General features: G+C 60.3%; 52 protein-coding genes (2 of these 52 cut by a window edge). 32 read left to right on the top strand and 20 right to left on the bottom strand.

From position 1 onward, the window contains the following. Window positions 1-9: the 5' portion of a M28 family peptidase gene (locus KQI84_11710; protein MCB2155543.1), read on the bottom strand. 1,371 nt of this gene lie to the left of the window's left edge; 9 of the gene's 1,380 nt are visible here — the first part of the coding sequence; the start codon lies at window positions 7-9; its stop codon lies off the left edge, out of view. 140 nt (window positions 10-149) lie between these two features. Here KQI84_11710 and KQI84_11705 point away from each other — a divergent pair, with 140 nt between their 5' ends. Next, window positions 150-551, top strand: a complete 402-nt coding sequence (locus tag KQI84_11705; GenBank protein MCB2155542.1) for a PGPGW domain-containing protein — start codon at window positions 150-152, stop codon at window positions 549-551. A gap of 77 nt (window positions 552-628) precedes the next feature. Next, on the top strand, window positions 629-2,518 hold the full coding sequence (locus KQI84_11700) for a bifunctional homocysteine S-methyltransferase/methylenetetrahydrofolate reductase (protein ID MCB2155541.1): 1,890 nt from the start codon (window positions 629-631) through the stop codon (window positions 2,516-2,518). A 3-nt stretch (window positions 2,519-2,521) separates the two neighbouring features. Here the strand turns inward: KQI84_11700 and KQI84_11695 are convergent, their stop codons facing one another. The 8 genes from KQI84_11695 to KQI84_11660 all read right to left on the bottom strand — a co-directional run bounded on the left by KQI84_11695 (window position 2,522) and on the right by KQI84_11660 (window position 8,187). Then, complete coding sequence (locus tag KQI84_11695; protein MCB2155540.1) at window positions 2,522-3,016, bottom strand: ASCH domain-containing protein; 495 nt, start codon at window positions 3,014-3,016, stop codon at window positions 2,522-2,524. Beyond that, complete coding sequence (locus KQI84_11690; protein ID MCB2155539.1) at window positions 2,914-3,342, bottom strand: YcfL family protein; 429 nt, start codon at window positions 3,340-3,342, stop codon at window positions 2,914-2,916. Before KQI84_11690 ends, KQI84_11695 begins: the two co-directional genes overlap by 103 nt. 5 nt (window positions 3,343-3,347) lie before the next feature. After that, window positions 3,348-4,667: a hypothetical protein gene (locus KQI84_11685; GenBank protein ID MCB2155538.1), complete on the bottom strand. Its 1,320-nt coding sequence runs from the start codon at window positions 4,665-4,667 to the stop codon at window positions 3,348-3,350. Window positions 4,668-4,733: 66 nt separating this feature from the next. After that, window positions 4,734-5,348, bottom strand: coding sequence for a penicillin-binding protein activator LpoB (locus tag KQI84_11680; GenBank protein MCB2155537.1), 615 nt, complete (start codon window positions 5,346-5,348; stop codon window positions 4,734-4,736). A 130-nt stretch (window positions 5,349-5,478) separates the two neighbouring features. Further along, window positions 5,479-6,366, bottom strand: coding sequence for a 4-(cytidine 5'-diphospho)-2-C-methyl-D-erythritol kinase (gene ispE / locus KQI84_11675; GenBank protein ID MCB2155536.1), 888 nt, complete (start codon window positions 6,364-6,366; stop codon window positions 5,479-5,481). After that, entirely contained in the window at window positions 6,363-7,145 is a 783-nt protein-coding gene (locus KQI84_11670; GenBank protein MCB2155535.1) for a glycosyltransferase family 2 protein, read from the bottom strand. Before KQI84_11670 ends, ispE begins: the two co-directional genes overlap by 4 nt. Further along, a complete protein-coding gene (locus KQI84_11665) occupies window positions 7,142-7,324 on the bottom strand; it encodes a hypothetical protein (protein ID MCB2155534.1) in 183 nt (60 codons plus the stop codon). The genes KQI84_11670 and KQI84_11665 overlap by 4 nt, the downstream gene beginning before the upstream one ends. Next, entirely contained in the window at window positions 7,321-8,187 is an 867-nt protein-coding gene (locus tag KQI84_11660; GenBank protein ID MCB2155533.1) for an XdhC/CoxI family protein, read from the bottom strand. Before KQI84_11660 ends, KQI84_11665 begins: the two co-directional genes overlap by 4 nt. 369 nt (window positions 8,188-8,556) lie before the next feature. Between KQI84_11660 and KQI84_11655 the strand changes: the two genes are divergently transcribed. Together KQI84_11655 and KQI84_11650 are read left to right on the top strand one after the other, a co-directional pair. Next, window positions 8,557-9,384 carry a PHP domain-containing protein gene (locus KQI84_11655; protein ID MCB2155532.1) on the top strand — a complete coding sequence of 276 codons (828 nt, stop codon included), beginning with the start codon at window positions 8,557-8,559 and terminating at the stop codon, window positions 9,382-9,384. 21 nt (window positions 9,385-9,405) lie between these two features. Next, window positions 9,406-15,501, top strand: coding sequence for a PAS domain S-box protein (locus tag KQI84_11650; protein ID MCB2155531.1), 6,096 nt, complete (start codon window positions 9,406-9,408; stop codon window positions 15,499-15,501). 3 nt (window positions 15,502-15,504) lie between these two features. Here the strand turns inward: KQI84_11650 and KQI84_11645 are convergent, their stop codons facing one another. Next, complete coding sequence (locus tag KQI84_11645; protein ID MCB2155530.1) at window positions 15,505-16,722, bottom strand: molybdopterin molybdotransferase MoeA; 1,218 nt, start codon at window positions 16,720-16,722, stop codon at window positions 15,505-15,507. Window positions 16,723-16,814: 92 nt separating this feature from the next. Here KQI84_11645 and KQI84_11640 point away from each other — a divergent pair, with 92 nt between their 5' ends. The 3 genes from KQI84_11640 to sppA all read left to right on the top strand — a co-directional run bounded on the left by KQI84_11640 (window position 16,815) and on the right by sppA (window position 21,052). Continuing rightward, entirely contained in the window at window positions 16,815-18,107 is a 1,293-nt protein-coding gene (locus KQI84_11640) for a nicotinamide-nucleotide amidohydrolase family protein (GenBank protein MCB2155529.1), read from the top strand. A gap of 104 nt (window positions 18,108-18,211) precedes the next feature. Then, window positions 18,212-19,123, top strand: coding sequence for a hypothetical protein (locus KQI84_11635; protein MCB2155528.1), 912 nt, complete (start codon window positions 18,212-18,214; stop codon window positions 19,121-19,123). Window positions 19,124-19,255: 132 nt separating this feature from the next. After that, window positions 19,256-21,052: a signal peptide peptidase SppA gene (gene sppA, locus KQI84_11630; GenBank protein MCB2155527.1), complete on the top strand. Its 1,797-nt coding sequence runs from the start codon at window positions 19,256-19,258 to the stop codon at window positions 21,050-21,052. A gap of 105 nt (window positions 21,053-21,157) precedes the next feature. Here the strand turns inward: sppA and KQI84_11625 are convergent, their stop codons facing one another. The 3 genes from KQI84_11625 to KQI84_11615 form a co-directional block, all read right to left on the bottom strand. After that, on the bottom strand, window positions 21,158-21,577 hold the full coding sequence (locus KQI84_11625) for a cytidine deaminase (protein MCB2155526.1): 420 nt from the start codon (window positions 21,575-21,577) through the stop codon (window positions 21,158-21,160). Further along, on the bottom strand, window positions 21,577-22,959 hold the full coding sequence (gene preA / locus KQI84_11620) for an NAD-dependent dihydropyrimidine dehydrogenase subunit PreA (protein ID MCB2155525.1): 1,383 nt from the start codon (window positions 22,957-22,959) through the stop codon (window positions 21,577-21,579). The genes KQI84_11625 and preA overlap by 1 nt, the downstream gene beginning before the upstream one ends. 210 nt (window positions 22,960-23,169) lie before the next feature. Next, on the bottom strand, window positions 23,170-23,556 hold the full coding sequence (locus KQI84_11615) for a VOC family protein (GenBank protein MCB2155524.1): 387 nt from the start codon (window positions 23,554-23,556) through the stop codon (window positions 23,170-23,172). Between the two features lie 434 nt (window positions 23,557-23,990). On the opposite strand from KQI84_11615, the gene KQI84_11610 reads away from it, so the two are divergent. Both KQI84_11610 and KQI84_11605 read left to right on the top strand, forming a co-directional pair. Beyond that, a complete protein-coding gene (locus tag KQI84_11610; protein MCB2155523.1) occupies window positions 23,991-24,371 on the top strand; it encodes a BlaI/MecI/CopY family transcriptional regulator in 381 nt (126 codons plus the stop codon). A 24-nt stretch (window positions 24,372-24,395) separates the two neighbouring features. Then, window positions 24,396-25,958, top strand: coding sequence for a M56 family metallopeptidase (locus KQI84_11605; protein ID MCB2155522.1), 1,563 nt, complete (start codon window positions 24,396-24,398; stop codon window positions 25,956-25,958). Window positions 25,959-25,967: 9 nt separating this feature from the next. Here KQI84_11605 and KQI84_11600 read toward each other — a convergent pair whose 3' ends face one another. After that, entirely contained in the window at window positions 25,968-26,741 is a 774-nt protein-coding gene (locus KQI84_11600; protein ID MCB2155521.1) for a TerC family protein, read from the bottom strand. Between the two features lie 224 nt (window positions 26,742-26,965). Between KQI84_11600 and KQI84_11595 the strand changes: the two genes are divergently transcribed. From KQI84_11595 to KQI84_11575, 5 genes are all read left to right on the top strand, one after another. Then, complete coding sequence (locus KQI84_11595; GenBank protein MCB2155520.1) at window positions 26,966-27,610, top strand: hypothetical protein; 645 nt, start codon at window positions 26,966-26,968, stop codon at window positions 27,608-27,610. Between the two features lie 91 nt (window positions 27,611-27,701). Beyond that, window positions 27,702-28,934, top strand: a complete 1,233-nt coding sequence (locus KQI84_11590) for a hypothetical protein (GenBank protein ID MCB2155519.1) — start codon at window positions 27,702-27,704, stop codon at window positions 28,932-28,934. 46 nt (window positions 28,935-28,980) lie between these two features. Further along, window positions 28,981-29,265 carry a hypothetical protein gene (locus tag KQI84_11585; protein MCB2155518.1) on the top strand — a complete coding sequence of 95 codons (285 nt, stop codon included), beginning with the start codon at window positions 28,981-28,983 and terminating at the stop codon, window positions 29,263-29,265. Further along, a complete protein-coding gene (locus KQI84_11580) occupies window positions 29,265-31,847 on the top strand; it encodes an O-antigen ligase family protein (GenBank protein MCB2155517.1) in 2,583 nt (860 codons plus the stop codon). The genes KQI84_11585 and KQI84_11580 overlap by 1 nt, the downstream gene beginning before the upstream one ends. Further along, window positions 31,844-32,782 carry a homoserine kinase gene (locus KQI84_11575; GenBank protein MCB2155516.1) on the top strand — a complete coding sequence of 313 codons (939 nt, stop codon included), beginning with the start codon at window positions 31,844-31,846 and terminating at the stop codon, window positions 32,780-32,782. Before KQI84_11580 ends, KQI84_11575 begins: the two co-directional genes overlap by 4 nt. Window positions 32,783-32,918: 136 nt before the next feature. On the opposite strand, the gene KQI84_11570 is transcribed toward KQI84_11575, so the two are convergent. The 3 genes from KQI84_11570 to KQI84_11560 all read right to left on the bottom strand — a co-directional run bounded on the left by KQI84_11570 (window position 32,919) and on the right by KQI84_11560 (window position 35,777). Continuing rightward, on the bottom strand, window positions 32,919-33,302 hold the full coding sequence (locus KQI84_11570) for a hypothetical protein (GenBank protein MCB2155515.1): 384 nt from the start codon (window positions 33,300-33,302) through the stop codon (window positions 32,919-32,921). A gap of 172 nt (window positions 33,303-33,474) precedes the next feature. Next, window positions 33,475-34,842 (bottom strand): hypothetical protein, encoded by a 1,368-nt coding sequence (locus tag KQI84_11565; GenBank protein ID MCB2155514.1) that lies wholly within the window; start codon window positions 34,840-34,842, stop codon window positions 33,475-33,477. A 167-nt stretch (window positions 34,843-35,009) separates the two neighbouring features. After that, a complete protein-coding gene (locus KQI84_11560; protein MCB2155513.1) occupies window positions 35,010-35,777 on the bottom strand; it encodes an NERD domain-containing protein in 768 nt (255 codons plus the stop codon). Between the two features lie 161 nt (window positions 35,778-35,938). On the opposite strand from KQI84_11560, the gene KQI84_11555 reads away from it, so the two are divergent. From KQI84_11555 to KQI84_11525, 7 genes are all read left to right on the top strand, one after another. Beyond that, window positions 35,939-37,261, top strand: coding sequence for a KAP family NTPase (locus tag KQI84_11555; GenBank protein ID MCB2155512.1), 1,323 nt, complete (start codon window positions 35,939-35,941; stop codon window positions 37,259-37,261). Beyond that, window positions 37,261-38,448, top strand: coding sequence for a hypothetical protein (locus tag KQI84_11550; protein MCB2155511.1), 1,188 nt, complete (start codon window positions 37,261-37,263; stop codon window positions 38,446-38,448). The genes KQI84_11555 and KQI84_11550 overlap by 1 nt, the downstream gene beginning before the upstream one ends. 124 nt (window positions 38,449-38,572) lie before the next feature. Continuing rightward, window positions 38,573-39,811, top strand: coding sequence for an N-acetylmuramoyl-L-alanine amidase (locus KQI84_11545; protein MCB2155510.1), 1,239 nt, complete (start codon window positions 38,573-38,575; stop codon window positions 39,809-39,811). A 109-nt stretch (window positions 39,812-39,920) separates the two neighbouring features. After that, window positions 39,921-40,883: a hypothetical protein gene (locus KQI84_11540; protein MCB2155509.1), complete on the top strand. Its 963-nt coding sequence runs from the start codon at window positions 39,921-39,923 to the stop codon at window positions 40,881-40,883. A 65-nt stretch (window positions 40,884-40,948) separates the two neighbouring features. Continuing rightward, window positions 40,949-41,947, top strand: coding sequence for a cupin domain-containing protein (locus KQI84_11535; protein ID MCB2155508.1), 999 nt, complete (start codon window positions 40,949-40,951; stop codon window positions 41,945-41,947). Between the two features lie 90 nt (window positions 41,948-42,037). After that, window positions 42,038-42,277 carry an AbrB/MazE/SpoVT family DNA-binding domain-containing protein gene (locus KQI84_11530; GenBank protein ID MCB2155507.1) on the top strand — a complete coding sequence of 80 codons (240 nt, stop codon included), beginning with the start codon at window positions 42,038-42,040 and terminating at the stop codon, window positions 42,275-42,277. Continuing rightward, window positions 42,277-42,672 (top strand): Fic family protein, encoded by a 396-nt coding sequence (locus KQI84_11525; GenBank protein MCB2155506.1) that lies wholly within the window; start codon window positions 42,277-42,279, stop codon window positions 42,670-42,672. Before KQI84_11530 ends, KQI84_11525 begins: the two co-directional genes overlap by 1 nt. A gap of 20 nt (window positions 42,673-42,692) precedes the next feature. On the opposite strand, the gene KQI84_11520 is transcribed toward KQI84_11525, so the two are convergent. From KQI84_11520 to KQI84_11510, 3 genes are all read right to left on the bottom strand, one after another. Then, window positions 42,693-42,956 carry an acylphosphatase gene (locus KQI84_11520; protein MCB2155505.1) on the bottom strand — a complete coding sequence of 88 codons (264 nt, stop codon included), beginning with the start codon at window positions 42,954-42,956 and terminating at the stop codon, window positions 42,693-42,695. 20 nt (window positions 42,957-42,976) lie between these two features. Continuing rightward, the gene (locus tag KQI84_11515; protein MCB2155504.1) at window positions 42,977-44,383 is read right to left on the bottom strand and encodes a sigma-54 dependent transcriptional regulator; all 1,407 of its coding nucleotides are present in this window, start codon (window positions 44,381-44,383) and stop codon (window positions 42,977-42,979) included. A 132-nt stretch (window positions 44,384-44,515) separates the two neighbouring features. Continuing rightward, on the bottom strand, window positions 44,516-46,150 hold the full coding sequence (locus tag KQI84_11510; GenBank protein MCB2155503.1) for a glycosyltransferase family 39 protein: 1,635 nt from the start codon (window positions 46,148-46,150) through the stop codon (window positions 44,516-44,518). A 155-nt stretch (window positions 46,151-46,305) separates the two neighbouring features. Here KQI84_11510 and KQI84_11505 point away from each other — a divergent pair, with 155 nt between their 5' ends. The 11 genes from KQI84_11505 to KQI84_11455 all read left to right on the top strand — a co-directional run. After that, window positions 46,306-47,280 carry a bifunctional riboflavin kinase/FAD synthetase gene (locus tag KQI84_11505; protein MCB2155502.1) on the top strand — a complete coding sequence of 325 codons (975 nt, stop codon included), beginning with the start codon at window positions 46,306-46,308 and terminating at the stop codon, window positions 47,278-47,280. 3 nt (window positions 47,281-47,283) lie between these two features. Next, window positions 47,284-48,807 carry a hypothetical protein gene (locus tag KQI84_11500; GenBank protein ID MCB2155501.1) on the top strand — a complete coding sequence of 508 codons (1,524 nt, stop codon included), beginning with the start codon at window positions 47,284-47,286 and terminating at the stop codon, window positions 48,805-48,807. Further along, the gene (locus tag KQI84_11495; protein MCB2155500.1) at window positions 48,791-51,094 is read left to right on the top strand and encodes a hypothetical protein; all 2,304 of its coding nucleotides are present in this window, start codon (window positions 48,791-48,793) and stop codon (window positions 51,092-51,094) included. Before KQI84_11500 ends, KQI84_11495 begins: the two co-directional genes overlap by 17 nt. Next, window positions 51,091-51,564 carry a hypothetical protein gene (locus KQI84_11490; GenBank protein MCB2155499.1) on the top strand — a complete coding sequence of 158 codons (474 nt, stop codon included), beginning with the start codon at window positions 51,091-51,093 and terminating at the stop codon, window positions 51,562-51,564. Before KQI84_11495 ends, KQI84_11490 begins: the two co-directional genes overlap by 4 nt. Before the next feature lie 26 nt (window positions 51,565-51,590). Further along, window positions 51,591-52,664, top strand: coding sequence for a DUF4279 domain-containing protein (locus KQI84_11485; protein MCB2155498.1), 1,074 nt, complete (start codon window positions 51,591-51,593; stop codon window positions 52,662-52,664). A gap of 122 nt (window positions 52,665-52,786) precedes the next feature. Beyond that, window positions 52,787-54,067, top strand: a complete 1,281-nt coding sequence (locus KQI84_11480; GenBank protein MCB2155497.1) for a hypothetical protein — start codon at window positions 52,787-52,789, stop codon at window positions 54,065-54,067. A gap of 2 nt (window positions 54,068-54,069) precedes the next feature. Next, a complete protein-coding gene (locus KQI84_11475; protein ID MCB2155496.1) occupies window positions 54,070-54,711 on the top strand; it encodes a regulatory protein RecX in 642 nt (213 codons plus the stop codon). Window positions 54,712-54,807: 96 nt separating this feature from the next. Further along, window positions 54,808-55,989 carry a DUF455 family protein gene (locus KQI84_11470; protein MCB2155495.1) on the top strand — a complete coding sequence of 394 codons (1,182 nt, stop codon included), beginning with the start codon at window positions 54,808-54,810 and terminating at the stop codon, window positions 55,987-55,989. A gap of 112 nt (window positions 55,990-56,101) precedes the next feature. Next, window positions 56,102-56,407, top strand: coding sequence for a hypothetical protein (locus KQI84_11465; protein ID MCB2155494.1), 306 nt, complete (start codon window positions 56,102-56,104; stop codon window positions 56,405-56,407). A gap of 1 nt (window position 56,408) precedes the next feature. After that, window positions 56,409-57,386, top strand: coding sequence for a glycosyltransferase family 2 protein (locus KQI84_11460; GenBank protein MCB2155493.1), 978 nt, complete (start codon window positions 56,409-56,411; stop codon window positions 57,384-57,386). Window positions 57,387-57,486: 100 nt separating this feature from the next. Further along, window positions 57,487-57,671, top strand: partial view of a rhodanese-like domain-containing protein gene (locus tag KQI84_11455; GenBank protein MCB2155492.1) — the 5' end (the start) only. It continues 355 nt past the right edge of the window; 185 of the gene's 540 nt are visible here — the first part of the coding sequence; it begins with the start codon at window positions 57,487-57,489; its stop codon lies off the right edge, out of view.

The raw sequence follows: 57,671 nt of genomic DNA, 5'->3' as shown, positions 1-57,671 counted from the left end.
ACGGCGCATGGTGGAATCCTGTTCCGTGGCAGCGAGCTTGGCAACGGCCATTCCACGGCCGCGGCACGATCGTCGCTCCATTGGACAAGCGGGAGGCGAATCGCGTTCCTTCCGCGTCGATTCGTCCCAGGAAACACCCCGGAGTCAGCATGAACGCGACCCATACAGAATCGAGAGGACTGCTGAGCGCGAGCTGGGCGTGGGTTCGGACATGGGGCCGACAGGCGAAGGGCAGCAGCGCGGATCGCGAGGCTCGCCGTCGCGAGCGCCTCCGCCGAGAGATCGCAAACGGCGGCTGGGAAGAATCTCCTACGGCTCGACTGGCGGTGGGCGGTTTCCGGCAAGTCCGTAAACTGATCGTCTTGATCGTCGGGTCGGTCGTTGTGCTGGCTGGACTTGTGATGATCTTCACGCCTGGCCCGGCGATCATCGTGATCCCGGCCGGCATTGCGATCCTGGGAATCGAGTTCGCCTGGGCGCGCCGTCTGCTCCGGCGGGTTCGCGCCAAAATCGAGGACCTTGCGAAGAAGAGACGGGCGAAGAAGAGCTGAATGACAGATTTTGGCGTTGACAACACATCATCATATCATGATACGTGGATTCGATTCCAACGGAAGGGCTGACAGCCATGACCGATTCCCCGTCTCCGATCGAGAAACGTCCAAGCCTGCTCGAGGCTTTGGCTAAGCGCGTCGTGCTGGCCGATGGGCCGATGGGCACGATGATCTACGATCGCGGCGTCTACATCAACACCTCGTTCGAGAGCCTGAATCTCAGCCGAGGGCATTTGGTCAAGAGCATCCACCTGGAGTTCATCCAGGCCGGCGCCGAGTTGCTTGAAACCAACACGTTCAGCGCCCATCGACTGAAGCTGGCCAAGTACGGCATGGCGGACAAGGTGCGGGAGATCAACCTCGCCGGGGTGCAGCTCGCGCAGCAGGCGGCACTGGGCGCTTGCTGGGTGGCGGGCACAGTCGGTCCGCCAGGTGCGGAGTTCGAAGGCAACGCCGACGCCGCGAGCGAGGAGACCTTGCGCAGCGTCTATCGCGAGCAGCTCGAGTACTTGCTCGAAGGCGGCGTCGACGCGTTCTTCATCGAGAGCTTCTCCCACCTGCCGACGCTTGAGCTGGTGGTGACGGAAGCAAAAGAACTGGCTCCCGAGATTCCGGTCGTCGCGCTGGTGTTGATCAATGAGCAGCACGCAACACGCTTCGGCGATGGACCGGAAGCGATCGGCCGCGCGCTGAATTCGATGCCGGCGGATGTTGTCGGCTTCAACGACGGGCCCGGAGCGAATGCGCTGGTGCAAACGTTGGAAGCAGTCCGCCCGTACACGAAGAAGCCGCTGGCGCTGCTGCCCGGAACAGGCATGCCGGTGCGACACGACGATCAGACGCTGCACCTGTCGACGCCGGAGTACTTCATGGAGATTCTGCGGCGCGGCATCCAGCACGGCGCCGTTCTGATCGGCGGTTCCTGCGGAGCGCACCCGAGCCACATTAAGGCGATCAAGTCTTCCATCAAGATGCTGCAACCGGGCGAGGCGGAGAAGACACCTCACATCGAAGTCGGTACAGCCTCGACGAAGGTCGCGAAGAAATGCGCCGAAACTCCCTCTCGCATGGCGGAGAGATTGCGCGCCGGCAAGTTTGTCGTCTCGATCGAAATCGACCCGCCGGTGGGAACCGACGCGACGAGGTCTTTGGAACGCGCGGCTCAGTGCCGCGATGCGGGCGTGGATTGCATCAACATCGCAGACGGTCCGCGGGCGACTGCTCGCATGGGCCCGGTGGATATGGCCGTGCTGCTTGATCGACAGGTCGGCGGGATCGAGCCCATCGCGCACTTCTGCTGCCGCGATCGGAATCTGCTTGGAATGCAGGGCGACTTGATCGGCGCCAACGCGCTGGGGATTCACAACATCCTGATGATCACCGGCGACCCGCCGAAGCTCGGCGATTACCCGTTCGCGACGGCCGTGTACGATGTGGACGCGATCGGTGCGCTGAAGATCGGCGATCGCCTGAACAACGGGATGGACTTGGCGGGCAATCCGCTGAAGGGCGATCCGACAAAGCTCTTCCTCGGTTGCGGCGCCAATCCTGGCGCGATCGACCTGGATCTGGAAATCGATCGACTGAAGCAGAAGATCAATGCCGGCGCCGAGTACATCCTGACGCAACCGGTGTACGAGCAGTCGCTGTTCGAGCGCTTCTACGAACGCGTTGCGGACTTCGGCGTTCCGATCCTGATCGGCATTTTGCCGCTGGCCAGCTATCGCAACGCGGAGTTCCTGCACAAGGAAGTTCCCGGCATGCAGGTGCCCGAGGCGATTCGCGAGCGTATGAAGGCTTGCCCGGACAAAGACACGGCACGCGACACCGGCATCGAGATCGCACGCGAAGCACTCGCGACAGCTCTGCCGCATGTGCAGGGCACGTACATCATGCCGCCGTTCAACCGCGTCGAATCCGCACTCGAAGTGCTCGAAGTCGCCAAGGATCGGATCGAGGCGTAGGCCTTAGGCCTGCACGACTTCCACAAGGCGGAAGTGCGTTGCGGTCAGCGGGAAGTCGTCGGTCAGGTCAAGGTCCGGCCAACAGCGGCGGTGGGCATCGCGGAAATCTTCGGCGCTGGATGTCGCCTCGCCACGCCAGAGTTTCTCCGGAATGTCGCCGAACGGCACGTTGTAGACTTCTGTGATCTCGATTCGGCAGCGCAACTGCGGCTCGGGCCGGTTATCGTAGACCTCCACAATATCCCCAACCGCGTACCCGCCGTCGTCGTATTCGCCGGCGGGTACGTCGAATTCTCGCGCGGGACACACGGTCGCCGTCTTCAGTCCATCCAGGATTTCCTGAAGAAGGTGATCGTCGTATTCATCCCGTCCCCAGAACTGAATGCGCTTCAGCCTCACGGCCGCCGGACCTCGATGGTGTAGCGGGTCGCTTCGGTGCTCTGCGATTCGGCGATGTAGGTCTGAATCTGCTGGGGCGCGAAGAAGAGCGGCTTCCATTCCGTTTCGTCGCCGGTGGACATACCGGTCTTGTCTTTGAAGACGGCGCGGGCTTCGACGTGAAGCGGTTCCTTTGTGGAATTGCGCAGATTTGCACGCACGAGGATCCGCCCGTCGTCGAGCCGCTCCGCGTCGTACATGTCGGCGGCGACCTTGTTGCGCAGGTCGGGGTCGAGAATGTTGACGGGGAACTTGGCGGCGTAGATGGCTTCTTCATCCCAACGCGCCATATCGGGAGCCTTCGAGCGCCCACAGGCGATGGCAAGCACCGCAATGAGCAGCAGCGATGCGATGGCGAAACTCCGTCCCCACTTTTTTGCAGTCATCGAATTCATGGTTCGGTCCTTTCTGGAGCGAGTATCCATTCTTGTTTCTTCTGAGGCGCGACAAGCGTCTGATTGGGCGCCGGGAAAGCGAGCAATACGGTCAATCCTGTTCCGGGATTCGAGAGATCGACGATGGCCGACGCGGGGCCGCTGCCGTATCCGACGGAAACTTTGTGCTCCCCCGCCGGCAACATGGCGGGCCAGGCACCGATCGCATCGGGGAGCGTCGTCCAGGCACGCACGTCGGCGTTTGGTTTCATCAGGTCGGACAGTCCCTGGACGATGATTCCCGCGGCGAGCAGAATCGCGCCGGCCACCGCGGTGTCGTCGTCTCGGTGGCGGAGTCCTTCGTTGAGAACGACGGCGCCGGCGTAGGCGCTCGTCGTCGCGACAGCTTCCGTTCCTTCTTTGAATTGCGCCTGGCGTCCGAGAATTGCATCGAGTTCACGCCCGCCACGGGTCGCGGCCTGATAGAACAGCGAATCCGCAACAACCGGCGCGCCGGCAGGGCGGCCATCGACGGAGATGTCGGGACGCCCGCCTGTTCCCCGACCGGGCAGGAAGGCCAGGAACTCGCCGTAGTTGCCCTCGGCCACTTTCTTCGGCGCGGTTCCGGTCTGAACGAGAACTAGCAGATTGTCCAGAGGCGTGAAGGGCGGAAGGAACTCCCCGACCTGCAGCCGGGACATGGAATCGCCTGATAAATCGTAATACCGATCGCGGAATCCCGCGTACGTTTTCTGCGCGCGGGCAAAGGCTTCCTGTGCGTAGTCGGGACGGCCGAGTCGAACTTCGCAGACACCGATCAGGTAGTCGAAGATCGCCCAGTCGCCGGCGTTCTGTGATTCCTCGGTGAAGGCGTCCTGCAGGATGGCGCTGCGGAAACAGGCGCGCGCGTTATCCCAATCGGCGTCGTTCATGTAGAGGACGCCGCGATAGAAATACGTCATCGAGCGTTCGTAAGGGTCGCCCTTGAAGATTTTCGAATCTTCCTCGAAGAAGAGCGTCCGTGCGCGTTGAGCCTGATCGCTGTCGCCGTAGATGATCTCGATCAGGAGTATCGCTTCGTCGAGTGCGCGTTTGGCCAGGTCGTGATCCCCATTCTTCAACGCCTGAAGAGCGAGTTCATCAAGATTCAGAACCCAGTTCCGTTCGCCCTCCGTTTCGAGCTCAATGAATCGACCCTGATACGTGTCCGGCACAAAGACGCCCTGCATTCCGGGGGGAAGGCCCTGCTGATAACGCACGGCACAGCCAGAGAGGAGCACCAAGGCCAAGGCGCAGCAGGCGAGGAAGCCGGCAAGATGTGTGCGGGGCTGAAGCATGAGGCGTTTTCCTTGGGAATCGTCGTTCAGGCACGACTTGCCGGCAAGGCGCCGGCGCTCCCAGGGTTAGCGATAGATCACGTCGTCGCGGCCTTCCTTCTTCACCTCGAACAGGTCTTCCCACACTTCGATGCCGGACTCGGCGTCGATCAGCTTGAAGGCGTAGACCATGTAGTCCGACTGGCCCTCGCGGCTGGCGGTCGAGAGGCCGTCGACGCGGCCTTTCAGGAAGAAGTCGGCGCCGGCAACAGTACGTGTTTCGCGATCCGGATCAAAGTCGACTTCGCCAGCGCGCTTGGCGTCGCGTTCGGCTTCGATGTCTTCCATCGCGTCGCGCCCGATGAAGTACATTGCTCCATCCGAGTCGCGGTTCAACTGAGCCTTCAGCAGCGTCGTAAAGACCTCCTTGTTGAACGCGTAACGGGTATTGTTGACCATCGGCAACATCGCGATCGTTGGTGCATTCGGAGAATTCTGGATCGCCGACGACTGAAGCAGCGATCGCATCATCAGATCGGCCACGCGCTTGACGTCCTGGCTCTCCGGCCCGAGGGACCGCACTTCGCCAGCTTTCCCGGGGTCCACATCGCGGATTTCAAAAGATTCTTTCGCGCATCCAGCCAGAAGCAGAGGGATTAACAATAAGCTGCTAAGCGCATATTTCACAGTGTTCTTTGCCATGACAAAACCTCGCCCGAGGAATTTGGTGGGCTGAATCAGCCAATCACCTAACGCAGTGCTCCCAAGTAGTCCGACAAACCAGACTCGTCCCCAGTTCCCGAAGATTGTTCGCGCGAGACGGCATTGGCCTTCACGCGTGGAACGTGACGCCCGCCAGCCAAGGCTCGCAGGCCTGCAAAATCTGCGCAGGCAGAGAGTACTCCGACGCTGCCTTCTCGGCCGTCTTCAAATCGGGGAAAATCCCGAAGCACGCGGAACCGGTTCCACTGAGTTGCGACCATTGTGCCCCGAGTTCCTTCAGTTCGTCCAGCGCATTGGCGATCTCAGGATGCCGTTTGCAAAGCGGTGCGAGGAACGTGTTGTGTACATCTGGCAGAAACCGCGTTTCCGGTGCGGCAAGCCAGTTCTTCAACCCGTCGACGTCGCTCTGCAAACCAAGGTCGCCCGGAGTGAGTGACTCGAATGCCTCGCGCGTCGAGATCTTGACCTTGGGGACGACAACGACAATGCCGAACTCGTGACGGAGTGGCAACTCGGCGAGTTCCTCGCCGCGGCTCCAGCCCTCCTGCGTCCCTCCGCGGATGAAGAACGCACAGTCACTGCCGACTTCGGCCGCGATATCGACAAGTCTATGATCCTCGGCGCTGATGCCGGACAGCTCGGCGAATCCGATCAATGCCGCTGCGGCATCGCTGCTGCCGCCGCCCAGGCCGGCCTGCACGGGAACCTTCTTGCGCAGATCGATGCTGACGCGCTGGTCGATGTTCAGTTCGACTCGCGCTCGATCCACGATTCGCAGGACAAGGTTGCTTTCGTCGTGCGGCACGTCTCCGGCAAAAGGACCGGTGACTTTCAACTCGTCGCGCTCGCCATCGATTGTTCGGATCTTGAGTTCATCGCCCCATCTGAGCGCCTGAAACACCGTGGCAAGATCGTGGAACCCATCGGCACGGCGCTTCAGAATATCCAGGTGCAGGTTGATCTTCGCGGGCGCAAACAGCGTCAGATGATCCGTCATTTCTCTCGTTCCTCCATCTGGCGTTTTTCGAGAACGCGGGCGTACTTCAGAAAGACAGAGAAGGCTGCCATCATGCAGATCACAAAGCCGGTCTTGCCATCGCGATAGCCCTTGAACAGAACGAACTGGCGAAAGAAGCGCCACACGGGACGGAGCGCCAGGTGGCGCCAACCGACCTTTGGAGTCTTCCGCGCGCGATCCTCGCCTGCCCATTCCGTATAGCGCACGAACTTCTTCAGGTATTTGTCGAAATCTTCGTACGTGAAGTGGAGGAACTGGCCCTCAAGATTCCCGACGCTCGATGGCTTGCCATCTGGGAAAATGATGTCGGCGTGTACGTGCTTTTCTTCGTACTGGCCGCGGTCGCGACGGAAGAGGCGCAACACATCGTCACGTTGCCAGCCGCAACCGTGGATTTCCTTGCCCATGAAATGGTTCAGCCGATGAATGCGATATCCATCGTGCGGGCCGTCGGCTTCGAGAACGCGTTCAATGTCGCGGCGCAGCTCGGGCGTGACGCGTTCGTCGCTGTCCACAACCAGTATCCACGGGTGACTCATCTGCGGGATCGCCCAGTTCTTCTGCGCGGCCGAGTTGACGTACTCATGCACGAGGACGCGATCGGCTTTCTCCTCGGCGATTTCGCGCGTGCGGTCACTGCTGGCGGCATCGAGGACCACGACGACTTCGTCGGCAAAACGCGATGACGCAATGCAGTCGGCGATGTGGCGTTCTTCGTTTCCGGCAGGGATCAGGACGGAGAGCTTCTGGCGAGTCACTTGGTGTGCTCCAGTTCCGCCGCGGGCGGTGGGCTGGCGGGATGAGGCGAGTTGCGCTCTCGCCACGTTGTGTAGATCAGCATCAGGCAAATCCCCATGGACAAACCCATCAGGAAGACGGCGATCAGACGCAGATCGGACGCCAGCTTCGAGGGCTCATGTTGGGGTTCACCGGTCATTTCTTCGCTTTCGCTGTCTTCTTTGCAGCCTTCTTCGAGGTCGGCAGCCGCTTCGGCGGCTTCGCCGTCACGGGGAATCCTTCGCGCATCATGCGTGCCCGTTCCTGGATGACCTGAGCAATCACGGAGACGGCGATTTCCTCCGGCGTGATCGATCCGATATCCAAACCGGCCGGGCTGTGTACGCGATCGAGGTCCTTCTTCTTGAAGCCATCGGCGGCCAGGTTCTTCTTGATGTTCGCCCACTTCGAGCGACTGCCGATCATTGCGATGAAACACGCTGGCGTCTTGAGAACCTGCCGCAGACAAGCCTCGTCGCCCAGGTGCCCGCGAGTCACGATCACGACAAACGTCTGGGGTGTCAGTTCGATCTTCTCGGCCAGCTTCTCGTAGGGCGCGGCAAGCGTTTCATCCGCGCTGGGGAAGCGATCGGTGTTCGCAAACTGCGGTCGGTCGTCGATCACCGAGATGTGGAAGTCGAGCCCCGTGGCGACGTGCGCGAGGGCCTTCGAGATGTGACCTCCGCCGCAGATGACGAGTCGGAAATCGGGCATAACGGGCTCCACGTAGAGTGAGATTTCGCCGCCGCACAGCATGTCCATCTCTTCGGCGGACTTGGCCTTGATGTCGACGCGGACAACCCGCGGAACGAGGGTCTTCAACACATCGCGAGCTGCGAAAATGACGTCCGCCTCCACGCATCCGCCGCCGATGGTTCCGAATATCTCCATATCGGAGGTCACGAGCATCTTCGTGCCCGGCTTGCGCGGTGTGGACCCCTTGGTCTCGATCACGGAGATGACCGCGATGCGCTTCCCCTGGCGGGTCCATTCGACGATTTTCTCATAGAAACGTTGGTTCATGGGCGTACTCAAACTCCTTCCCCAGACGGGGTTTTGAGGAAAGCACAACGGGCGGCAAGGGACCAAGGGGAGAATGGACAGGATTACAGGATTCACAAGATCCGGTGGAGCCAATTATCAGAGGGTATCCTGACATTTATCGAAGATCTTCAGTTCGCCCTCTGGCCTTGGCATTCAGTTATCTCACGTTTCACAGAACGGCAGACCATCAGTTCTGTCAATGGGACGTGCCGCCAGGGCTGGTGGCTCTGTGAGGTCCGGAAGTGTAGCCCCTGCTAAGTCACCGGGGCCGGGAAAGTCAGGCTTGGCATCTGGCTGGCCGAGTGGGTAACTTCGGGTTTTGCCGATCATCTTGAGGAGTTGCTTACTGTGGGAATTATTGCCGACTTGCATTGTCACTCGACCGCCAGCGATGGAGTGGACCGCCCGGCACGGGTTGTGGAGCGCGCCAAGGCCGCGGGATTGAAGGTATTGGCGCTGACCGATCATGATAGCGTCGATGGCGTTCCGGAGGCCCGTGCAAAGGGCAACGAACTGGGCGTTGAAGTACTGACCGGAGCGGAGTTAACCTGCTACATTGGGAAGCAGGAGCTGAACGTCCTCGCCTATGGAATCGACGAGAATTCGCCCGCGCTGGTCGATCACTGCACCAAGTTCGTGCAGGCCCGGACCGACCGGGCGCGCAAGATCGGCGAGCGTCTCGCGGAGTGCGGCGCCCCTCTGGATATGGACGCGGTCGTGGCATCCTGCGATGGCGGGGTCGTTGGTCGCCCGCATATCGCCAAGGCCCTGGTGGCAGCCGGGCATGTCGAGAGCTACCAGCAGGCGTTTGACCTGTACCTGGCAAATGGCAAGCCGGGCGATGTCCCCAAAATGATGGTGGACCCGCAGTTCATTATCGATGTGATCCATGAGGCGAATGGCCTGGCGGTGCTGGCGCATCCGGGCCTTTGGGATCAGTTTGACATGCTCCCGGACCTGAAGAAGATGGGCATGGACGGCGTCGAGGTCTGGCACAGTTGCCACAGCCAGGCGGACAGTCTGCGGCTGCTGGACATCGCCGACCGGTACGGCCTGATGAAGACGGGCGGCTCCGATTGCCACGGTGCACTGGGCGATCGGAAAGAAATCCTGGGGCAGTGGGGCTTGGATACCAGCGCATGGTTGCGCGTGAAAGAGCGTTTGGACGCCCGCTGACGGGCGGTCTTGGGAGAAACGATGACGTTGAACGGGAATCTTCCCGAAAGGGTTCGCCCCCGAAAGACGATCCTGACTTACACGCTGCTGGGCGTGGGGTTCGGGCTGTGCTTTCCGGTCGGGGCGACGTTGCTGGCGACGCATTTGAACAATGCGTCGTACTCGCTCGGGAGTTTCCTGCAGGTCCAGGCGCGCACGCCGCTACTGTGGCTGATCGATTCGTTGCCGATCGTTCTGGGGTTGGTCTTCGGGGAACTCGGCCGCAGTCATTCGCGCATTCAGGCCCACACCGTTCAACTCGAGGAGCGCGTGCAGGCGCGAACGGCGGAGATCGCCATCAACGAGGCGCGTACTCGCGCGATCGTGGACACGGCCGCGGACGGCATCATTACGTTCGACGAGAGCGGGCAAATTGAATTTTTCAACAACGCAGCGCAGCGGATTTTCGGGTACTCGGGACAGGAAGCCGCCGGCCGTTGCGTGCGCGATCTGATTCCGGGGATTCTGGAGAAGGACAACGATTCCGGCGAAAGCCGCATCAGTGGCGAGATTCGCACGCGTGAGTTTGCATCGGTCGGCGTGAGCCGCCAGGTGGAAGCCGTTCGTGCGGATGGAACGAACTTCCCGATCGAACTCGACGTCAGCGAACTGCGCGTCGGAGACCAGGTGACCTACACCGGCATTTTCCGCGACATCTCCGACCGCAAGCGCGCGGAAGCGATCGAGAAGGCGCTTCTCTCCATTTCGGAAGCCGTCAACCAGACGGAGGACATGCGGGCACTGTACCAGTCGATCCGCGAGTCGCTCGGCACCATCATCGACGTCACGAATTTCTACCTCGCCCTTTCGACCGATGACGAGAACACGTTCCGGTTCCCATATGGTGTGGATGAAAACGATCCGGAGGTCTATAATCCGGAACCGCGCGACATGGAAGGCAGCCTGACGTCGCTGGTGGCATCAAGCGGCCAGGCCTGGCTGCTGACGAAGGGCGAGTACCTGGCGCTGGTGAAGGCCGAGAAGGTCCGCCAGGTTGGAACGGCCCCGGAAAGCTGGCTGGGCGTGCCGCTGATCGTGAAGGGGCGCGTCCTGGGCGTCATGGTCGTTCAGAGCTACTCCGAGAGCATTCACTACACGAATCACGATGTGGAGATCATGTCGTTCGTCTCCGGCGAGATCGGGCGCGCCATCGAGCACAAGCAGTACGAAGATGCGTTGCGCGATAATGAACGCCGCTATCGCCAGATGATCGAAGAAGCGGGCGACATTGTCTACACGACGGATCTGGATGGGAACTTCACCTACGCGAATCCTGCCACCCAGAAGCTGACTGGTTACGAAGAGGAAGACCTGACCGGCCGGCCGTTCAGTACATTGCTGCCAATCGAATGGAAAGCGCGCGTCCGGGAAGCCTATCGGCGGCAGATTCTCGACTGCATGCGCGAAACGACAATGGAGTTCCCGATCCAGACGCGCTCCGGGATTCGAAAGTGGATCGAGCAGCGCGCCACGCTGATGATGGATGGCGACAAGGCAACCGGGTTCCAGTGCATCCTCCGCGATATCACAGAGCGCAAGGAGGCTGAGAACGCGAATCGCGAGCTTGCTCACGCGTTGCAGGCCGCCGCCGATGCCGTTGTGATCACGGGACTGGACGGTGCGATCCACCAGGTGAATCCGGCCTTCACAGCGATCACGGGCTACGAAGCGGAAGAAGCGATCGGCCAGAATCCACGCATCCTGAAGAGCGATCGCACGCCGCAGCAGCTCTATCGCCAGATGTGGGGAACGATCACGCGGGGCGAAATCTGGTGCAATCGCGTGATCAATCGGCGCAAGGACGGGTCGCTGTATCACGCGGCATTGACGATTTCGCCCATCACGGAAGAGAGCGGCGAAGTCGTGGGCTTTGTGGGAATTCAACGCGACATTACGGCCGATATCGAGCGCGAGATGGCGCTGCAGCAGAGTGAGGAGACGTTCCGCTCCCTCAGCGCTTCCTCCCCCATCGGTGTAATCCAGATCAGCGCCGAAGGCCAATGCACCTACACGAACGCGCGTTTCCAGGCAATCAGTGGCCTGACACTCGAGCAGTGCCTGGGCGAGGGTTGGACGCAGACGATCCATCCGGAAGACCGCGACCGAATCCTGTGGTCTTGGAAGGAATTTGTCGACGGCGGCGTCGGACGCTTGACGGAAGAGTGCCGCTTCGTAACCGGCGGTGGTTCAGAGACGCGCTGGGTGATGCTGCGCGCGACACCGATGGTGGCCGAGGATCGCGAGCGGCTTGGTTTTGTCGGAACCGTCGAGGACATCAGCGAGCGCAAGCACCAGGAGCAGTTGCGCGCTGTCCTCTATGAAATCGCGGAGGCTGGCAGCAGCGCAACGGACTTGGCGGAGTTCTTCCGTTCGCTCGACCAATCGCTCAGCAAGATCGTCGACACGTCGAACTTCTTCGTGGCGCTTTGGAATCCTGAAGAAGGAACGATCAGCTTCCCCTACGACCGCGATCAGCCGGAAGTGCAGGAGATGTACTCGCAGGAAGAGCTTGCGAAGACAATGACGGCGCGCGTGCTCCGAACGGGCGAGCCGCTGCTGGTGGATGAAGAAGGAATTCGCGAGCTCATCGATCAGGGCGAAGTGGATCTCGTCGGCCGCATGTCCAAGACGTGGCTGGGCGTGCCGTTGATTTCGAAGGGCAAAGTGATCGGCATGATCTCCGTGCAGAGCTACACGGATAAGGCCCACTACACGGAACACGACCTCGCCGTTGTCAGCTTCGTTTCGACGCAGATCGCGAACGCCATCGAACGCAAACGCGCCGAAGAGGGCGTGCGCATCTATCTGCAGCAGGTCGAGGAAGCGCGCGATCGCATTCAGGAGCAGGCGAAGTCACTCGAGCGCCAGGCGGAAGAACTGGCCGATGCGCGCGATGCCGCTCAGGATGCCTCGCGTGCAAAGGGCGAGTTCCTGGCGAACATGAGCCACGAGATTCGCACGCCCATGAACGGCATCCTTGGCATGACGGGTCTGCTACTTGAAACGAACATGACGTCGGATCAGCGCGAATACGCCCGCATCGTGCGGAACTGCGGTGAGTCGCTGCTGACAATCATCAACGATATCCTCGACTTCTCGAAGATCGAAGCAGGCAAGCTGGAGCTTGAGATCATCGAGTTCGATCTGCGCCAGTGCGTCGAAGAGGTCGGCGATCTGCTGGCCCAGCGCGCCTCGGAGAAGGGCATCGAATTCCACGTCCGCATTCATCCAGACGTACCGCGGCGCTTAATGGGAGACCCGGGACGTCTGCGCCAGATTCTTCTCAACCTCGCCAACAATGGCGTGAAGTTCACCCGCGAGGGCGAAGTCACGATCGCAGTGACGCTGGAGAACGAGGGCGAGCAGGATGTGAAGCTGCACTTCGAGGTGCGCGATACAGGCATCGGAATTCCCGAAGACCGGATGGATCGCCTGTTCCAGTCCTTCTCACAGGTCGATAGCTCGACGACGCGCCAGTTTGGCGGCACCGGTCTTGGACTGGCGATCTCGAAGCAACTGATCGAGGCGATGGGCGGTGATGTGAACGTATCGAGCGTTCCGAGGAAGGGTTCGAAGTTCTTCTTCAACATCGTGTTCGACAAGCCGGCCGAATCGACGGAAGAACAACGCCCCGCGGAACTCCACGATATGCCTGTGCTGATCGTCGACGATCACGCCACCAATCGCCGCATTCTGAACGAGCAACTGACGGCGTGGGGATGTCATTGCGAGGAAGTCAGCAATGGCCCGGCGGCCATCGAAGTACTTCACAACGCAATCTTGAAAGGCACGCCGTTCCGACTGGCCATCCTGGACTACCAGATGCCGGGCATGGACGGCATCATGCTGTCGCGCCAGATTCTTGGCGATCCGCAGATCAAGGACTTGAGGGTCGTCCTGCTGACATCGATCGGGCGCCAGTGGAAGGACGCAGAACTCGCTGCCCGCGGCGTGAATGCTTGTCTGACAAAGCCGATCAAGCAGTCGCACCTGTACGATACGATTCTGAAGGTCCTCGGGATGCGGCGACCCGATCGCGGAGTGGAGCAGCCGCGAGAGAAGACTTCCCGCCCGCCGCGTCGCGACAACGTCCGCGTGTTGCTTGTCGACGACAATCCGGTGAACCAGAAAGTGGCTGCACGAATGCTGGAGAAGGCCGGCTATCGCTGCGATACTGCCGCGAACGGACTCGAAGCCGTCGATGCGCTGGAGAACATTGCCTATCACATCGTCCTGATGGACAGCCAGATGCCCGAGATGGATGGCTTTGAAGCGACGGCGGAGATTCGTCGGCGCGAAGCGGGCCAGCGGCACACGCCGATCATCGCCATGACCGCCGAGGCAATGAAGGGCGATCGCGAACGGTGCCTCGATGCCGGGATGGACGATTACTTGAGCAAACCCATCCAACAGGATACGCTGTTTGCCACGATCGAGAAATACCTGCCTGAGCAGGAGTCGGCCTTGATCGCGAAAGAGGAAGCACCGCCGGCTCATGAGACGAGCCGGGAAGTGGTGGCCATCCAAACAACGGCCGATGGCGATCACGAGTTTGAGGTCGAGTTGATCGATCTGTTCCTGGAGAGCGCACAGCGCCTGGTGGACCAGATCCGCGACGCGATGCGGACGGAGAAAGCGAGCACGCTGCTGCGCGCTGCCCATTCGCTGCGTGGCGCCGCGGGCAACGTGGGAGCAGCAGAGTTGGCGCGATTGCTGGATCAACTGGAAACGAACGTCTCGAACGGACGCTGGAAGCAGGCGACAGAGAGCGAAGAATCCGCGCGTCGCGAATTCGAAGCGGTTAAGGACGGCCTCCACAGCTACCGGCGGGAAATCCGTCCCAATGAAGTGACGGAGTCGGAAGAAGCGCCAATGAAGAAGGCGAGGGAAGCACACTCGGTTCTTGTCGCCGAAGACGATCCGGTTTCGCGTCGCGTTCTGACGAAGTACCTGGACAAGTGGGGCTTCCGAATTCTGATCGCTTCCGATGGCGAGGAAGCGTGGGAGATTCTGCAACGGGAGACAGGCATCACGTTCCTGATCACGGACTGGATGATGCCGAAGATGGACGGCTTGGAATTGTGTCGCCATGCACGCAAGCTGGAGAGCACCACGTACCTTTACATCATTATGTTAACGGCGAAGGCGGAACGCACGGACTTGCTCGAGGGAATGCGCGCCGGCGCGGACGCGTTCGTGACGAAGCCGTTCGACGCGCCGGAGTTGCTTGCCCAGATGAACGTCGGCACGCGCGTGTTCGACTTGGAAGTGGAACTGGCCGAACAGCTTCGCGAAGTCACCAGCGCCCACGCCCGCATCAAGGAAGACTTGGACGCCGCGGCACGTGTGCAGCAATCCCGTCTGCCGAGCGAACCGCCCAAGGCGAAGGGCGTCGAGTTCAAGTGGGTCTTCGATTCATGCTACGAAGTCGCTGGCGATATGTTCAACGTGATCCCGTTGGATGATCGGCACCTGGGGTTGTATATCCTCGATGTTTCAGGGCACGGCGTGCAGGCGGCGCTGCTGTCCATGACGCTCAGCCAGGTGCTGTCCGCAGCAACCGACGAAGACTCGATTGTTCGTCACGAAGGCCCCGAGGGGCGCGTGATCGCGTCGCCGGCAGAAGTGCTGGGGCACTTGAACGAGCGCTTTCCAATCTCGATCAAGATCAGCCAGTTCTTCACGGTGCTTTACGGTATTCTCGATCTGGAAACGCGGACGTTCCGTTATGCGCTCGCCGGTCATCCCGGCCCCATCGTCGTTTCTGACGGTGTGGCGAAGGCGATCGATGACGAAACAGGCCCAGCGATCGGAATTCTGTCTGACGCGGAGTACAAAGAGCAGACGCTGCAGTTGAAGTCTGGCGACAAGGTGCTTCTGTACACCGACGGAGTGAACGAAGCGCAGAATGAACTGCGCCAGGAGTTCGGAATCGAACGCGTGCTGGACGCCTTGAGTGAGAACGCCGATCAGCCGATTACCGATGCCATTCCGATGCTGCACAAGGCGATCAAGGCGCACTGCGGCGACTTCAGTCAGAACGACGACATCACAATCATGGGCTTCGGACTGACCTGAGCCTCACTTCCCAACTGCGATTCGCATCACATCGACCATTTCGCCTGCGCTGACCTTTTCGTCGCCGGGCTCTAACACGATCAGGCAATTCCCATGCGCCGCGTTGGAGAGATTGCCGGACGATTGATGCCCGAGCGGCTCGACTTTCCAGTTCCCATTCACAACGGCGGCCCGCGCGTAGACAAAGAACAACCGCCCGCGATCGCGCGGACAATCGACCAAGAGTTCCATGCGTTCCAGCGGCGTGCAAATCGGTGCGATCCCCATGGCCTGACGGAGGAAGGGCTTCAGGTAGATCTCCGTGTTCGCGCAAACAGAGACGGGATTGCCAGGCATGCCGAAGTACGGTTTTTTCCCGATGGTTGCAACAAGCAGCGGCTTGCCCGGGCGAACGGCCGATCGCCACATCAAGATGTCGGCTTTCATATCGCGCAGGACTTCGTGCACGATGTCGTGCTCGCCGACGGATACTCCGGCAGTCGAAACGATCACATCTCCCCAATCGACTGCTTCTTCGAACATGGCGCGGAACTTCGCAGGTTCATCCGGAGCAATTCCGATGATCCGAGGTTCGCATCCGAAAGCGCGCAACTCCTGCTCCAGGTAGTAGATGTTCACGCCAACAATGTCAGTTTCCCCGAGCTCCGCTCCGTGGTGCTTCACTTCATCGCCGCTTGTCATGATCGCGACGCGCGGATGGCGGAGGACTTCGACTTCCGGGATGTTGTACATCGCCAGGAACGCCAGCGTAGCCGGATCGAGTCGCTTGCCACGGCCAAAGAGGTTCGCGCCTTCCGCAACATCTTCGCCCTGGCGCCGGATGTAGCGCCCCGGCGTCGCGGGCTGGCGAAAGACGACGCGCTCGCCTTTCACATCGACGAGTTCAGTCGGCACAACGCCGTCGGCGCCGTCGGGAATTTGTGCGCCTGTGCTGATGCGGACGGCGGTGCCAGGCTCGATGGGTCCATCGAGCGGATGGCCCGCGGCACTCTCGCCGGCGATCGGCAAGTCCACCGGCGTGTCGGGTGTGGCGCCTTCGATGTCGCTGCAGCGCACCGTGAAGCCGTCCATTGCGGAGTTGGTGTATCGCGGCAGCGGCCACGGCGCTTGCACCGAAGCGGCCATGTGGCGGCCTCCGGCTTCCAGCAGCGCAACGCGCTCCGTCCCGATTTCCCAATCGATGCCCAGGATTTTGCCGAGCGCTTCCTCGTAAGTCAGCATTGCGTTCCTCGTTCTTTATGTTGGCAAGCTCCTTGCCCCAGGTTGCGGTGGAGCGCAACCTCCGTGAGTCAGACTCTCGCAAGGATCCCACCATGAATCGCCAGCCAACGGCCCGTATTCTCAGTACCGGAACGGAAATCACCCAGGGCCTATATGCCGATACAAACGCGATGAACCTGACCCGGCTCTTGTCCGGATTTGGCTTTCGGATTCTTGGGCACGAGGCAGTGCCTGACGATCCTTCGGCAGTCGAGGAGGCGATTCGTTCAACGTTCGGGCGTTGCGATCTGCTGGTGATGACGGGCGGCATCGGTCCGACTGATGATGATCGGAATCGGGAAGTGCTCGCGCGCGTGGCGGGCGAAGAGCTCGTCCGCATCCATCGAGCGGAAGTGATGCTGCGCGAGGTCTTCGAACGTCGCGGCGTGGAAATGCCGGAGCGCAATCTGCGCCAGACATACATTCCCCGAGGTGCGGTTCCATTTCTGAACCACTGGGGAACGGCGACGGCGTTCATGCTTCCCGGCCAGGCCGATCGCCCGATCATCGTCGCGCTTCCGGGTGTTCCTTCGGAATGGCGCGCCATGATGGATCGTTACCTGCCAACGAAGATTCTCCCCGCGTTCCCATCCCGCTCCATAACCGTGCTGCGCACGCTGCATGTCGGGATGCTCCCGGAATCGACCGTCGACCATATGCTGCATGCCCTGTTCGACAGCGATCCGACGGCGGAGTTCACCCTGCTGGCCCGGCCCGGCCACATTCGCGTCCGAATCCTGGCCACGGGTGATGATGAAGCAATCTGTCGCCAGACCGTCGATCGTCTGGCGAAGGAAGCCGTTGCGCTGCTGCCCGAAGGTTCCGTCTTCAGCCAAGACGGCGAGGAAACCACCATCGAAGAGGTCGTGGTGGAGCGATTCGCCGAGGCCGGCAAGACGATCGCCCTGGCAGAATCCTGCACCGGCGGCGGAGTCGCCCAGCGCATCACCGCCGTGCCGAATGCCTCCTCCGTTCTGGTCGAGGGCATCGTCTGCTACAGCAACGACTCGAAGCGCCGCCGCCTGGGGGTACAGGCAGAGACGCTGGAGACCGAGGGAGCCGTCAGCGAGGCCTGCGTGCTGGAAATGGCCGCGGGCGCGCTCCAGGAGTCCAATGCGGACGTCGCCGTTTCGATCAGCGGGATCGCCGGCCCGACCGGCGGAACGGAAGAAAAGCCCGTTGGCACAGTCTGGTTTGGACTGGCGGACCGAAACGGGCGTCGAGAGGCGTTCAAGCGCTGGTTCCCCCGGGGGCGGGCTCGCGTTCGCCAGATGTCCGAGGCACAGGCCCTGAACATGCTTTATCGATGGCTGGAAGGGCTTGATTTGCGAGTGGATGGGAAGTAAGTTCTCAGTTGGCGAGTATTTAGTTAAATCTTGGGAATTTCCTTGCCGTTGTCGTGACAGTCGTTTCCAAACAGCCCCAGACTCCTTGGCGAGTGGAGCGATTCATGCCTTTCCCGGGCGCCAAAAGGATACATCCTGCGCTAGCCATAGCGGCACTGCTGCTCGCAGCAGTCGCGGGCGGACTCGCCTTGGCGCAGGTCCCGGACACTCCGCGCGAGACGGCAGAGGTCATTCGGGCCGCGGCCACGCCGACGCCGACACCGACCGCCAACGCAGGCCCGGTGGCCGGTCCTTCGCCGACGCAGACACCTGTCGCGACGCCGACTCCATTCGATGTGCTCCCCCCGTTCAGCCTCAGCGACTGCTCGGCGCTGATCGGCCAGGGGCTCAACGCGCTCCCGCTCAGCGACGACGACCCGAAGGCCTACAACGACGAGGCGGTTTTTGGGCTGCTCCGGACGATCACAAATTACCTGAAGATGCGCGATGAGATGCATTCCACGCTGGTGAACTACACGTGGAACCAGATCGCGCGCGGACAGGTCTCGGATGGTCTGATCGATAACGAGGAGTTCACCTTTGATAAGGACGACTGCCCGCAGGAGGTCAGTGCGCTGTCTTTTGAGGTACAGCGGGGCGATGCGTATCTGCACTACCTTCGCGTGATCGACTCGGAGGGGCACGAAGTGGCGACGTTCGACCGTCTGCGCCGCAATCCCCGCCTGATTCGGCACAGCCTGCCACGCCGCGAAGTCTTCCACCTGTGGCGTCCGACCTCGATCGGCAAGATCGAACTGGCATACTCGCAGGCCAATCCCGGCCGCGATCGCTCGCCCAAGGTTCTGATTCACGCCGGTCATACGGATGATCCCGAATATGGCAAGTCCGCTATCTTCTTCATCACCCGGGCCGAGCAACGGCTGCGGGCCGAAGAGATTTCGCTGGCCAGGAACGACCTGATCAAGGCCCAGCAGGAAATCCGGAATTATCGCGAGTACCTGCAGCGCGAGGACTGATCAGTCAGTCCGGAAGAAGCGCTTCCCCAAAAACATCTCCCCCGCCAAATGAAGATACGGCCGACTGGTCCGTAGAATTGGCACATGCAGCCGGCGATCCCGACTGCGGATTCGTTTGCCAAGGGAGATACTATGAAAACGAAACTCTTTCTGATGTGGCTGCTGATTCTGGCCGTCGTGCCGGTCTGCGCGGCGGAAGAAGGATCGGCCAGCGAAGAGGAATCGGCGGGCAAAGTGCCGATCATCGTCCTGGATGGCCCGATCACGGAAGTCAGCAATCCACTTGCGCTGTTCGGCGAGCAAAGCACTGTCCTGCGAGACCTCACTGCGACCATCGACAAGGCCGCAGAAGACGACGAAGTGGTCGGCATGATTCTCAAAGTCGGTCGTCCGTCCGTCGGTCTGGCGCAAGTGACCGAGATTCGCGATCACCTGATGAAGTTCCGCGAGAGCGGCAAGCCGCTGATCACATGGTTCGATGCCGCAACGCCGGGCGGATATCTGCTGGCATCGACCGGAACGCAGGTTGTCATGCCGGAAGTCGGCATGCTGATGACGCCGGGCATCTCGATTCAGATGTACTACTTCAAGGACCTGCTGGCGAAGGTTGGTGCCGAGGCGGAGGTGGTGAACTCCGGCAAGTTCAAGACTGCCATGGAGCCCTTCACGCACAACACGATGAGCGAAGGAAATCGCATCCAGTTGGGCGAGATCCTGGACGATATCGCCGAGGCAATCGTCGAGGATGTCGCCGAAGGTCGCGGTATGGATATGGGCGATGTTCGCGATGTGCTGTGGACCGGCCCGCTCGAGAGCCAATGGGCGCTGGACAAAGGTCTGATCACGGATATCGCCTACTACCAGGATTTTCTGGATCAGTACGCGGAAGAGAATGGCATCGAGTACGATGACGAATACCGCGCGAAGCCGAAGAAGGAAAAGGAATCGATCAACCTGTTCACGCTCTTCAGCAACATGAACGCCGACTCCGACAAGAAGTCCGACGGCAAAGAGCGCATCGCTCTGGTCTACGCGCTCGGCGCAATCATCGATGGTCGCGCAGACGAAAATCCCTTCCAGCAGGGCGAGCAGATTGCCAGCGAGGACTTCCTCGATTTGCTCGACGACGTGATGGATGAGGGCGACACGAAGGCGATCGTCCTGCGCGTCGACAGCCCGGGCGGCAGCGCGATTGCAAGCGATCGCATCTGGAATCGCCTGGAACAGATTCAGGCGCAGGGCGTGCCCGTCGTCGTCAGCATGGGCAGCGTGGCGGCCTCCGGCGGGTATTACATTTCCATGGGCGCGGACAAGATCGTGGCCGAGCCCACAACACTGACAGGCAGCATCGGCGTCGTCGGCGGAAAGTTCAGCTTTGGCGGAACGTACGAGAAGATCGGCGTCAGCAAGCAAATGCTCTCCGTCGGCCAGAACGCGACGATCTGGGACGAAGCTGAACCGTGGGATGAGAACGAACGCGAGATTATGAACCACATGATCGACACGACCTACGACACTTTCACACGCAAGGTGGCCGATGGTCGCGGCATGACCCAGGATCGCGTGAAGGAACTTGGCCAGGGCCGCGTTTGGAGTGGCATCGACGCAAAGGACAATGGCCTGATCGATGAACTCGGCGGAACCGAAGAAGCGATCGCGATCGCGCGCGACATGATCGGCAATCCGGACATCAGCATAGTCCAGTACCCCCGCGAGAAGACGTTCTTCGAGTTGCTCGAGGAAGTGATGGGCGGCGATGTCTCGGCCGGCGCAATCGTTCCGAATGCCCTCATGACACCGGACATGGTTCAGACGCTGCAGGCCGTTCTGCCTCCGGAGCAGGTGCAGACGCTGATGGATGCGATGACCCTGATGAAGGACGAGCCGGCGATCCTGACCTGGAACCCAATAAACTTCAATTTCCGCTAAGCCAAAAGACTACCGCGCAAGCGGTGGCGACCTCCCATAAGAGAAGGGCCCGGTATCGCAGCACCGGGCCCTTTTCATTTAACTCTGCTTCTCGCCGAATTGGATCTACGACTTCGCTTTGTCGAGGTCCGATGAGCGGAATGCGCCCGGCAGCAGACCAAGAGCGGTAAAGTCCTTCCGCTCGCCCTTCTTGAGGCCGATGCAGATGACTTCCATGTCGGGATTGAATTCGAGGATGAACTGGCGGCAGGCACCGCACGGCGTCAGTGCATCGTCGGTGTTGCCGACGACGACGAGCGCCACGGGCTTTCCGGCGTCCTCGGCGACGCAACGCGTCAGGGCATTGCGCTCTGCACAGATCGTCAGGCCGTAGCTTGCGTTCTCCACATTGCAGCCCGTGACGATTCGGCCTTTGTCAGTCAGCAGCGCCGCGCCGACCGGGAAGTTCGAATAGGGTGCGTAAGCCCGGGACTGTACGTCCCGGGCCGCTGCGATCAGTTCTTCCGTTTGCTTCGCGTCGATCATTACACGTGCTCCGGCGGCTGGATGGGCTCGATCGTGCCTGCGGCCAGGCGTTCCTGATACTGCGCCCAACTCATCGGCTCCTTGCCCGTGTCGATTTGCTTCATCGTGATGCAGCCTTCAACCGGACACACCAGCGAGCACATGTTGCAGCCCACGCAGGTTTCCTGGTTGATCTGGTACATATTCACGATGCCGTCGGCTCCGGCGCCGGCCATACCGGTGCGGCTGCCGCTCTTGTACACGCGATCGCTGTAGCCGTTGCTGGCAAGGTCCGAGACGGGCTTGTGAGTCTTATTGATGGACTGGTGGCAGCCATCTTCGCAGGCGATGTAGCACAGGCCGCAGTTGATGCACTTCTGCTGATCGATTTCCGCGACGACCTTGTGATTCAGGTTCAGATTCTTCCACTCGCGAATCTTCGAGGAGGACAAGCCGATGAAGTCGTGGGGCGTCTCGAAGCCCTTCTCGCGCATCCAGTTCTTCATACCGCTGGCCAACTGCTCTACGATCCGGAAACCGTAGTGCATCGCCGCTGTCGCGACCTGCACCGTTGTGGCCCCGCACAGCATGTGCTCGACGGCGTCCTGCCACTTCTGGATGCCACCGATGCCGCTGATCAGGTCCGGACAATCGGGATCGGTTGCAATCTGCGAAACCATGTGCAGAGCAATCGGTTTCACAGCCGGGCCGCAATAGCCGCCGTGAGAGCCGAGGCCGTCGACACAGGGCTTCGGCGCGTACGTATCGAGGTCGATGCCCATGATCGAGTTGATCGTGTTGATTAGCGCCACGCCGTCTGCGCCGGCTGCCTTGGCCGCGCGTCCCGGCATGCGAACGTCGGTCACGTTCGGTGTCAGCTTCACAATAACGGGAAGCTGCTTGTTGGCCGCATTGACGACCCATTCGGTGATCATCTGACAGTACTCGGGAACCTGGCCGACAGCCGAGCCCATGCCGCGCTCGCTCATGCCGTGGGGGCACCCGAAGTTAAGCTCGATCCCGTCGGCGCCGGAATCGATTGTGCGCTTCACCATCTCCTGCCACGTCTCTTCCTTCGACTCGACCATGAGCGAAGCAAAGACGACGTGGTTCGGATAGCGCTGCTTGATATCGTAGATTTCCTTGAAATTCACTTCGATCGGCCGATCGCTGATCAGCTCGATGTTATTCAAACCGGCGACCTTGGAACCCATATAGTCCATGGCGCCGTATCGGGAACTCACATTGACGATGGGCTCGCCAATGGTCTTCCAGATCACGCCTCCCCATCCCGCATCGAAAGCCCGTGCCACCTGGTAGGCAGAATTGGTCGGCGGCGCCGAGGCCAGCCAAAACGGATTCGGCGATTTGACGCCGCAAAACTCTACACTCAGATCAGGCATGTTCTACTCCTTCGGGGACTTGTGCAGGATGTGATTTTCATCGCTGAACCAAGCATCCTAGTCAATGGGGCGGGGCGTCTGTCGAGCAAATTTCAAACTGCGAAGTAATTTGATCCGCTCGACGGGAAGTCATGCGATTGATTGCCAAATGAAAAGGCGCCAGTCCCCGCGAAGGAGGACTGGCGCCGGATGGTTGGTCGGGGGCTCCGGTCATCCGAAGCTGAAGAGGCTTTCTTCCTCTACGGGTACGCCGGATCGATAAAGGCAGACCTCGTGGCCGTCCGGATCCTGAATCAGGGCCTCCTGACGGCCTTCCTCGGTTGCACGGGGACGGGCGGAGAATTCCAGGCCAGCCCGTCGCAATCGGCGGCAGTCGTCCTCAAAGTGAGTACACTCGAAGTACAATCGAATGCCATCGGAGAACGGACTGTACATATCCGGCGGCATGTGGCGAAGCGTCAGCGTGGTCTCCAGGTCCAACTGAAGAACCGCGCGGGTTTCGTGCTCCTCGATCACCGCGGCATTCAGAACTTCCTCGTAGAACCGAAGGGATCGGGGCACATCACTGACAAATAGCTCGGCGTGGTTCAGTCTCATGGCAGCCCTCCCGGGACGGGGGTTCCGTCCGATTTGATAAAGCACTTTATTCTCTCGCCATTGGGAATGCAAGCAAAGCCGGTCTCTGATGACGGGAAAAAGCGCTGGAAGTCTGTGAGAGTCGGAAATTGCAGTCGCATCAAATATAGACGGTCGTTGAGTTTTACGCTTGCACAGCGACCTGGAATGAACTAGTCTTCTGGTATAGTAATCAGTTGGGAAATGAGAGTCGAACTTCGGTTCAACGGGCCCCGGGGTTGGGATTGGCATCGGGGCCAAGCCTCACGAAATGTCACACATGCGCGATTTGTTTCAAAATCCGCATGAACTCATTGACGACCCCTCACATGGGTACCCAAGCTATAAACCACTGTATATGTCACCGCATGTACAGGAGAAGAACCGACAAGAGGTCAAGAAAAGGACGAGAGATTATGGGTATTCCAAGATTCGGCCGGGCTCAACTCCGCATCATGGAAGTGCTCTGCTCCGCAGACGGTGAAGTCACCGCCAAGCAGATCACAGAAAAGCTGAACGAAACCGAACCGATTTCGCTTTCGACGGTGCAGACGCTTCTGCGCCGCATGCGGAAGAAAGGCGCCGTTGGCCGGCGCAAGGTCGCAGGCGACTCGAACTACTATTACTTCCCCAAGGAAGAGATCGAGGACACCAAGGTTGGCCTGATGGACATCCTTCGCGGGATGTTCGGTGGCTCGGACGAAGAGCTGGCCTCGTTCCTCATCCAGCGTGGCAAGATCACGGGGGATGGCCTTGACCGCCTGCGCAAGGACCTGGAAGAGCGGAACAAGAAGTAAGCAAGGCCCAAGAAATAAGGGGTGATGATGGCGGCTATGCAGTGGCAAGCAGCATTGCAGGATGTTGCGCAATACGCCACATCGGTTGGGGTGAATCTGTTTCTGGTATCGACGATTCTCCTCGCCACCGGGTTGGCTGCCGCTCGCCTGTGCTCTCGCAAGGGAGCGTTAGTCCAGAATACCATTCTGCGAGTAACGCTCCTTTGCCTATTTTTATCCCCCTTCTTCGTAGTCCTGATCCCATCGATTGGGTTCACTCCCCAGAGTCGAACTGCCCCAGAGACAGAGGTCGTCGAGCCTCCCCCTACGGTCAATGCGGAGAATGTGTCCGTGGACCCTTCGCCGGGATTGAAGCTGACGTGGCCGTTGATCCTCCTGATTTTCTGGCCCGGCGTGGCTGCGTTGCGGTTCCTTTTCCTCTGCTATCAGGGTCTGCTGGATAGCTACCTGCTCCGTCGCGAAGCCAAAGATGTCAGCGACCAGGAGATCCTGGAGGAGTTTCGCCGATCGGCCGCGGCTATCGGAGTCTCGCCACCCAGGCTGGTGGCGACACCAGTCACGACAAGTCCCCTCCATGCTGGTATTCTCCGGAAGGTTGTGCTCCTGCCGCTGGCGAAAGATCGCCCGATCGGCAGTCCCAGCATCTACCTGCACGAGCTTTCCCACGTGAAGCGCGGGGATAACTTCTGGCTCCTGCTGACGCGACTGGCCCGCTCCGTGTTCTGGTTTCAGCCGTTGCTTTGGAAGCCGGGCGTTCTGGTTCCGAACTTCTGGGAACACGTCTCCTTCCCAGCGATGCTGGAGGAGACTTGCGAGAATGCTGCGGACGATCTGCCGCTTTCCACCGGCATCGACCCTTTCGAGTACGCGAACACTCTGGTCGACGTGACCGAGTATCAAATGAACGAGTTGGCGGCGCGCCGGCGCTGGATGGGCATCGCGGATCTGCTGGGGGCAGCAATGGCATCGCCGAGCGAACTCCGCCTGGCCCGCCGGCTGCACCGCGTCACGGAGAAGGGCCGTCGCCTCGCGGCGCCAGCACCGCGGCCACTGGTTGCTCTGATCGTCATTACTGGTCTGATGCTGGGCGTAGCGTCGGCCAATTGGTCGGAGTACCTGGCGGGCGATCCCACTCCCCCACGCCATCTGTGGAGTGGCCGGCGCTACAATGTCGCCAAGATCACGCATTCCGGTGTCGTCACGCCGGAAAGTTCCTGGACATACCTGAGCTTTCGCAACGTCAGCGTCCGTCTTCTGGACGAGCAGCTTCGCATTTCCGGACAGTTCCATATCTACAATGTGAGCAATCCGGAAGGCGAAATCGACCAAGTGCTGCTGGCGATGGGGGACAAGGTCTTGAAGGTCTGCTACGATGGAACCCCGGGCGCACACCCGGGAGTGACGCGCTGGTTCGAGTACGAGATGTCGCTGTCCGAAATGGACGCTGAGACGATCCCGATCAAGCTTGTACGCGTCGCGACACCATCTGCGGAACAGGGTGTGAGACTGTACGAACGGGAAGGCGGCGGTACGGCCTTCACGATCGCAGAACTCCATCGCCGCATCCGATCGCCTTTCGATCGCTGAGCGGTCTTTTTAGTCTATCAATTCCGGTTCGTTGTCCGGCGCAAAAGGCGATGCGCCGTGCAGACGCACGGGCCTTGCCGAGACTTTCCGCAACCGCATGTTCAGCATTTCAACAGCGACCGCAAAGCCCATCGCGAAGTATATGTAGCCCTTCGAAACATGCTGGCCGAATCCCTCCACAACAAGCATCACCCCGATCAGAATCAGGAAGGAGAGCGCAAGCATCTTCATCGTCGGATGCTTCTCGACGAACTGCGACACGGCGTTGGCGTACAGCATCATGACGATCACAGCGATGATGATGGCCGTGATCATGATCTCCACGTGTTTGGCCATGCCGATGGCGGTGATGACCGAGTCGAAGCTGAACACGATATCGAGTGCCATGATCTGAACGAGGATCAGCCCAAAGGATCGGGCTGCCTTCCCTGCGGTGAGATGCTCCTCCGGCGGGCCTTCAAGCTTCTCGTGGATTTCGTGCGTGCTCTTCGCGAGCAGGAAGATGCCGCCTCCGAGGAGAATCAAATCCCTGCCGGAGAAGCCGTGATGGAACAACTCGATGATCGGATCAGTCAGGCGCATGACCCAACTGAGCGCTAAGAGCAGCCCGATTCGTGTGAGCATCGCCAGGCCGAGCCCGAGGCGGGTGGCGCGCTGGCGCTGGCTTTGAGGGAGTTTGGCGACAATAATCGCGATGAAGATGATGTTGTCGATGCCGAGCACGATCTCGAGCGTCGTCAGGGTGAGCAGCGCAATGGCGGCTTCGATCCACTGGTCAGGCATGGGGACAGTCTCCGCGAGGTGTTTGATCCGTGTTCTTCAGGGCATCCCGGTTTCGAGATACCATGGCAAGGGAAAGGGCATCGTGAGGGAGGGCATTCAGCAGCGGGCGCGCCCGTGTCGCATCACTTTCCTTGACACTCGGGGGCCCTGGGCAACCCTTTGGAGAGCGGCGCCGCCGGCTTCCGGAAAGGCGCTCAATCGTCATAGCGACAGGGGTCTTCATCGTGCGCATCGGTCGGTGGCTCTTCATTGGGATTCTGTTGTCGGCGAGTCTTCTTGCCGGCGGCTGCGGGTCCGTGCCCGCACCTACTCACGTGGTGAAGCTGGCCGTTCTGGACGGCGTCATGGCGGAGAACGCCACGGAGACCCGCCAGGAGCTGACCGGCTGGTGGTTGAGCTCCCGCGATCGTTACCAGAATGGCAACGCCGGTATTCAATTGGGCGAGGCCCTGGCGGATGAATTCGAGAAGATTCCCGGCGTTCTGGTCTATCCCCGCACCGATCTCGCCACATACATGGCCCAGAAGGAGCGCACTGTACGCCGCGCCTATCCGGATCTCTCACCTGAAGAGCGCCTTGTTGTCCTCCAGAGTCAGCATCCGCTCGATTACGGCCGGTCCCTGAATGTAGATTACGTGCTGTCCAGCCATGTGGCTCTGGCCCGCACGACGCACCAGAGAACCTTCCACTGGTGGGTCAGCCGGATTCGCTTCGACCTGGACCTCTGGGACGTGGAACAGGGCCAGAAGATCTGGACCTGGCACGGCGAGGACTCCGATTTGTTCGATTCGCAACTGACGGTCATCGAAGAACTGGCCGAAGAGGCGCGCGAAGAAGCCTACGATCGGGACATCTTCCGCCTGTATTGAGCGCCCAGCAAACCCCACCGGCGTTCCAGCGATCAACTATGAGGGGCTGTCCCCCGGCGCCCGGCGCGATTCCCTGGATATTGGATTGTTGATGAGAAAACTGTTGGTTTCACTGGCCTTGGCTGCCTTGGCAACAACGGCGATGCCGCATTCCGCGCTGGCCCAACAGCCGGTCGCCCCAGAGCCTTTGCCGCCGGCTTCGAATCCCGGCGCTCCGGGCGCCACACCAACTCCAGTTGGCCCACGAGTGCTGCCGCTGGGTGATTCCAAGGATATTCTGAGCGTGCCTGCCGGTTCCAACATCCCGGGCGCCCAGGAATTCACAGAGCCCGTCATCTGCGCAAAGGTCGCCCGGTCGGTTCGCGCTCTGAACCCGACGCTGACACTGGGCGAACCACTGGTCCTTCAGTTCCGCACCGTGGGCATGGATCCCAGGTCGACGGTCGACTTCGTGGCAGCCATGGCCTTCGGCAATGACGTGCAGGTTCGTGTGACGCCGATCGAGCCGAGCGGGTATCCTTTCATGTTTACCCCTCAGCGCCGGCCGGAAGCCGTTCCGAACAGCGTCTTCAACCTGCGGGAAGGCGAGGAAGCCGAGCTTACGCTTCTCATGGCACACGACTACAATAGCCTGAGCGGCGCCGCATTCGATACGCCGGGCAAGTACAGGTTGGATATTTCGCTGGTCTGCAAGGCCTCCAATACTCAGGAAGGCCAGACGACAGAAGCTCTTGGCAGCCTTGAGGTTATGGTCCAGGAGCCGCGCACCGAAGACGATCAGATCGCATGGGGACTGGTATCGGGTCATACCGGGGTCTTTGAGAGTCTCCAGGCGATGAGCGCCACGCGCCCGCGAGACCAGAAGATTCTGTTGTCTGTCGTCGAGCAGGCACCCAATTCAGTTCTTCGGCCGTATGCGCTGCTGTCTGTGGCGACGGGGAAGTTCCTGGAGGGCCGCAAGAATCCCGAGGAACTGGAAGAAGCGATTAAGCTGCTCCGCGAATTCTTGGACGACTATCCCCACCACTTCCTGGCCGATCCCGCCCAGACGCGGATGATGCTCTGCTACTTCGAGAGGAAGGACAACGAAGCAGCCCGGAAGCTCTTCGTGGACATGTGGACGGATCCTGTGCATTCCATCCGGATGAGGCCGACGGATCCGCTGCGGCGCGCCTTTCTGGGAGAGCCACCAGAGGACAATACAGAGCAGTGGATGCTCTTCGCTGATCCGCATGCAGCCCTGGAGCCTGAACCGACGCCGTTTGAGCCCGTGGATAACTCGGAAGAGCTCCCGGCGCCCTTCCTGACGGACCCAAACCTGTGAGGTTCCCCTTGCTTCGCGGGGCCTGGGAAGGCACGCACCTGGGTTGATGACGAGTCGGTTTTCGCACATTCCTGCATCTGGCGATTGGGTGACGATGCATGTCACCCTGCCGTTGGAGTATATTCAGCGGCTGTGCATCACGCTGGAGGGCTACGATAATCTGGCGCTGGCGCGGACGCCCGTGCAAGGAATCGGCCGGCTGCACATCTACACCTGGGAGAATAACGTCGGACTGGTCCGCCAGATCCTGACCGATCTGTCGCGGGAGTTTCCTGTGCAAATCGAAGAGATCGAGCCGGGCATGAACCGGGTCACCGACGTGTGGAAGTGATGACGGAAGAGAAGAAACTCAACATGGAGCCGGACCAACTCCCATCCTGGGAGGTGCTGGTCGGCGCTGCCATACTGGCAGCATCGTCGATGCTCCACGTCTTGATTCTGACCCCGCTGACGAACAATCTGGACGACATCAAGTACTGCACCATGTGGATCGGCGGAGCGATCTGCATGATCACGTTCCTGACCCTCTGGATGCGGCGCCGCGTCGAGGCTCCACCGAAGATCGTTACGATCCCCTACCTCGCGTACATCGGCGTCCTGATCCTCTCAACGCTGTTCGGGGCAGCCGACTACGCGAAATGGGTCGGCTGGCAACTGGTCTATTTCCACCTGTCGCTGGCTGGGTTCTTTTTTCTGGGAGCATCCGTTACCAATACGGTCCGGATGGTCCGCTGGGGAATGCGTTTCTGGGTCGTGCTGGCGTTGATCACTTGCGGATTCGGGCTCTTTCACTATGCCGGTATGATGGAACCGATTCACAAGCACATGCTGCAGGACTTCTATGCGCACGCCAGGCCGGGCGACGCCCCATCGGCGATTCTGAATTTGACCGCGACGTTCGCCGGAACGCGCGAGATGCTGTCGACGATCCTGAATCGGCAGTTCTTCGGCAATTTCCTGACATTACTGCTGCCAATCGCATTGGCGTGCACCGTCGTGAACTACGAAGATATGCGCGAGCGACACGAGCGCAGGCGCCCGCTGCAGTTGTCGCCCTTGTGGATGTTCCTGTCCGGCGTCGCGGCGATCATGGCAGCCGCATGCATTTACATGACGTTCTCGAAGTCCTCGACATTCCTGCTACCGATCTCCCCCATTGTGTTCGTAGTCGCCGTGTACGTGTTCACGCGATATAAGATCCTGAAGATCCCCGCATGGCCTGCCGCACTGATCCTTCTGGCGATTGTAGCCGGCACGGTCGTGTACTTCACCTGGGGCGACCTGGTTGAAGACTTCCGATCAGTCGTGACGAGTACGAGCTCACGCAAGATTATCTTCCCGGGCGCGATCAGGATGTTCGAATCGAACCCGATCCTCGGAACCGGCCCGGGTAGTTTCCGATTGGAATTCCCGAAGTACCGCACACCGAACTACCACATGGCAGACATCAGCAATGTGACGCTCTATGCGCACAATCGGTTCCTGGATTTGCTGGCGGAGAACGGCATCCTGGGTTTCCTGACGTACATCGCGTTCCTGGGCGGCATCGGCTGGCTAGGTTTCCGCGCGCTGCGGCGGTGTGAGTCGCACATGTTGCGGGTCGCGGTGATTGGCTATCTGTGTGGTATCGGGTTCCTATATGTCGGGAACTTGACTACCCCGATGATGCGATGGCCGATTGGAGCCGTCATCACGCATGTTGCACTGGGCCTGGGAACAGGCGCGATTGCGATGAGTCTGCGCGGCAATTGCGAGCCCGCGCGCCCCTCAAGAATGATCTGGGATCGACGAGCCATCATCGGCAGCGTGCTGCTGGGGCTGGCGGTGTGCTATGGATGCTTCATCACCGTTTACGCAAAGGACTTCTTTGCGGGTTCCAAGGCAAACAACGCCGGGATTATGATGGTCGCACGTGATCAAGAGAACATGCCCCTGGCAATGCGAGAGAAAGTCTACGAAAAGGCGATCGAGAGTTTCAACACGGCGCTGGATGCGAATCCAACGTTCGTGACGACCTATTACAAACTGGCCCACGCGTACAATCGCCTCGCGGCATTGAAGGAACAGCAGGGCAAGCTGGCAGAGAGCGCCGAGAATCAGCGCCACGCCCTGGAGACCTATCGGACGATGCAGAAGTATGCTCCGGACTATTCGGAGGTGCACTTCAACCTTGCCGTGATCTATGTGAATCTCGGCCGGTATCATAAGCGCTTGATGGATCAAGCAACGGATCCCGCGGAGAAGAAACGCCAGCAGGAGATCGTCTTTGAAACGTTCGAGAATGCGAAGGATGCAGTAGACCGTGCAAGCGAACTGAGCGACAAGGTCAGCGTGCACTATCTGGCCGGAACAATTTACAACGAGTACGCCATGTATCGCGGCGAATCTCCCGAACTGGCAGCAGAACTGTGGGACAGGACGGGCGAGATTTACGCATACACTCGTGACCTTCCCTTGTCGGTGGTGTTGCAGGAGGCGCGTCAATTGGAACGCGAGCGTGACGAGAAGATCAAGTCGGCGAACTACGCACCGGCGAGCTTTGAGCGAGCGAAGGAATGGGAGAAGGCTGCCAACGCGTGGGAGGCGCTCTTCGATCTGAATCGCGGACAAGGCGATTACATGCGCCGCTCTGCGGAAGATCATCTTCGCGCCGGCCATGTCGAGGAGGCCTTCGAGTTGGTCGAGCGGGCCGTGCAGCGCAACCCGATGAACCCGGATTTCCTGGTGCTGCAGGCCGAGATCAGCCTGCGCGCCGCGGAGCAGACGGGAGATTGGAAGCGAGCCGCCGTGATGGCGGAACTTCCGCGCGCTGTGGACGAGAGGATTGAGGGCTTTTTGACGGACAGCCAACGGGCCCGCCTGGACACGGTGGAAGCCCGCATTAAATCCGCCGCCTCCGGAGCCGAATCTTGACCCCACAATCTCGCGCACCGCGTGCACTGACAGTGACGGTGCCTGCATCGACTTCGAATCTCGGGCCGGGCTACGACTGCCTCGGTTGCGCGTTTCGTTTGTACAACAAGTTCACGTTTGAGTTGGGCGATCACAATGCCCAGCACGAACTGTCCTTTGACGGCCCGGAAAGCCAGGGCCTGGAGCCGAGCCAGGACAATCTCATCCTGTCGTCGGCGCGCACGCTGTACGAAGCCATCGATAAGTCGATGCCGACGCTGAAAGTGCAGGTGCAGGTCAACGTTCCGCATCCACGCGGACTCGGGAGTTCAAGCACGGCCGTCGTGGCTGGCCTGGTCGGGGCGAACGCGCTGGCGGGGGCACCCCTCGATCGCCGTGAACTACTGAACCTGGCTGCGAAGATCGAAGGCCATCCGGACAATGTGGCGCCCGCGATGGTCGGCGGACTGACAGCGGCGCTGATGGATGATTTTGGAGACGTGGTTCTGGGACGCTGGCGCCCGCACAAGTCAGTCGCCTTCGTGATCCTGTCGCCTGATTACGGCGTACAAACGAAGGAAGCGCGTGCCGTTCTGCCGGATCTGATTCCGCACGCCGATGCCGTCGCGAACCTGGCGCGCGTGCCGCTGTTGATCGAAGCCCTGCAGCGCGGCGACTTGAGCCACTTGTCCACACTGATGCGCGACAAATTGCACGAGCCCTACCGCGAAACGCTCTATCCGAACTTCGAGGAACTGCGCTCCGCCGCCTTGCGAGCAGGCGCGTCTGCAACGTGCCTCAGTGGCGCGGGCCCATCAATGCTGGCCGTCACAGAATCAACGATTGCAGAAAACGTTGCGACCGCCTGGAGCCGGGCCTTGACGGACCTTGGACACACGGGACGCTGTCGCGTGCTGGAGCCGGACTACAACGGATGCCAGGTGCGACACGGCTGATTTGACGAGAGAGATGTGGAATCATTAAGAGGGGCGCAATTGCGTCCCTCTTTTTTGTGTCGGTCAGCTTCCGCTCTGAGCGGCCAAGGCGTCGGTCAAGTCGAACTGGTCGCGCATCGCCCGAAATTGGGTTTGCTCATGGCTTCCTCACCCAATCCGAGGTTCCGGAGTGCAACCAGAGGATCTCGTAAAGGTCGAGGCTTCCGAACTTGTCGTACACAGCGATGATATCATCGGGATCGAGAGCAATTGGAACGAGTTCTTCTGCTCTGAGATGGGATACGAAGTCCGCACGCTTCTCGTCATCGAAGAGCACGCACTTCCCATCCTCTCCGGGGTAGACGAAGACAACAAGATACTCGTGTCGGAAGACGCGAATTCGGCTTTGGCGTTTTGGAAACAAGAGCTTCGAAGCCCCGTGATTCGCCTCTTCGATTGCCTCGTTAAGATCCTGATGTTCGATCGTAATGAACTCGGAAACCGCCTGAGCCCTGCTGTGGATCGCTACCTTGCTTCTCATTTCTTCATTGAGGTATTTGCATTTGCAGGTGCTCCTCGGAGTGATCGCATAGGCACCGAGGTAGATGACGCAATTGATCGACAGGAAGAGGCCGACGAAACGAAAAGGGAAACTCCGGAGGGCTTGATCGGGCAACGCGTACACGTACGGTCCCTCTCAGTTGGTGCTGGTCTCAGCTTCCGCCGGTCGAGGGTTGGACGACGACGCTGCCGGCGAAGGGATCGTTCGGGTCGGTGGCGATGGTCTCGTCCTCGATCTGCTCGGCCTCCGGCATTGGAGTCTCCGGCGGAGCGGAGGGAGCCAGCGCGCCGGCGAGTTGCTCTTTGCGCTGGCGGAACTGCTCGATGCGCTCCGGCGTCCAGATGCAGGATTCGCGGAAGCGGATGATCTGCGAATCGATCTCGCCGACAAAGGCGGGCGAGCCGGCTTCGGCCATGCGCATCAGACGCGTGTATTCGTTGAAGGCTGCGCTTTCGCGTTCGCCCAGAAGCTGCATGTGCTCGGAGATATCGACAATGCGTTCGGAAACGGCGGTCTGGGGAGGAAGCAGCGACTTCCAGAGTTCGAACTGCGCGAGGTAGCGCTGGTACTCGCCGGATTCGCGGAAGCGTTTCATGATTCCTTCCGCCTGGCTGTAGAAGTAATCTTCGAGTCGCGAGTAGACCTGATCCTGTGCGCTGCGCATCGGCGTCTGAGCCAGCGACATCAACTGCATCAAGCTGGTCTCGGAGGCGCGAAGATCGGCCGGAAGCGGAATCAGATCGATCGCGCGCGCCAGGCGCTCCACGTTGCTGAGATGATGATTCTGGCGGAACTTGTTGGCAGACGAAACCGGCTTGAGCCCCGGCTCGTAGAGCTCAGCAATTCCAACGAGCGACTTGTTGATCTCTTCGACATTGGAATCGGCCATGGCTTCACCCAACCGGCCGCGATAGAGCTCGAGGAGCCCGGAACGAAGCTTCGTGAAGTCCTGGCCGTCTGCGACCATCAGGGCGCGCGTGGCGAAGTCGATCCGATCGTCACGGGGAATGCCAAGGTTCTCCTCCAGCATCCGCAGCGTCACGCTCGGGATGCCGGCGCTGACCTTGCCCAACTCGGCAAGCTCCTGCGGACTGAGCGTTCCTGGGGGAAGCGCGAGCAACTGTAAGATTACTTCGCCCAGCGCATTGCAGGTGGGCACTCCCTGAAGTGTGCTGACGATTGTCTGACAAGCCTGGGAGTAGCGCTGGGCGGCGATTTGCGACCGCGCGGCGACGGTTTCTTTCTCGCATCCGTTGGCGCCGGGGATCTGGACGTCCTGGACCTGGCCGGCCGGCAAATCGAGCCGGAAGCCGCCTGTCTGGATGCTGATGGAGGCCTGGGTCCAACTGACAACGGTTCCGCGAACGGACGTGCCGTCTTTCTTGACGACGACATCTTCGGCGAAGGCCGAGCCGCCAAGGAGACAGGCAGCGACGATCCCGAGGGCTGCGATCCACGGCAGCAGGCGACCGCTCCACCGTGCGGATCCTCCCGAAGTCCTCGTCCATCGATCGAACATGTGCCCTGATGCCCCCAGAGAGTGCCTGTCGGCAGGTTTATCGGTTGTATTACGCACCCGCCGAACAAGACTTCAAGATTGAAGGAAAGGATTGGGATGTGTCCAGCCGAATTCCTGAGAAACGCGGAGTTGGGAGGCGATTGGCGGCTGTCTTACTAAACTGATCTCTATGCAATATCCCGGCGTCCGCGGCACTGGGGAAACCGCCCGCAGCCCCAGAATTGCCGCCCGGCGTTGGCTCCCTGGCGAGCCGTCCGCAGCACCATCCGCCCACCGCACTTCGGGCACACGGGCTGCGAATCGATCGGCGCCGCCGCGCGAGCCTCCTGAACCCGCCGGGTGTGATCGCGCATCGCCTCGCGGGTAGCCTGGATGCGTCCCATCTCGAGCGCCGCTGCCAGTTCCGCCACGCGCTCGGGTTCAAACACCGGGGCGCGATGCCGACGGATTTCCTGCACGCACGCCAGAGTCCCTCGCACCACGCCAGGCAGTGGGCCCTTCGCCAGCCGCGCGGATCCAACAAACGCGACGATCGAGTGGACCTGCTCCGCCGGCACGCCGAGACAAACAGCCAGCGCGCACCTGTGCCCGTGATTCTGTCGCAGCGGGTTCTGGAACTTGTGCGTCTGCCGCCCGATCTTCTGCGTCCACTGATGGTCGCGTTCCGACCCATAGATCGCGCCGCCCATGTTCTTCGTCTCGATTGCGAAGATCCCGAACGGACTCAGCACCACATGATCGATCTGCGTCGTCCCCCCCTCCACTGGCAAGAGGACGTTGTGAAAGACGCGGTAGGTGTTCTTGTCGAGGGATCTGGCTAGCCTCCGCTGAATTCTCTGTTCTCCGATTTCGCCGCGGCTGGGCAAAGGCCCGAGCGTGAAGAGCGCATAGAGGAACAGGACCGCGCCCGCCACACAGAGGAGCAGCACGTCCATGAATGCGAATAAGCCAAGCACCGCCAAGAAATCCGCCATTGTCTGAGACACCTCCTCCGGGGTGCGACTTGACACCTCATCAACCGCTCGGTATCCAGATTGCATCAATGTCGTCCGATTAGCAATACCACTGATGCCCTTGGGGTCAGGGAGTTTGCCGAATGCCCACGAACAAGCCGCTGTCGCGCAGCGATGAACCGGTCGGGTTCGATGCGCTGGGACGCGAGATTCAACTCCTTTCGCTAGCCGAAGTGATCGCCACCGCCCAGCCGCCGCTCGTCGTCGGCATCCACGGCGACTGGGGCGAGGGCAAGACCAGCTTCATGAAGATCCTCGGGCGCCTGCTGGATGCGGAAGAGCGAGACAAGTATCTGGCGGAGGGAGATAGACTCTTCACATCGGATGAAGGCGGCAAACGTTGGAGAGAATCGAAAGCAACGATCGAACGCTTCGTCCGGAAGATGCAGAAGGAAGATGCGAGGGAGCCATTCAATATTCCATCCGTGTTCTTCAATCCTTGGAAGCACCAGTTTGAAGAGGAGCCCATCTTCCCTCTTCTTGACGCGATTCGGGTCCAGCTACCAAGCGCATGGTCGAAGATCGGTGGCAAATTCCGAGACTTTGTGGAGGACCCCCGCATTCGAATTCTAAGCAAGGCAAGCCTTGGTGTGGCAAAGCTTGCAGGGCCAGATTGGTTCAGTGCCCTCGCGGATCAAGCAGGCACAAAGGCGAAGGAGGTAATGGATGCCTTCGCCGATTTTGATCGCTCATTCGGAAAGACCATCGAAGATTTGATTGGGAGCATCGTCGGCGCTGATCGACTCGTGATCTTCATCGATGACCTCGACCGATGTGAGGCCGAGTACGTTGTGAAGATCCTGGAAGCTCTCAAACTCCACCTAATGAATGACAAGTGTATTTACGTCTTGGGATGTTCTCCGAGGCGGATTCGTGAGTGTCTCGTCGAGAAAATGGGCGTCAGCGATGATGGCGCGCAAGTCTATCTGGAGAAGATTGTCCAGATACCGCTCCGTCTGCCGCCGGTATCCGCGGGCAGTTTCAGGCACTTACTGCTTTCACTGGGATGTGAGAAATACGTCGAGAATCAACTCTGTTGGGACATGTTGCGCTCCTTTGCTGAACACAATCCGCGGCGATTGAAGAGATTTCTGCTCTTCTATGAGATGGAGAAGTCCATGATCGAACTGGTGCCCGATCTACTTGAGCAGACGCTGACAGAGCTTCAGGAGTTTGGCATAGCCGATGATGGCGAGATCATGGAGGCGTACCTGTTCGGGAATAAGGTCCCGCATCTTCCAGAAGAGCAAGTCCGGGAGGCTCTTTTGATGAAGATTAAGCTAATCCAGTTTCTTGGAGGCGAAGGCCATGCCTTCACAACAGCGGAGGACTTTCTGGTCGATGTGGCGCCATGGAATCGGGAGGAGAAGTTGGATGATCCCGTGAGGGACTCGGAGGAATACTGATGAAGAAGAGAGATACTGAGCCCGCAAACGTCAAGGGTCGGCGCACAGATGCAGTCTATCCAAGCAAACTAAAGGCGATCTTGGACAGGCCGCCACATGTTGGAGATTGGCTGGCTGATCGAAAGAACGAAACCGTCTCCCCGCGGGTGGACAGATTGACTATGCTCCTTTACCACACTCTCGATTTGAGAGATGCCCTTGAACTCCAACAGGCCCGAGTTGATCAGCATCGACGGGACTTGGACCCTGAACAGGAGCAAATCTTCAAGGAGGTGTTCAGAAAGGCTCTCATGAAACCAGTCGGGGATCCGGTGATATCGCAGGATCTTGAGCAGATCCAAGAGCTTGCCCTCCCACCGGATGTTACAACGATCGAACCCCTGAAGCAATTGCCTGCCTTGCAGACCCTGGACGCCTCGGAGTGTAGACTCCTAGGCAAGCTCGATCCTCTGATGGGAGCGACTTCACTCAGAACCCTCGATCTCCGCGCATGCACGAAAATACAGGAATTGTGGCCACTGGAAGAGTTGAATTCACTGGAAAGACTAAGCCTCGTTGGCTGCACAAGCGTTCAGGATTTGAGCCCGCTCGCTGGACTCAAGTCACTGGAGTGGCTCGACCTCAGCGACTGCACAGGCATTAGGTCGCTGAACCCTTTCAAGGAACTGACTTCCCTCGTTTGGCTGAGCCTGAGAGGCTGCACTGGGGTAGGAAACCTGGGCCCCCTCGCGGCACTGGAATCGCTGGTATTCCTGAACATTGGAAGCTGCACCAGTTTACAGGACTTTCGAGCCTTGGCGGAACTTAAATCGCTTGAAGAATTGAGTCTCCGGGGTTGCAGGCAGGCGCAAGATCTGGAGCCACTATCTTCACTTGAATCGCTGAGAGTATTGAACCTCGGAGGCTGCACGAGCGTTCAAGACTTGAGATTCTCGCATGGACTGAGATCACTGGGAACTCTCATCCTCGCCGGCTGTGTTGCCATTCGTGATTTGGGGCCCCTTGTGGAGTTGGAGCATCTGAGCGAGATTTCACTCAGGGGATGCAAGGGCGTTCAGGATTTGACGCCACTGTGCGAACTGAGCTCCCTGCGGAATCTGGATCTTACTGGATGCGATGCGGTGGAGGATCTCCCGCCGATGCTCAAGGAACGTGCAGGGCAAGGAGATCTTGTGGTGACAATATAGAAATCCCGCTGGATGAAGAAGCTTCGTGGTTTCTTTGATGTCTCACCTTCGCTCTTGACGTTGTTTCCCGGTTGTCCTTCAGGGTGAATGGCAGGACTGCCGCCTTCGGCGTTCGGGGGTGAATGTGAAGAAGCACTTCCTGCAGACATGGGTGTTGGTGCTGGCCGTTTTGGCGACGGCGGTGGTTCCCGCGTGGGCCGGGGGCGTGAAGGATGTACGTCTGGCGCGCCATGCGGATGATCATGTGCGGTGCGTCGTGGAACTGGATGCGCGGCCGTCGTTCCGGATCATCAATGCCTCCAGCGACAGCGAGACCGTGACTATCGAGGTTTCTGGGGTCGGCTCGGCGCCGTCTCAGATCGAGGTGGCCGGCGAGTTGGGACTGGTGATCGACAATCTGCTGGAGTTCCGCCCGGACGGATCGGTCTGTTACGTTCATCTGCGCACGGCTAAGCCCGTTCGTGTGGTGACGGACACGATCGAGGATCCATGGCGCTTGGTGGTGGATCTGTACGAGGACGACGGCAAGACGCCAGCGCTGCCGGACTGGTCGGCGCCTCGGCCGCAGGCGACTCCGGCGCCGGTTGCTCCGACTCTTCCCGCGGGGGCCTTCCACCCCCGTGTGATCGTGATCGATCCGGGGCACGGCGGGAAGCACCGCGGAGGCCTGGGGAAGATCAACGGCCGCACGATTTCCGAGGCGGAGGTGACGCTGCCGATCGCGCAGAAACTGGAGCGGTTGCTGGCGGCGGATCCGATGTTCGTCCCGCAATTGACGCGCAAGAGCGACGTGTACGTCGGGCTGCGCGAGCGCACGCGCCGCGCAGAGCATTTCAGCGGCGACCTCTTCCTCTCCATCCACATGAACGCAGTCAGCGGCAAATCGGCCGCGAAGACAGCACGCGGATTTGAGCTTTGGACGTGGAGTTCGAAGCCGGCGGATCGAGCCGCGACGAAGTACCTGGCGGAGTTGGAAAACGAGGAGGGCGGCGGCGATCTGTCGAACGCCAGCGATCGCGCGATGCCGGTGCTGAACCAGATGATGCGCGATGCGCTGGAGATGCAGGCGCTGGAATCGGAGCGCGCGGCGAAGGCGCTCGAAACGGCGTTCATGCGCGATTCGTACTTCAAGTCGCACTACCGCGGGATTAAGAGCGCACGGTTCAAGGTGCTGGAGAACTACAACATGCCGTCGGTGCTGCTGGAAGTCGGGTTCATTACGCACCCGACCGAGGTTCGCCAACTGGCGAGCAGCACCTTCCAGGATCGCGTGGCGCGGCACATGTACGACGCGATCGTCAGCTACTTCCAGACGACGGACCCGGCGTTCCGCACGGCCCGCGCGTCGGTTGCCTCGCGATAACTCTCCCCCCTCGGAACATCCAGAACCCACACAGACCCGCAATCTCTCCTTGGCCCATTCCGCCGTCCATGGTGGCATCGGGTAACACTCGCCGAGGAGCGACCGCCGCATGGCAAAGCGCCAACCCCCGTCAGACTTGAAACGCGTTCAGATCCTGTCGATCAAGGATCGCCCCAGCAAGGTGCGCCCGGAACTGCTGGGCAGCGTCCCGCCGGCCGGCGCGACCATGGCGGAGTTCCTGGCGACGCTGCCGAACATTCTCAAGGCGGCGGACTTGCTGGCCGTGGCGCGCGCGCTGGCCGATGCGCATCGCCGCGGGCGCGCGATCGTCTGGATGATGGGCGCGCACCCGATCAAATGCGGGCTGTCACCGATCCTGACGGAGATGATCCGTCGCGGCTGGATCACAACGCTTTGCCTGAACGGCGCTGGCGGGATTCACGACTTCGAACTCGCGAACTTCGGGCATACGAGCGAAGACGTCGAGACGGGCCTGGCGGACGGCAGCTTCGGCATGGTGCGCGAAACGGCCGAGGGCATTTTCGGTGCGCTGCGGGCTGGCAAAGCCGACGGCGTCGGAGCCGGTGAAGCGATCGGCCGCGCCATCGCCAAGTCCGACGCCCCGCACGGCGAGCTTTCGCTGCTGCAGGCCTGCTACGAAGCGAAGATCCCGGCGACACTCCACATCGGAATCGGAACGGACATCATCCACCAGCAACCCAGTGCGGACGGCGCCCTGATGGGCGAGATGTCGATGCGCGACTTCCGGCTCCTGGCCGGGCAATTGTCTGAGTTGGACGACGGCGGCGTGGTGGTGAATCTGGGCTCAGCGGTTTTGCTGCCGGAGGTTTTCCTGAAGGCCCTGACCGTTGCGCGAAACCTCGGCGCGCGAATCGAGAACTTCACCGCCGTGAACTTCGATATGATCCAGCACTATCGCGCGAACACGAATGTCGTGGCGCGACCGACTCGCACTGGCGGCGGGCGGGGTTATTCGCTGACCGGTCACCACGAGATCATGATCCCGCTGCTGTTTGCGGCGGTGCAGGAAGAACTGGCAAAGGCCGAATAGGCATTCGGAAGAACCAAGGCGAGCGCGTGTTCGCAGTCGCAAGCTGAGGAAAGGCGGAACTGACAGTGGGTGTGTTCCCCATCGAGCAGTTCGAGAAGATGCGTCCGGCGTGGTCGGTGATCGCGGAGGTCGGGCTCGGCCTGCACGAGGCCGGCGAGAGCATCGAGAAGCACTTCCACGATTCTGCCGAGTACCTCTTCGTGCTGGAGGGCAAGATCCTCTGGGAGATGGGCGGCGAAACGATCGAAGTGGAAGCCGGCGAAGCGATCGTGGTCGAGACCGGCGTCGAGCATTCGCTGCCGGAAGTCCTCGAGCCCTGCGTGATCCTGTGGATGCGCGATGAAGCGCAGCCGCCTTTCCGGCGCAGCCATGTGCACGCCCCCGATCAGCCCCATGTTCCGCAATTCTATCCGCGTCGTGCACTGCCGTCACCCGGGCGCCGCGGGCATGTCGTCGACCTGCGGGGCGACGCGACGTTTGTCCCCGAACTGCTGCGTCGCGCGCCGGGAGACATTGTGCTCGGGACGAATCCTTGTCACTTGTCGGAGTCTCATGCTCGCGAGTTGGGGCAGCAGGCCTCGAAGCACAACCAGGCCGTGGCTGCGATGCTGATCGATCTGGATCCCGCGACAATCGATACGTACCTGATGGATCGAACGGTGCAGAAAAACCTGACCCATGTGAATCCGCACAACCTGGCGGTGGAACTCGATCTATCCAGTGCCGGTGCAGCCGCGAGCATCGCATCACTACGCAAACATTGGCTTCCGAAATTGCGCATCGCCAATCGGGGTGTCTGTGCGAGATTCACGATGCGCGAGTGGTCGGATGCGGAACTGGCAACGCTCTTTACGAACCTGCATCATTTGCCTCCCGCCGAGTGGGGCGTGGTGCTCGATTGGGATGTCGAAGCCCTGCGCCGCAAACCATTTCGCCTGCGCGCTGCGGTCGCGGCAATGCTGCCGTGGCTGCGCGTGATCCTCTGCCCAAACGAAGCCGTCGAACAAGTGGCGCACACGGTGGAGGCGCTGGGGTATCAAGGCTGGGTTGCGCGGCGGGATTGAAGAAAAGACTCAAGCCTCCTGCCTGATTCCGTTTGACCTTGGGCCAAAGGATACACATTGTATATCCGAAGCTACTCAAGGAGCTCAGCCATGATTAAGACTTTGACCCGCCATGGGAATAGTATGGCCCTCATCATCGATCGCCCGATTCTCGATCTTCTCAACATCGATTCCGAAACCGAGCTCGAGCTGATGACCGATGGGAACAGTCTCATCGTATCACCACGCCGCAACAAGAGGGAAGCCGAAGCGCACAAGAAGAAGGTGCGGGCCGCCATCGAAGATGCCAACAAGCGGTATGGCAAAGCCCTAAAGAATCTCGCCAAGTGATGCCTGATCTGATATTCTTGACAGTTGATGATGTCCTGGAAATTCATGCCGATCAAATTCGTCGATATGGAGGAGACGGGGGCCTTCGTGATGAATCGCTACTTCTGTCTGCAGTTTCGCAGCCTCGGGCCACATTTGATGGAACGCCTTTGCATGCATCGGTCTTCGAAATGGCTGCTGCGTACTTGTTCCACTTGGTCGCGAATCATCCCTTCATCGATGGGAACAAGAGAACCGGCGCCGTGTGTTCCTTCGTATTCCTATCGCTGAACGGAATGATCCTGGAAGCCGACGAAGAGGAATTTGAGGAGTTGGTTTGGGGAGTCGCAAGAGGCGAGCTTCAGAAGAACGATGTCGCTCGATTCTTTGAAGAGAATTGTCGCTTGGCAGATTGAGGGGTCCGGGAAAAGCAGAACTACCGCACGATCCGGAAGCGATCGAATTCGTGATCGCTGGTCAGCCATTCGACGTCCATGTCGTCGACGTGAGACAGGACGGGGCCTTTGTTGATCTCCGTCAGCAGTTCATCCAGCATCTGCTCGGAACCTTCGGCGTGGACTTCGACGCTGCCGTCGTATTCATTGCGCACCCAGCCAGTACATCCATGACGACGAGCCGCCTGCAGGACGAACACGCGGAATCCGACGCCCTGGACGCGGCCTCGGACAATCACGTGCATGATATTCGGTGGCTGCTGAGTCATTCGCTACCGCCTCCGCTGGAGCCGCTTCGCGAGATCCGATCCGCCTCGTCTTCGAGCTCATACTTCTTCAGACGATAACCCAGCGTGCGGCGCGTGATGCCGAGCAACTCCGCTGCGCGCGTGCGATTCCCACCGGTCTTCGTCAGCGCAGAAACAAGGCAACGCTTTTCGATGTCTTCGAGCGTCTCCTCCCCCACCTTCGCGGGTTGCGATCCACCCAGGCCGGTGCGTTGGCGGTATTGCTGCAGTGCAACCGGAAGGTCTTCGACTTCGATGCCGGCCGGTTCGCCAAGAACAAGTGCGTGCTCGACGGCGTTCTCCAATTCGCGGATGTTTCCCGGCCAGTGATAATCCAGAATCGCATTCCACGCGTCGTCGGTGAACTGCACGTCTTCGCCGTCTGCGAAACGTTTTGCGAAGTACTCGACCAGTTGCTCGAGGTCTTCCTTTCGCTCGCGCAGTGGAGGCAGGAAGATCGGTACCACGTTCAGGCGATAGTAGAGATCCTGGCGGAACTCGCCGGATTCGATCATCTTCTCGAGATCACGGTTGGTTGCGGCGATCAAGCGCACGTCGGTCTTCAGCGCCCGCGATTCGCCGACGCGCTGGTAATCGCCGCTCTGCAAAACGCGAAGCAGCTTGACCTGAAGCGGCAGGGAGACTTCGCCGATTTCATCGAGCATCAGCGTCCCGCCATTGGCAGCGGCGAAGAGGCCCTCGCGATCGCCGACGGCCCCCGTGAAAGCGCCCTTCACGTGGCCAAACAGCTCGGATTCGAGCAGCGTCTCCGGCAGAGCGCCGCAGTTGACTTTCAGGTACGGGCCGTTCGCCCGCTTGCTGCGTCGCTGGATCTGGTCGGCGAGAACTTCTTTTCCGGTACCACTCTCGCCGCGCAGTAGAATCGAGGCGTCGGACTTCGCGATCTTGTCCAACTTGCGCAGGACATCGCGCATGGCGGGGCTCTTGGAAATGACGAGATCTTCCTTCGGTGTCGCAGCGGGCTTGGACGAGGCTGCCGGGGCCGCGACGGGTTCCGCATCGGCAGACAGCAGACGGCGGAGCAGCGGCTTCAGATCGTTCTCTGCGCTGACCGGCTTGACCAGGTAATCGACAGCCCCCCGGGTTAAGGCCTCGCGCGCCGTCACGACCGATGCGTAAGCCGTCATCAGGATCACTTCGGTCTGTGGCGAGATCGCCTTCGTGCGGTTAAGGACTTCCAGGCCATCCATCCCGGGCATACGCAAATCGGTCAGAAGGACATCGAAGCGCTCGGCTTTCAAACGCTCAAGCGCCTCCGCCGGCTTGGTCGAGGCGACGACTTCGTGGCCTTCGCGCTCGAGCGATCGCGCGAGCAGGGCCCCCATCTTCGGTTCGTCGTCCAGGATCAGAATGCGGTTCGGCATGGATTGGTGGCCTCGGGTCTGGTGAGCCCCCTTCGGAGGGACAAAGTTCAGCCTACTCATCCCCCGGGGCGAAAGGGAAGTGGAAAACGAGCACTTGTCGCTTCTTGAGGAGACCGACGACGGGCGAGGTGGCTATTGCTTCTTGCCGGGGGGATACTTGGTGACCAATTCCCGCCACTGGCGGGCGTCGTCGCCCTCGAAGTGGAACACGCCGAGGGTTCCGAAGGACTGCATGCTGCGCCCGCTGAGCCAGTAGCCGACCTCGGGACGCAGGATGGACTTGCCGTCTTTGATGACGAAAACCTCGGGGGCAGAGGGCCCGGTCGGGACGCGATCCTGGCTGGTGACCCAGTAGTGGATGTACGGCACCCAGTAATCTACACCTGTTTCCGGAGAGCGTCCGTCCTGCATGATCGCGTAGGTCTGTGTGTCTGCCACGCGGGCGATGTGCATGATCGAGTCCATCTTGAACCGCAGGACGCTCGAGACGCCGCTCTCCATGCCGGCATTGGAAAGGTAATGCCGCGAGTGCAGCGTGTACGTGATACCGAAGGACGCGATGAACAGGCAGGCCGCCACCAGCAGCACGATGGTACGCGGCGTATCGGCATCGTGGGATTCGGCTCGGCGGCGCAGGCCGGCGAAGAAGGCTCCGCTACGGCTGAGGAAGAACCCCGCGGCCATGGCAACGGGTACCAACGCCGGCAGTTGGTACGGCGGGACGCTTTCGACGGGCAGGAGAGTGAAAATGACGACGGGAGTGGCGGCCTGTGCCAACAGAAGCCCCGCCCAATAGGTATCTTCCGGCTGCGTCTGTCGCATTCGCCGAATCACAAAGACGAGTGAAGCCAAACCCGCCAGAAGCAGCGAGGTGAGAAGCCCCTGGGCTGCTGCGACAAAGATCGCGAACCAGGGTCGCGAGAAAAGGAACTCGGAGTACGCGTGGCCGAAGAGATCATTGTGCTGGCCGTCCGCCATGATCGTCAGCCAGGAGAGCACGGCGGGAACTTGCGAGGGACGGACCTCGACATCGGACTGCCCGGTGGCGACCAGAACCATGAGTTTCAGGTTCTCGAAGTGCTCGCTGGCATCGTTAATCAGCCACGGCAGGTAGATCAGCCCCAAGACGGCCGCGCCGATCGCGAGGGACTTCTTCCAGTGCGGAGGGCGGAAGAGCAGGAGGGCGCCGACAGGAACAATCCAGAGAATCACGCCGGACAGGTGGCAGGCCTGCGCGCCCGCAGCACCGGCCAACGACAACCAAAGCCAGCGTTTGCGCTCCGTCTGAATCCCGCGGATGGCGGCGTAGATGACCAGCGCACTCCAGAACAACATCGTATCGTGCCCCCAGAGTCGACGGGAGTGCTCGATCGCGTTCGGAGAGAATGTCACGATGACGGCCGTTGCGATGCCGGACCAGTTCCCCCACAGGCGGCTGCCGGCCAGCCCCGCCAGTCCAACGGCGGCGGCTCCGGCCATGGCGAAGCCAAACATCGCAAAGCGCGGGTCCGGCGTCAGACGGAAGAACGGCGCCGTCAGGTAGATCATCAGGGGGGGATTGCTGAACCCGAAGCTGGTCTTGATGCCTTCGAGCGGGAAAGACTTCAGGTGCGCCAACTGATTGGCGTACAGAGAGAGGATCGCCTCGTCGATGTTGAATGCCGTCAGCGACAGCGCGTGGACACGCAGCACAAGCGCCGCAATCATAAGAAGAAGCAACGTGATGAAGAACGGCTTCTGCTGGAGTGAAGGTGGTCGAAACGGCATTCGGCGCATTCCGGCGGGGCTGGTGCCTATCGACGCCATCTTGTCGGTGCCGCGGGTTGACGGCCACCGAAAAGTGCGTCCCGAGGGGTGTCGATGCCTCCGATGCCACACGCCCCTTGCTTCCCGGCAACCGGATTTGGTCTGCTGTCGCTAGCTTGCAAAGGAGCGTCACCCTGAGAGTTTTTGAGTCCCTGGACGAAATCGATCTGCCGGACGACCGGCAAATCAACCACGTTGCCGTTGGTTCCTTTGACGGACTGCACCAGGCCCACGCGATTCTGATGGGCCGCGTAGCCGGCGAAGCCCACGCGACGGGCGGCCGCGCGCTGGTCTTCACGTTTCGCAACCACCCGCGATCGGTCGTCGCGCCGGAGAAGTGCCCAAAGCTGCTGTCCTCATGGCCGCTGAAGCGCCGCCTGCTGGAGCGCATGCCGCTCGATTATGCAATCGCGGTCAAGTTTGACCAGGAGTTCGCCAGTATCCCCGCTCAGCAATTTGTGGAGGAGATCCTGGTCGGTCGCTGCGGAGCACGCACGATCCACAGCGGCGTGAATTTCCACTTCGGTCGCGGAGGCCAGGGCAATCCGGGGCTGTTGGCGGAAATGGCGGATCATCTCGGGTACCGTTACGAGCAATTGGAGCCGGTCCTGATCGGCGGACGTCGCGTCAGCAGCACGCGCGTGCGCCAGGAACTGACGGCCGGGCACGTTGCGGAAGCGGCGGAACTCCTCGGCAGGCCGCACCAGGTCGACGGCGTAGTTGTGACAGGAGATTCCATCGGGCGAACGATCGGTTTCCCGACGGCGAACCTCCACGTGGATCCGGAGATTCTGATCCCGCCGGACGGTGTGTATGCGGCCGCGGTGTTTATCGAGGATGAGAAAACACACATCCCGGCGATGATGAACATCGGTTATCGCCCGACCGTGAATGGCAAAGATCGACGAATCGAAGTGCATCTGCTGGATTTCGATGCCGATCTGGTGGGACGCGATCTGACGCTTCAGTTCATCCGACGGTTGCGCGACGAACACAAATTCGACAACCTCGATGCACTCCGCAAGCAGTTGGCAACCGACAAGGAAACGGCCTGGGAGGTCTTGTCCGGGCTGGTGACAGAACGGTACTGAGCCGTGGAAGAGAAGCCCGCCCAGCGTACCAATGTGCTGAAGACCCTCTTCCTGGTTCTTGGGTTCTGGGCACTGGCATTATTGGCGCTTGGATGGGTGCGGGCTTGGCCGGACACGATCGATGATGCACATATTTCCTTCCGCTACGTTGAGAACTTCGTAGCGGGAAACGGGTTGAGTTTCAATCCCGGCCAGATCGTTGAAGGTTACTCGAATCCCCTGGTTGTCTTCTTTCTCATTCCATTCGCGGCAATTGGATTCCCGGTCGAAGTCGTCATGCTTCTGGTCGGTGTTGTCAGTTTCTTCTTCTGCGCCGCAGCGGCGATGAAATTGGCGCAGCGATATGGCTGTCCCGAGTGGGTGCAACTACTCGCTGCGATCGCCGTCCTCGGGCACTTCCCATTGCTGTATTACTCCGTAACGGGATTGGAGACGGGGCTCTACGCCGCGCTGATCGTTGGCGGGCTGTGGCGCTACGAATCCAAAGGGGCGTCTGTGGATTGGGCGGGCGCGTTGTTGTGGTCGGCTGTCGTGATCTGCCGGCCTGAAGGGGTGCTCTACCCCGCCGCGCTCGGTGTGTACGAACTAATTCGAGCGCTCCAAAAACGCGGCTCGTGGAAATCCGTCGGATGGCTGCTTGGGGTCGGCGGGGTCTTCGTGCTCTTCGAGCTCTGGCGCCGGTGGTATTTCGGCATGTGGGTTCCAAACACGTTCATCGCGAAATCCCCCGGCACAGCGGATCTAACACCCGGGGTTTCGTGGTTCAGTTCCGCATCAAACTACCTGCTCGACTTCCTGTACCAACTCGGCATCCTGCTCCCTTTGTGCGGGGCGGCCACTTGTTTTGACAAACGACTCCGTTCGCGCCTGGGTGCGCTTTGGGTTGTCGTCGCGGTGGGCGTTCTCTTCGCCGTGTATGCCGGCGGCGACTGGATGCCGGCATCGCGCTACCTTCTGTCGATCGCGGTTCCATTGATAGTCGCCGGCGCGCTGGGCGTGGGTGTTCTGTGGACGTACTTACGACAGCGCGATCTCGCGAATGCAGCGATGGCATTGGTGGTGCTGGTGGGAGTGCTGACTCTTGCCGCGCCGTCGTATGTTCTCTATCGCTTCTATTCGCAGAGCGAGCGCTATCCCTATCACGTGATGAACAGCCGCACGGTTCGGGATTCCGCCATCGCGATGCGAGAAATCTACGGCACGAATCACCGGATCGTCGCGCATCGGATCGGAGCGCTGGGGCGGTATTCTGGAATGGAGGTCATCGATCTCTTCGGCCTAGTCGATCACGAGATTGCCGAAATCATCTCGAAACATCCCGAGTATCACCCGAACCCAAAGCGCGGCGACAATATTCCCGAATTGCGAGAGTTGCTGCGCGAACGCAAACCGGATCTGATGCTGATTCTTCAGATCATCCCCGATCCCGTTCCGGAAGTGGAACGCTACGGCTATCGATACGAAGTACGAAACGTCTTCCAACTTGGCGAAGATCAATGGTGGGTTCTTTATGTCCGAGCCGACTAGCAAACCGCACAAGGATCGGAGCGCATTGCTGGTGCTTCTTGGGATCACGGCGATCGCATTCCTTGTGCGCGTGCCGGACCTCGGACGCCAATCGCCGTGGCTCGATGAGATCGCGAACTGGTTGATCGCTTCGAAGTATTCCCTCGAGGGACAACACGTCCACTTCGTTTCGTACGCGTTGATTCGGGCGGGACTGCAGATCAGCGATTCGACCTTCGGGCTTCGTCTTTACTCCGCGTTATTCGGGATGCTTTCGGTCATCATCGCCACGGCCTGGGCACTTCAGCGCCGTGGACGCACGGAAGCGATCCTCCTCGGCGGAGCGCTCGCGCTGTCGCCCTTCCACATCTTCTACAGCCAGGACGCCAATCATTACGCGGTGATCCTGCTGCTTGGAACCATCGGAGCAGTCGGCATCGACTGGTACCTGGAGCGCCGGAGAGTCAACTGGCTGGGCATGGTAACCCTGATCGGCACCGCACTTCTGGCAGTCGGCTCGCATCCGTTCGGTGCCGTCGCAGCCGCATCGGCAGGTTTGGTCGCCTACGTCTGGCTGATGATAAACACAGATCGGTTGCCACCTCGCGGACGAGGGGAGCTCTTCTGGCGCACGGTGCTGATTTTGATGTTCGTCATCGGGGGGGCATTCGCGATTCCGCGCGCCTGGGACAAGCTGCTGGCATCGTCCGGCGGACAGCACGCACACGCGCGCAACTTCGGACTGAATTGGGAATTCTGGCGCGCGATGTTGGGCGATCTGTACGGCGGAATGTTCCACCACAATTGGCCAGACACGTTGCTGGGAATTACGGGCGCATTGCTCAGCCTGACAGGCCTGGGAATTCTTGCGAAGCGCCGTCCGTGGGCAGCGGTCGGCAGCGCATCGATGATCGTCTTCACGATACTCCCATTCGCGCTCGTCTCGTACAGCCACTACTTCGCGCCGCGGTACTTCGCGGCCCTGGTTCCCGCGCTTGCGATCGGAGCTTCCGCCGCCATTGGCGCAGCGATTCGCTGTGCCCGCCGCCGTCCCGATTGGCAACGCCGCGCCGTGGGCGTTGCGATGATCTTCTGGATGGCACTGTTTCTCGTGCGCTTCGGTGTGTGGGAAGTCGATCGCCTGCGGAACGATCATCAGCCCTCCATGCAGGCACTCGAATGGTTCCGCGACGAAACGCCCTCCGATGCGATCTTGCTCACACGGCATCGCTACTCTTCGCGCGCCGTCGAGTTCCTGTGGGATCGGATGGACATGGGAGATCGACAACATGTTTCGCTCAGCTATATCTATCGATTCCCGGTCCCCTCGATCCAGCAGGCCGAGGAGCAAGTTGCAGCGGCACCGGGTCGCGTATATTTCACGTCGCTGATCGAAGCCGAAGATCGCCTGTCTTCGGAGTTCAATTGGTGGATAGAGAATCGGACGGAAGTCGTCGCGGACTTCCCCTCGGGATCGCCGGATGAATTCGTTCCAATCGACTGGAGCGTTCGGGTGCGGCGCGTACTGCCGGCGGAGATTGATCACCTTGCCCTGCCGAAGAGTGGCGCACAAGCGTCTGTACTGACCGGCGAAGAACGCCTCACCGCGGGGCGCGGCAATTTGCTCGTGCCAGGCACCGGGGCGTCGTATCGGTTCCGGCTCGACAAGCCCGCGCCGGGACTCGTTATGCAAGCCGTCGTCGCGGCCGAAGGCAAAGACCCGCTGCATCTGATTGCAGGCATCGATGGCGGACCGCACGCAATGGTGACTGGCACGCCGGAGCAGAATGCCTCGGTTGTGCGATACGTTCTGCGCGCTCCGCTCGAGGCAGGCGAAGGTCGACTTGATCTCGCCGTCGCGGCGAATTCGCCCTCCGTCCCTGGTGGCGCGTTGATCATGGAAATCGATGCGTGGGACGGGAAGGCGGGTGAGTTGCTTCATCCGCTCGAACCCATCGGCGCCGTGAACACCGGCCCACCGGCCGAGTTCGTCAATCCTGGGGAGGGCCCCTTGATGGAAGTCATGCGACGCGCACCGGCCGGGGCACAGATCGTCGCGGTGCAGCGCTTCCGCCTCGATGGACTTGGGGACCGCGCCTTGGTCGCCAGCGTTCAATCAGGCGATACACGCGTTCGGCTGATCCCTCGCATGCAGTGGACAAACGACGTCGGCATGACGGCCGCCGTGCTGGAATCGGATGGCAACCTCTCGGCCACCTACCGAATCCTCAGCCGCTCGGGCTTCCGCCCGTACAAGCCCAACGTGATGATTGAACCGTTGGAGTTGTATCAGGTGCCAAGCGAATGATTGAAGAAACGCCGTTCGTGCGCCTGATCGCCGGGGATTACTACGATGGAGAAATCTCGGGGCTAGTCGAAGATCGCGATAGCCAATGGCATGTTCTCGCATTGTTGGACCGGCGCCTGGACACAGGTGCTCAAAGAGTATTCGGGATCGCTCCAGTTGGCCAAGAGATTGCTGGTGAATTGGTGGAGCTTCTGAAGTCGAGAACGCCGGAGGCCACGGAACAGATGCAGCAGGGAATCTGGCGACTGGATCTGATTGAAGCGGGCAAATCCATCTACGACCTGATCCAGAGAGCGTTGAGCAATGCTGGCCCGATCTCCGAAATCGCACTTTGCGATTCGCGAGGGTTGCTCGATGGGCTGATTTCTTTGCGCTCCATCTCAACAGAGTCAGAGAATCTCGACCTGCGAGAGCACGCGTGGATGAACGGGGAACGGGCAACGCGGGATTGGTTTGAGTTGTTCCGCTAGGAATCCATAACAAGAGAAGAACTACCATGGGTCAGCATGAATACGAAGTGCAGGTGTCCTTCCCTTCCAATCTCTCAGCTTCGGTGCTCCCTGAATGGAGGCTGTCGGACACTCTTCGCAATGTCAGCGATCGGACAAATGGAGAAGTCCCTGGGACAGGAATCCTGAAACACCTATCAGGGGCATTGCTTGAAGTCTCGGAACTCTCGGAGGAGAGAGGGGACCGGAGTGCGCTGCTCGCGCGGACGGCACTGATCCAAGGCCCCTCGGGGCTCGGAGCATTGGTTGATCTGGTTCGCGCGATGCTCGATTCTCCAGGAGTCCTCGTTGAACTTGTCGAGATCGGCGATTCTCGAGTCTATGATGCCGCCAACTTCAAGGCGTTGCTGATGAATATCGAGAGCTCCTTCACTGCGCGTCGCAGGAGTTGGCTGGCGAGTTGCAAACCCGATGTTGAATTTCTGCTCCCAGCGGGTGCGATTCCACTCATGAAGGAGAAAGTGCGCTGTCCTTGTTGCGAGAGCTTGACCATTTCGCCACCAGGCGATGGCGGTGAGATCTGTTCGGAATGCGGGTGGAAAGATGATCCAGAACAACGCAAAGACCCGATGTTGCGCAACAGAGCGAATGAGTTGTCATTGAAGGAAGCGAGACACAAGTACTTCTACGAGGATGCAGGAATTGAGGCACCTGAATCTCTGCTCCCGGAAATCAAGGCTGGACTCTCGTTCCACGAGCGCAACCTCAACCCCGATGAGATCACACGGGACCTTGGCATTGAACCAACGAATGTCTGGCGCCCCAGACCTGACAGCCGCCTACCGAAGGACCTGGACGGAGTATCCTGGTGTCTGGAGACTCGGTACATTCGAACTTACTACGTCGAAGAGGTAATCGAGGATTTGCGTAGACGAATCTCGGTCGATGCACAGGCAATTCGCTCCCTCGCGGATCGGCTTGGTGCAACCGTCGGCCTGCAGATTTGCATTAATATCCACCATGAGTCTCGCCTGCCCGCGCCCAGCTTTGAAACTGAGACGATTCGATTTCTCGCGGACTGCGGGGCATGGCTCGACATCGACACGCAGTGGTATGTCTGAGCCGTCCAATTCCCATTTCAGAATACAGCTCGGACATCGCTTTTCCCGGTTGAACTCGTGCAGGCGGGTTGTCCTACTGGCGGCGGGTCCGTGTACGGACGAGTCCAGTTGATGAGCCGCCGATGTTCCCGTTCCAGTCAAACCGAGAAGACCGCCCGTGGTTTCTTGCACTGATCGTCATCGCGCTTGTCGAGGCGGCGATCTTCTTTGCTTCATCGTGGTTCCAGGGCGATGGGCATTTCGCCATGCCGATCGATCGCCTGCGTTGCCAGAACGCGTTTGTGCGAAACCCGCTGGTACCGTTCTCGATCGGTGCAGCGCTGCTGGCGCTGACGGCGATCTGGGTTTACCAACTGACAGCGCGGCTGACCGATTGCCTGGGCGGAGCGCTCGCTGCCGGGCTGCTGCTGGCGAATGGACACATCGTCTTCAAGTACCTTGCCGGCATGCAAACGGGACTCTTTCTGGCACTGGCGATCGGAGGGCTGCTGGGCCTGGCCGCATGGCTGCAGGAGGAATGGCCGGTCGGCCAGTGGCTCGGGCTGCTTCTGCTGGCCGCGGCGGCGCTGACTCGCCCCGAGGGAGCCGCGATCACGGTGGCCGTGTTCATTGTGCTCCTGTTCCGTCGCGATCAAACGCCATCGCTGCCCGCGTGGAAGGTGCTGATCAGCCTCGTGCCCTTTGTCTTCTGGTTGGCATCGATGAAGTTGCTGTCCGGCACATGCCGCGTCAGCTTTGGCGTGCTCACGCCGACGCCACTGGGCTTCTGGGATTCGATCGAACGGGGCGGCCAGACACTGGTCGCCAGCGCAAGTCACTTCACTGGTTTGCAAGCAGCGATGGGAATTCTCGCGCTCTTCGGCGGAGCGCTTGCCCTACTGGTCGAAGTCCGTGCGCGACGTGCGGCGGCGGGCAGTCTCGTCTTCGCTGCCTGGGTGGCGTGCTTCGCATCAGTGACGATCCTGTCGGCGATCTTCGGCGATCATCGGCAAAGCGTCGTAACGCTTCTGGTGCTTGCCGTTCCGCTCGGAATCCTTGGCGCCAAACGGCTGGCGCATCTGTTCCCCGCTTACGAGGAATCGGCATTCAAGGCGTTCGGGCTCGCACTGCTGCTGTTGACGATTCCGACACTCCTGACGCAATCCGCCGAATACGGAAAGCGCAAAGCCGGGCCAAGAACAGAGCGCACAAAGAACGTTAGCGAGTTGCCGATGTTTGCGCAGAAGCCGCCGACGCAGGATCTTGTCGTTTCCCAAGTGGACCTTGGAACAACAACGATTCTGACGCTGACTGTTCCGCCAGGATTCCAGGTTGAACAGATTCAGTCCGACGCGGAAGAAACAAGCGGCGGCCTTCGCGCTGTGAAGATTGAACTCGTCAAACAAGCCGAGGCCGGAGACTAGTCATGCCGGTAATCGTCTCGGTGAAAGTGAAGTCCAAACGCACGAGCCGCTTGTTGCTCAGTTTCGATGATGAGCGCGAGCCGCTGGAAGTCGCCGGCGAGGTTTTTGCCCTTTCGCGAATGGCCAAGGGCGACGGGGTCAATGAGGAGCAACTGGCGAAGTTGCTCCGAGACGATCTGCGATTCCGCTGCAAACAAAAAGCGTGGGGATTGCTCGATCGCCGGATGCGCAGCCGCAAGGAAATGCGCACGGCGCTGTTCCAGCGGAAGTTCCCCGCGGACATCGTGAACGAAGTCATCGCCGATCTGGCGGAGAAGGGATTTCTCGACGACGCTGCGTTCGCGCGCGTCTTTGTGGAGCAACGGGATGCCCGCGGACAGAGCGGACCGCGCCTGGTCCGACAAGAACTCGCCGCGCGCGGCGTCGCGCCGGAGATCGCCGAGAAGGGCATCGTGAACCTCGGCCAATCCGAAACGCAGGAGGCGAAAGCCCGGGCGCTGCTCCTGAAATGGAACCGGCGTTCGAAGCCAGAAGATCCCAGGAAACGGCGCCAGGCGGCCGCGGCCTACCTGATGCGGAGAGGTTTCGACAGCGACATCGTCTGGGAACTGGTTCGCGAGATCATCACCGGGCTCGACGAGTAGAACTGATCGCCTCGGAATGGTCGTTGACGGATCGGCCCGCGTTTCCTATGACACAGCGAAATGCAACACGCAGCCTTTTCTCGAAAGGATTGCCATATGAGGTACGAACGCATTCGCGATCACCGGCAATTCAAGCCCGGCTATAGCGTCGACGAGAACGCGACGCGGTTCAGCAACTACTACCATGTCCTGCGCGAGTTGGTCCATCTGCACAACGGATGGTTGCCGCGCGTGGGGCCGGTGGATGTGAAATGCCTTCTCGGCATCCATGTTCACGAGGATGCGGTGTTTGTGTCGGAGATCAACCGTCGCTTGTTCGTATTGCGCTCGTCGAAGGACTACCCCGCCGCGCCGGGCGAGGAGTTCACGGCGATCCTTGATCACCTTGCCGGGCTCGAGACCTGGCAGGAATATATCGGCTGCGTGTACAGCGTCGTGAAGCCGCGCCTGATCGATGCGTGGGAGACGCACTGTGTAGAGACGGATCCGATTCTCGACGAACCCACAATCCGGGTGCTTTCTCGCTTTTTGCACATCACGGCGAAGCACATTAACGGCGGCGTTGCCTTGGTGGAGAGCATTTTCCACGAAGAGGAATTTCATGAGCGACTCAGTCCCGCGATTCGCCGCACGGAAGAGTTGTGGTCGAAACTGGGGACGGAGCCGTTTGCGCGGCCTCTGAAGTCCGGCGCCACACGCGAACTCAAGCCAATGCCGCGGCTGAAACTTCCTGCGCGCGACAGCTTTATCAGAATCTCCAACGAAGAGAGTCCCATTCACCCACCAAAGAACGATGAAGAGCGCATCCGGTACCTGCACGCATTGATGGATGCGGAGATCTCGGCCGCGGAGTTCTCTGCGCTCGATTCGCACGAGAACCCGACATTGCCCTGGGAATTTCATGAAAACATGGCACGCGAAACCTGGGACGAGATTCGCCACGCGCAGGTGATGGAAGCGATCTTGAAGGAATCGGACGCCGCGTGGGGTGACTGTCCGGTGTCGCTGCAGTCCTTCCCGGAGATCTACGCGAAGGACTTGCCGGGGCGACTGATCCTGCTGAACCGCCAGGGCGAAGAGCGCGCGCGCCTGTGCCGGAAGCACTGCAACGAGGAGAAACTCCTTCAAGTCTTCGATTACGTGCTGGGCGACGAAGCGCGCCATGCCGCCAACGGCGTGAAGTGGGGAATCCACCTTCTGGGAAGTCGCGAGAAGTTCCTGGAGCGCGCCGAGGAGTTGACGAAGAGCACGCACACCGCAGAAGCAGCGAAGGCCTGACGCAGCGAAATCGCCACGCAGGTCAAACTCGGGGTTGCACGCGTCCTCGGGTGCGGGTTGGATGCAGCCTTGATGCCGGCCACAAGAGCCGGCCAGCCACCGGGGCGCCACGATGCTCGACTTGATTCTGAATCCGACAATCATTCTGGCCGGTCTGATCGCATTGGCCGTGCTCCTGCCGATCGGCGCCCTCGTGGCGTGGAAGACGCGCCCGGCGCTGCAGCGGCGCCTGACCATCGCGATTGGCACCGCCGGACCAATCGTCCTTGTTCTCTACGGCGTGTACACCGGCCTCGTTGCGACTTTCGGCGCCGATTCGATCTGGACGGCGATGATCTTCTTCGTCCTGTGCGGAGCACTCGGTATCGGCCTCGGCGGCTGGATCAAGGGAGAAGCCGCCCCGCCGCGGGAGGAGTAACTTGCCCCCCACCGTTTCCGTCGTCATCCCCTGCTACAATGCAGCGAGCCACCTGGAACGGACGATTCGGAGCGCCCTCGAACAAACCGTCGCTCCGACGGAAATCCTCTGCATCGACGACGGCAGCAAAGACGCCACTTGGGACATCCTGCAACGCCTGGCCGAAGAGTCTTCCCTGGTCCGGCCGATCCAGCATGAGTTGAACCGCGGCGTCGCAGCCGCTCGCACGACGGGATGCGAGAATGCTGCCGGCGAGTGGATCGCCTTTCTAGATTCGGATGATCTTTGGGTGCCAGAGAAGCTGGAATTGCAATTGGCCCTGCTGGACGAACACCCGGACGCGGCGCTGCTGCATGGCGACGCGTGGTCGGAAACCGACGACGATCAGGCAACCCGCAAGCCGATGCTGCGCCACCAACTGGTGCGCGACGACGATCCGATCATGACCCTCTTTGCGGCGAACTGGGTGATTACGTCGGTGACGATGATCAGGACGGATTGGACGCGACGCATTGGGCCGTTTCGCGCTTACGATGGCGTTGTGGAAGACCACGACTATTGGCTGCGCTTTACGTTGGCAGGCGCCAAGTTCGCCCACGTCGACCAGCCGCTGGCAGTTTATCGCAAGCACGGCACAGGGCTGAGCGCCAGCGAGGTTCGCATGCCGCGCGGCAAGCTGGCGTGTCTGGAGGCCAATCTTCTGAGTCGCCCGAAGATCATCGATCGCATCGGCCGAGAAAACCTGGACGGGATGCGTATCTACCACACGCTGGGGGTCGTCCGAGGGCTGATGCGACAGGGCAATCGGAGCGCCGCCGCCGCGGAATGGGATGCGTTCCTGGAGCGCTTCGGAAAGCGCCCAGAAGTGGCGGAATTGCGCAAGTCGCTGTGGCCATTTGGCCTTCGGCATCGCCGAGCCACGGATCGTTTGCGCCAAACGGCAAAAGTCGTCCGCGGCGCCGTCGAGAGCCGCCTGTAGGCACCCCCGTCGATTTTGGTAGCCGAGCGCCGGGCTGTGCGGGCACTGTGGCGTGCGCCTTGCATGCCGGTGCGGTGCAACGCTTTCGAGGCGGTCTTCTATGAAACAGACAGTGATTCGCATGGTCATCCTGGTGGTAATTGCCGCGGCCGTCGCTTCGGCCGATGGGATGATGCGCGGTTTCTCGATGGACGATATGGCGACGACGTCGAACACGCTGCCACCAACACGGCCGCGCGCGACACCCAATGAGGCAACGCCCTCAACTCCCGCGACCAACGAAGA

The organism is bacterium, from assembly GCA_020444065.1.
Taxonomy (GTDB): Bacteria; Sumerlaeota; Sumerlaeia; order SLMS01; family JAHLLQ01; genus JAHLLQ01.
This window is presented reverse-complemented; position numbering and strand designations above follow the sequence as displayed.

Coding starts and splice junctions, on each gene's coding strand:
- KQI84_11705 (MCB2155542.1), top strand. CDS start 150: ATGAACGCGACCCATACAGAATCGAGAGGACTGCTGAGCGCGAGCTGG.
- KQI84_11700 (MCB2155541.1), top strand. CDS start 629: ATGACCGATTCCCCGTCTCCGATCGAGAAACGTCCAAGCCTGCTCGAG.
- KQI84_11695 (MCB2155540.1), bottom strand. CDS start 3,016: ATGGAAGCCGCTCTTCTTCGCGCCCCAGCAGATTCAGACCTACATCGC.
- KQI84_11690 (MCB2155539.1), bottom strand. CDS start 3,342: ATGACTGCAAAAAAGTGGGGACGGAGTTTCGCCATCGCATCGCTGCTG.
- KQI84_11685 (MCB2155538.1), bottom strand. CDS start 4,667: ATGCTTCAGCCCCGCACACATCTTGCCGGCTTCCTCGCCTGCTGCGCC.
- KQI84_11680 (MCB2155537.1), bottom strand. CDS start 5,348: ATGGCAAAGAACACTGTGAAATATGCGCTTAGCAGCTTATTGTTAATC.
- ispE (MCB2155536.1), bottom strand. CDS start 6,366: ATGACGGATCATCTGACGCTGTTTGCGCCCGCGAAGATCAACCTGCAC.
- KQI84_11665 (MCB2155534.1), bottom strand. CDS start 7,324: ATGACCGGTGAACCCCAACATGAGCCCTCGAAGCTGGCGTCCGATCTG.
- KQI84_11660 (MCB2155533.1), bottom strand. CDS start 8,187: ATGAACCAACGTTTCTATGAGAAAATCGTCGAATGGACCCGCCAGGGG.
- KQI84_11650 (MCB2155531.1), top strand. CDS start 9,406: ATGACGTTGAACGGGAATCTTCCCGAAAGGGTTCGCCCCCGAAAGACG.
- KQI84_11645 (MCB2155530.1), bottom strand. CDS start 16,722: ATGCTGACTTACGAGGAAGCGCTCGGCAAAATCCTGGGCATCGATTGG.
- KQI84_11640 (MCB2155529.1), top strand. CDS start 16,815: ATGAATCGCCAGCCAACGGCCCGTATTCTCAGTACCGGAACGGAAATC.
- KQI84_11635 (MCB2155528.1), top strand. CDS start 18,212: ATGCCTTTCCCGGGCGCCAAAAGGATACATCCTGCGCTAGCCATAGCG.
- sppA (MCB2155527.1), top strand. CDS start 19,256: ATGAAAACGAAACTCTTTCTGATGTGGCTGCTGATTCTGGCCGTCGTG.
- KQI84_11625 (MCB2155526.1), bottom strand. CDS start 21,577: ATGATCGACGCGAAGCAAACGGAAGAACTGATCGCAGCGGCCCGGGAC.
- preA (MCB2155525.1), bottom strand. CDS start 22,959: ATGCCTGATCTGAGTGTAGAGTTTTGCGGCGTCAAATCGCCGAATCCG.
- KQI84_11615 (MCB2155524.1), bottom strand. CDS start 23,556: ATGAGACTGAACCACGCCGAGCTATTTGTCAGTGATGTGCCCCGATCC.
- KQI84_11610 (MCB2155523.1), top strand. CDS start 23,991: ATGGGTATTCCAAGATTCGGCCGGGCTCAACTCCGCATCATGGAAGTG.
- KQI84_11605 (MCB2155522.1), top strand. CDS start 24,396: ATGATGGCGGCTATGCAGTGGCAAGCAGCATTGCAGGATGTTGCGCAA.
- KQI84_11600 (MCB2155521.1), bottom strand. CDS start 26,741: ATGCCTGACCAGTGGATCGAAGCCGCCATTGCGCTGCTCACCCTGACG.
- KQI84_11590 (MCB2155519.1), top strand. CDS start 27,702: ATGAGAAAACTGTTGGTTTCACTGGCCTTGGCTGCCTTGGCAACAACG.
- KQI84_11585 (MCB2155518.1), top strand. CDS start 28,981: ATGACGAGTCGGTTTTCGCACATTCCTGCATCTGGCGATTGGGTGACG.
- KQI84_11580 (MCB2155517.1), top strand. CDS start 29,265: ATGACGGAAGAGAAGAAACTCAACATGGAGCCGGACCAACTCCCATCC.
- KQI84_11570 (MCB2155515.1), bottom strand. CDS start 33,302: ATGAGAAGCAAGGTAGCGATCCACAGCAGGGCTCAGGCGGTTTCCGAG.
- KQI84_11565 (MCB2155514.1), bottom strand. CDS start 34,842: ATGTTCGATCGATGGACGAGGACTTCGGGAGGATCCGCACGGTGGAGC.
- KQI84_11560 (MCB2155513.1), bottom strand. CDS start 35,777: ATGGACGTGCTGCTCCTCTGTGTGGCGGGCGCGGTCCTGTTCCTCTAT.
- KQI84_11555 (MCB2155512.1), top strand. CDS start 35,939: ATGCCCACGAACAAGCCGCTGTCGCGCAGCGATGAACCGGTCGGGTTC.
- KQI84_11550 (MCB2155511.1), top strand. CDS start 37,261: ATGAAGAAGAGAGATACTGAGCCCGCAAACGTCAAGGGTCGGCGCACA.
- KQI84_11540 (MCB2155509.1), top strand. CDS start 39,921: ATGGCAAAGCGCCAACCCCCGTCAGACTTGAAACGCGTTCAGATCCTG.
- KQI84_11530 (MCB2155507.1), top strand. CDS start 42,038: ATGATTAAGACTTTGACCCGCCATGGGAATAGTATGGCCCTCATCATC.
- KQI84_11525 (MCB2155506.1), top strand. CDS start 42,277: ATGCCTGATCTGATATTCTTGACAGTTGATGATGTCCTGGAAATTCAT.
- KQI84_11520 (MCB2155505.1), bottom strand. CDS start 42,956: ATGCACGTGATTGTCCGAGGCCGCGTCCAGGGCGTCGGATTCCGCGTG.
- KQI84_11515 (MCB2155504.1), bottom strand. CDS start 44,383: ATGCCGAACCGCATTCTGATCCTGGACGACGAACCGAAGATGGGGGCC.
- KQI84_11510 (MCB2155503.1), bottom strand. CDS start 46,150: ATGCCGTTTCGACCACCTTCACTCCAGCAGAAGCCGTTCTTCATCACG.
- KQI84_11495 (MCB2155500.1), top strand. CDS start 48,791: ATGTCCGAGCCGACTAGCAAACCGCACAAGGATCGGAGCGCATTGCTG.
- KQI84_11490 (MCB2155499.1), top strand. CDS start 51,091: ATGATTGAAGAAACGCCGTTCGTGCGCCTGATCGCCGGGGATTACTAC.
- KQI84_11485 (MCB2155498.1), top strand. CDS start 51,591: ATGGGTCAGCATGAATACGAAGTGCAGGTGTCCTTCCCTTCCAATCTC.
- KQI84_11480 (MCB2155497.1), top strand. CDS start 52,787: ATGTTCCCGTTCCAGTCAAACCGAGAAGACCGCCCGTGGTTTCTTGCA.
- KQI84_11475 (MCB2155496.1), top strand. CDS start 54,070: ATGCCGGTAATCGTCTCGGTGAAAGTGAAGTCCAAACGCACGAGCCGC.
- KQI84_11470 (MCB2155495.1), top strand. CDS start 54,808: ATGAGGTACGAACGCATTCGCGATCACCGGCAATTCAAGCCCGGCTAT.
- KQI84_11465 (MCB2155494.1), top strand. CDS start 56,102: ATGCTCGACTTGATTCTGAATCCGACAATCATTCTGGCCGGTCTGATC.